Annotated in this window: 49 protein-coding genes and 1 pseudogene (1 of these 50 running past the window's edge); 38 read left to right on the forward strand and 12 right to left on the reverse strand. The window is 64.4% G+C overall.

All coding sequences use genetic code 11. The features are described from left to right. The 3 genes from Q1L50_RS09365 to Q1L50_RS09375 all read right to left on the reverse strand — a co-directional run. Positions 1–3,456, reverse strand: a 3,456-nt coding sequence (locus tag Q1L50_RS09365; RefSeq protein WP_300337822.1) for a DUF4347 domain-containing protein, incomplete at its 3' end; no start/stop codon positions are given. Between the two features lie 99 nt (positions 3,457–3,555). Continuing rightward, complete coding sequence (locus Q1L50_RS09370) at positions 3,556–3,930, reverse strand: transposase (RefSeq protein WP_300337823.1); 375 nt, start codon at positions 3,928–3,930, stop codon at positions 3,556–3,558. A gap of 61 nt (positions 3,931–3,991) precedes the next feature. After that, the gene (locus tag Q1L50_RS09375; RefSeq protein ID WP_300337825.1) at positions 3,992–5,839 is read right to left on the reverse strand and encodes an ABC transporter ATP-binding protein/permease; all 1,848 of its coding nucleotides are present in this window, start codon (positions 5,837–5,839) and stop codon (positions 3,992–3,994) included. 205 nt (positions 5,840–6,044) lie between these two features. On the opposite strand from Q1L50_RS09375, the gene Q1L50_RS09380 reads away from it, so the two are divergent. From Q1L50_RS09380 to Q1L50_RS09425, 10 genes are all read left to right on the forward strand, one after another. Continuing rightward, entirely contained in the window at positions 6,045–6,845 is an 801-nt protein-coding gene (locus Q1L50_RS09380) for a TetR/AcrR family transcriptional regulator (RefSeq protein WP_300337826.1), read from the forward strand. After that, positions 6,842–9,193, forward strand: a complete 2,352-nt coding sequence (locus Q1L50_RS09385; RefSeq protein ID WP_300337828.1) for an acyl-CoA dehydrogenase — start codon at positions 6,842–6,844, stop codon at positions 9,191–9,193. The genes Q1L50_RS09380 and Q1L50_RS09385 overlap by 4 nt, the downstream gene beginning before the upstream one ends. 29 nt (positions 9,194–9,222) lie before the next feature. Continuing rightward, entirely contained in the window at positions 9,223–10,512 is a 1,290-nt protein-coding gene (locus Q1L50_RS09390) for an acetyl-CoA C-acetyltransferase (RefSeq protein ID WP_300337829.1), read from the forward strand. Positions 10,513–10,559: 47 nt separating this feature from the next. Beyond that, the gene (locus Q1L50_RS09395) at positions 10,560–12,488 is read left to right on the forward strand and encodes a 3-hydroxyacyl-CoA dehydrogenase NAD-binding domain-containing protein (protein WP_300337831.1); all 1,929 of its coding nucleotides are present in this window, start codon (positions 10,560–10,562) and stop codon (positions 12,486–12,488) included. Next, complete coding sequence (locus Q1L50_RS09400; RefSeq protein WP_300337833.1) at positions 12,481–12,879, forward strand: acyl-CoA thioesterase; 399 nt, start codon at positions 12,481–12,483, stop codon at positions 12,877–12,879. Before Q1L50_RS09395 ends, Q1L50_RS09400 begins: the two co-directional genes overlap by 8 nt. 120 nt (positions 12,880–12,999) lie before the next feature. After that, positions 13,000–14,292 carry an outer membrane protein transport protein gene (locus tag Q1L50_RS09405; RefSeq protein WP_300337835.1) on the forward strand — a complete coding sequence of 431 codons (1,293 nt, stop codon included), beginning with the start codon at positions 13,000–13,002 and terminating at the stop codon, positions 14,290–14,292. A 217-nt stretch (positions 14,293–14,509) separates the two neighbouring features. After that, positions 14,510–16,903, forward strand: coding sequence for a 3-hydroxyacyl-CoA dehydrogenase/enoyl-CoA hydratase family protein (locus Q1L50_RS09410; RefSeq protein WP_300337837.1), 2,394 nt, complete (start codon positions 14,510–14,512; stop codon positions 16,901–16,903). A 28-nt stretch (positions 16,904–16,931) separates the two neighbouring features. Then, complete coding sequence (locus Q1L50_RS09415; RefSeq protein WP_300337838.1) at positions 16,932–18,134, forward strand: acetyl-CoA C-acyltransferase; 1,203 nt, start codon at positions 16,932–16,934, stop codon at positions 18,132–18,134. A gap of 92 nt (positions 18,135–18,226) precedes the next feature. Continuing rightward, positions 18,227–18,853 carry a DUF2802 domain-containing protein gene (locus Q1L50_RS09420; protein WP_300337840.1) on the forward strand — a complete coding sequence of 209 codons (627 nt, stop codon included), beginning with the start codon at positions 18,227–18,229 and terminating at the stop codon, positions 18,851–18,853. A 16-nt stretch (positions 18,854–18,869) separates the two neighbouring features. Next, the gene (locus Q1L50_RS09425) at positions 18,870–19,640 is read left to right on the forward strand and encodes an SPOR domain-containing protein (RefSeq protein ID WP_300337842.1); all 771 of its coding nucleotides are present in this window, start codon (positions 18,870–18,872) and stop codon (positions 19,638–19,640) included. A gap of 6 nt (positions 19,641–19,646) precedes the next feature. Here Q1L50_RS09425 and Q1L50_RS09430 read toward each other — a convergent pair whose 3' ends face one another. Beyond that, positions 19,647–19,985, reverse strand: a complete 339-nt coding sequence (locus Q1L50_RS09430; protein WP_300337844.1) for a tetratricopeptide repeat protein — start codon at positions 19,983–19,985, stop codon at positions 19,647–19,649. Positions 19,986–20,045: 60 nt separating this feature from the next. Here Q1L50_RS09430 and Q1L50_RS09435 point away from each other — a divergent pair, with 60 nt between their 5' ends. Next, positions 20,046–20,429, forward strand: a complete 384-nt coding sequence (locus Q1L50_RS09435; RefSeq protein WP_300337846.1) for a RidA family protein — start codon at positions 20,046–20,048, stop codon at positions 20,427–20,429. Beyond that, entirely contained in the window at positions 20,429–22,483 is a 2,055-nt protein-coding gene (recG, locus tag Q1L50_RS09440; RefSeq protein WP_300337848.1) for an ATP-dependent DNA helicase RecG, read from the forward strand. Before Q1L50_RS09435 ends, recG begins: the two co-directional genes overlap by 1 nt. 85 nt (positions 22,484–22,568) lie before the next feature. Here the strand turns inward: recG and Q1L50_RS09445 are convergent, their stop codons facing one another. From Q1L50_RS09445 to Q1L50_RS09460, 4 genes are all read right to left on the reverse strand, one after another. Continuing rightward, entirely contained in the window at positions 22,569–24,206 is a 1,638-nt protein-coding gene (locus tag Q1L50_RS09445) for a methyl-accepting chemotaxis protein (RefSeq protein ID WP_300337849.1), read from the reverse strand. A gap of 365 nt (positions 24,207–24,571) precedes the next feature. Beyond that, on the reverse strand, positions 24,572–25,198 hold the full coding sequence (locus Q1L50_RS09450) for a class I SAM-dependent methyltransferase (RefSeq protein ID WP_300337851.1): 627 nt from the start codon (positions 25,196–25,198) through the stop codon (positions 24,572–24,574). Continuing rightward, positions 25,199–25,783 (reverse strand): hypothetical protein, encoded by a 585-nt coding sequence (locus Q1L50_RS09455; RefSeq protein ID WP_300337852.1) that lies wholly within the window; start codon positions 25,781–25,783, stop codon positions 25,199–25,201. It lies immediately after the preceding gene. Then, a complete protein-coding gene (locus tag Q1L50_RS09460; RefSeq protein WP_300337854.1) occupies positions 25,780–26,727 on the reverse strand; it encodes an alpha/beta fold hydrolase in 948 nt (315 codons plus the stop codon). Before Q1L50_RS09460 ends, Q1L50_RS09455 begins: the two co-directional genes overlap by 4 nt. Positions 26,728–27,146: 419 nt before the next feature. Here Q1L50_RS09460 and pstS point away from each other — a divergent pair, with 419 nt between their 5' ends. The 10 genes from pstS (at position 27,147) to Q1L50_RS09510 (ending at position 36,963) form a co-directional block, all read left to right on the forward strand. After that, positions 27,147–28,169, forward strand: a complete 1,023-nt coding sequence (gene pstS / locus Q1L50_RS09465; protein WP_300337855.1) for a phosphate ABC transporter substrate-binding protein PstS — start codon at positions 27,147–27,149, stop codon at positions 28,167–28,169. Between the two features lie 51 nt (positions 28,170–28,220). Further along, entirely contained in the window at positions 28,221–29,198 is a 978-nt protein-coding gene (gene pstC, locus Q1L50_RS09470) for a phosphate ABC transporter permease subunit PstC (protein ID WP_300337857.1), read from the forward strand. A 14-nt stretch (positions 29,199–29,212) separates the two neighbouring features. Then, positions 29,213–30,055, forward strand: coding sequence for a phosphate ABC transporter permease PstA (gene pstA / locus Q1L50_RS09475; RefSeq protein WP_300337859.1), 843 nt, complete (start codon positions 29,213–29,215; stop codon positions 30,053–30,055). Between the two features lie 15 nt (positions 30,056–30,070). Continuing rightward, a complete protein-coding gene (gene pstB / locus Q1L50_RS09480; RefSeq protein WP_300337861.1) occupies positions 30,071–30,871 on the forward strand; it encodes a phosphate ABC transporter ATP-binding protein PstB in 801 nt (266 codons plus the stop codon). Between the two features lie 384 nt (positions 30,872–31,255). Beyond that, entirely contained in the window at positions 31,256–32,035 is a 780-nt protein-coding gene (locus Q1L50_RS09485) for an ABC transporter ATP-binding protein (protein WP_300337862.1), read from the forward strand. Continuing rightward, the gene (locus tag Q1L50_RS09490) at positions 32,032–32,913 is read left to right on the forward strand and encodes a metal ABC transporter permease (RefSeq protein ID WP_300337863.1); all 882 of its coding nucleotides are present in this window, start codon (positions 32,032–32,034) and stop codon (positions 32,911–32,913) included. Before Q1L50_RS09485 ends, Q1L50_RS09490 begins: the two co-directional genes overlap by 4 nt. A gap of 31 nt (positions 32,914–32,944) precedes the next feature. After that, positions 32,945–33,880, forward strand: a complete 936-nt coding sequence (locus Q1L50_RS09495) for a metal ABC transporter substrate-binding protein (RefSeq protein ID WP_300337865.1) — start codon at positions 32,945–32,947, stop codon at positions 33,878–33,880. 107 nt (positions 33,881–33,987) lie between these two features. Further along, positions 33,988–34,494 carry a hypothetical protein gene (locus Q1L50_RS09500; RefSeq protein ID WP_300337867.1) on the forward strand — a complete coding sequence of 169 codons (507 nt, stop codon included), beginning with the start codon at positions 33,988–33,990 and terminating at the stop codon, positions 34,492–34,494. 99 nt (positions 34,495–34,593) lie between these two features. Then, entirely contained in the window at positions 34,594–34,908 is a 315-nt protein-coding gene (locus tag Q1L50_RS09505; RefSeq protein WP_300337868.1) for a BrnA antitoxin family protein, read from the forward strand. Positions 34,909–35,049: 141 nt separating this feature from the next. Continuing rightward, a complete protein-coding gene (locus Q1L50_RS09510; RefSeq protein WP_300337870.1) occupies positions 35,050–36,963 on the forward strand; it encodes a PhoX family phosphatase in 1,914 nt (637 codons plus the stop codon). A gap of 67 nt (positions 36,964–37,030) precedes the next feature. Here Q1L50_RS09510 and Q1L50_RS09515 read toward each other — a convergent pair whose 3' ends face one another. Then, the gene (locus Q1L50_RS09515; RefSeq protein WP_300337872.1) at positions 37,031–37,681 is read right to left on the reverse strand and encodes a sigma-70 family RNA polymerase sigma factor; all 651 of its coding nucleotides are present in this window, start codon (positions 37,679–37,681) and stop codon (positions 37,031–37,033) included. A gap of 358 nt (positions 37,682–38,039) precedes the next feature. Between Q1L50_RS09515 and ald the strand changes: the two genes are divergently transcribed. The 8 genes and pseudogenes from ald to dnaB all read left to right on the forward strand — a co-directional run bounded on the left by ald (position 38,040) and on the right by dnaB (position 45,092). Beyond that, positions 38,040–39,158, forward strand: coding sequence for an alanine dehydrogenase (gene ald, locus Q1L50_RS09520; protein WP_300337874.1), 1,119 nt, complete (start codon positions 38,040–38,042; stop codon positions 39,156–39,158). A 346-nt stretch (positions 39,159–39,504) separates the two neighbouring features. Then, a pseudogene (locus tag Q1L50_RS09525) lies at positions 39,505–39,904 on the forward strand (RNA helicase); the annotation flags it as partial. 462 nt (positions 39,905–40,366) lie between these two features. Further along, a complete protein-coding gene (locus tag Q1L50_RS09530; RefSeq protein WP_300337876.1) occupies positions 40,367–41,650 on the forward strand; it encodes a DUF3422 domain-containing protein in 1,284 nt (427 codons plus the stop codon). A gap of 393 nt (positions 41,651–42,043) precedes the next feature. Continuing rightward, complete coding sequence (rpsF, locus tag Q1L50_RS09535; protein ID WP_300337877.1) at positions 42,044–42,430, forward strand: 30S ribosomal protein S6; 387 nt, start codon at positions 42,044–42,046, stop codon at positions 42,428–42,430. A 59-nt stretch (positions 42,431–42,489) separates the two neighbouring features. Continuing rightward, on the forward strand, positions 42,490–42,774 hold the full coding sequence (gene priB / locus Q1L50_RS09540; protein WP_300337922.1) for a primosomal replication protein N: 285 nt from the start codon (positions 42,490–42,492) through the stop codon (positions 42,772–42,774). Next, complete coding sequence (rpsR, locus tag Q1L50_RS09545; protein ID WP_300337879.1) at positions 42,746–43,021, forward strand: 30S ribosomal protein S18; 276 nt, start codon at positions 42,746–42,748, stop codon at positions 43,019–43,021. Before priB ends, rpsR begins: the two co-directional genes overlap by 29 nt. Before the next feature lie 14 nt (positions 43,022–43,035). After that, the gene (gene rplI / locus Q1L50_RS09550; protein ID WP_300337880.1) at positions 43,036–43,494 is read left to right on the forward strand and encodes a 50S ribosomal protein L9; all 459 of its coding nucleotides are present in this window, start codon (positions 43,036–43,038) and stop codon (positions 43,492–43,494) included. A gap of 146 nt (positions 43,495–43,640) precedes the next feature. Then, a complete protein-coding gene (gene dnaB, locus Q1L50_RS09555; RefSeq protein ID WP_300337882.1) occupies positions 43,641–45,092 on the forward strand; it encodes a replicative DNA helicase in 1,452 nt (483 codons plus the stop codon). Positions 45,093–45,143: 51 nt separating this feature from the next. Here the strand turns inward: dnaB and Q1L50_RS09560 are convergent, their stop codons facing one another. From Q1L50_RS09560 to Q1L50_RS09570, 3 genes are all read right to left on the reverse strand, one after another. Further along, positions 45,144–46,178 (reverse strand): transglutaminase-like domain-containing protein, encoded by a 1,035-nt coding sequence (locus Q1L50_RS09560; protein ID WP_300337883.1) that lies wholly within the window; start codon positions 46,176–46,178, stop codon positions 45,144–45,146. Between the two features lie 315 nt (positions 46,179–46,493). Beyond that, positions 46,494–47,921 carry a PhoH family protein gene (locus Q1L50_RS09565; protein WP_300337885.1) on the reverse strand — a complete coding sequence of 476 codons (1,428 nt, stop codon included), beginning with the start codon at positions 47,919–47,921 and terminating at the stop codon, positions 46,494–46,496. Between the two features lie 57 nt (positions 47,922–47,978). Further along, complete coding sequence (locus tag Q1L50_RS09570; protein WP_300337886.1) at positions 47,979–48,434, reverse strand: peroxiredoxin; 456 nt, start codon at positions 48,432–48,434, stop codon at positions 47,979–47,981. Positions 48,435–48,614: 180 nt separating this feature from the next. Here Q1L50_RS09570 and lexA point away from each other — a divergent pair, with 180 nt between their 5' ends. The 8 genes from lexA to glgA all read left to right on the forward strand — a co-directional run. Continuing rightward, complete coding sequence (lexA, locus tag Q1L50_RS09575; protein ID WP_300337888.1) at positions 48,615–49,226, forward strand: transcriptional repressor LexA; 612 nt, start codon at positions 48,615–48,617, stop codon at positions 49,224–49,226. Between the two features lie 7 nt (positions 49,227–49,233). Then, positions 49,234–49,953, forward strand: coding sequence for a translesion DNA synthesis-associated protein ImuA (gene imuA / locus Q1L50_RS09580; protein ID WP_300337890.1), 720 nt, complete (start codon positions 49,234–49,236; stop codon positions 49,951–49,953). After that, the gene (locus Q1L50_RS09585; RefSeq protein ID WP_300337892.1) at positions 49,886–51,379 is read left to right on the forward strand and encodes a DNA polymerase Y family protein; all 1,494 of its coding nucleotides are present in this window, start codon (positions 49,886–49,888) and stop codon (positions 51,377–51,379) included. The genes imuA and Q1L50_RS09585 overlap by 68 nt, the downstream gene beginning before the upstream one ends. Before the next feature lie 83 nt (positions 51,380–51,462). Then, positions 51,463–51,864, forward strand: a complete 402-nt coding sequence (locus tag Q1L50_RS09590; RefSeq protein WP_300337894.1) for a hemerythrin family protein — start codon at positions 51,463–51,465, stop codon at positions 51,862–51,864. A 350-nt stretch (positions 51,865–52,214) separates the two neighbouring features. Further along, positions 52,215–53,849 (forward strand): glucose-6-phosphate isomerase, encoded by a 1,635-nt coding sequence (gene pgi, locus Q1L50_RS09595; protein ID WP_300337896.1) that lies wholly within the window; start codon positions 52,215–52,217, stop codon positions 53,847–53,849. A 61-nt stretch (positions 53,850–53,910) separates the two neighbouring features. Further along, positions 53,911–55,548, forward strand: a complete 1,638-nt coding sequence (locus tag Q1L50_RS09600) for an alpha-D-glucose phosphate-specific phosphoglucomutase (RefSeq protein ID WP_300337924.1) — start codon at positions 53,911–53,913, stop codon at positions 55,546–55,548. A 62-nt stretch (positions 55,549–55,610) separates the two neighbouring features. Further along, positions 55,611–56,876, forward strand: coding sequence for a glucose-1-phosphate adenylyltransferase (gene glgC / locus Q1L50_RS09605; protein ID WP_300337898.1), 1,266 nt, complete (start codon positions 55,611–55,613; stop codon positions 56,874–56,876). A gap of 24 nt (positions 56,877–56,900) precedes the next feature. Continuing rightward, positions 56,901–57,671, forward strand: partial view of a glycogen synthase GlgA gene (gene glgA, locus Q1L50_RS09610; protein ID WP_300337900.1) — the 5' portion only. It continues 672 nt past the right edge of the window; only the first 771 of its 1,443 coding nucleotides appear in the window; its start codon is at positions 56,901–56,903; the stop codon falls past the right edge of the window.

Consider the following 57,671-nt stretch of genomic DNA (forward strand, 5'->3'; position numbering starts at 1 on the left):
GCCGCTGCCCAACGTGCCGCTGGCGAACTCCACGCCGGTCCAGGTGCCGCCTGCGCCCTGGCCGGTGCCGAGGTCGATCGTGATGTCCTCGGTCGCCGCGCTGAGGTCGACGTTGACCGTGTCGAAGCCGGTCCCGCCGGCGATGATGTCGCCCAAGCCGACATTGTTGAACGTGTCGTCGCCGGCACCGCCGTCCAGCAGATCGATGCCGCCGCCGCCATCCAGAACATCAGCGCCTGCGCCCCCGAACAGCCCGTCGAAGCCATCGCCGGTGGTCAGACTGTCGTTGCCGGTGCCGGCGATGACAAACAAACTCTCGACCCCGACGAAGCTCACGCTGTCAGCGCCGCTGGAGAACGTGCGCGTGCTGCCGCTCGTCGAGGTACTGATTCCACCGGCCCAGCCGGTCAGGTTCACAACCGCGGTGTCGTCGCCGCCAAGCCCGTCAAAGGTCTCCGCGCCACCCGTGGGCTCGATCCAGACCAGGTTGCCGTTTTCCGTGAATACGCCGTTGGTGCCCGCAAGGTCGTCGTCGATGATCGAAAATGTACTCTGCGCCAGGTATTCACTGGCCGCTTGAGCGGGTGACGACTGGACGATCAAGCCGAAGGTTTCAGGCCTTTCCTTGCTGCCATCGTCGTTGATGTCGATGTTCACGACGAAGTAGCTCTGCCCAGCCGCGAAAGTGACCGGCACGTTCAGCCAGTAGTCATAGTCACCGTTGTTGGCCGAACCTTGATTGACAGTCGTGCTGATGTAAACGGTTTCCGCCTGGCTGGTCGTCAGTCGCGCCACCAGGAACGAGATCGATCCGCCATCTTCGTCTCTGAGCTGAGATGCCGGCGAAATCGACCAACTGCCCGGTTCGCTGCGCACGGGCACGAGTTCATCGGGTGCGCCCGGCGAGGCGCTGGCAGGATCAAGCAGCTGTGCGATCGGCGTGCCGGGTGCGACGCCGTACAGAAAAGCGAGCGGTGTCCAGCCAAAGGCGCTGCCACCGCCGTCGGCGTCAACGTCCAGACGCGTCCGAACCTCTCCACCGACGGAAACCTGCGTCAACTTCACCAGTTTGTCGTAGGGTTCTCCGTTTCCCCCGGCGTAGGCGGTGCCGACGATGGCCGAGAGATCGATGCGGTCGCCCTCGGCAGGATCGAAGCTACCGGTGTTGCCCTGGTTGAAGTCGTGGATCTCTTCCAGGACATTCGGGTTGATCGGAAGCGCGTTGAGGTCGAACTGAAACGTGTCGGCTCCCGGACCGCCAAACAGGACATCGACGCCCGTGCCGCCATTGAGCAGGTCAGATCCACCGTCGCCATAGAGGGTGTCTCGATCAGCGTCACCGTACAGGGTGTCGTTATCGGCCTCGCCCTTGAGGGTGTCCAGGCCTGGACCACCGTGAACCTCGTCAGCGTCATCGCCAGCGTAGACCAGGTCGTCGCCCGCCCGGCCACGTATGTGGTCGTCGCCAGCCTCTCCGTACATGGTGTCCTTGCCGATGCTGCCGACGATCGTGTCGCTTGCCGTAGTGCCGTTGTTCAGCAGCGGAATGCCAAGGGCACTTCGGGAGAAGGACTGGCTGTCCCAGTAGGCGCCTTCCGAAGGCGTAACACTAACAATGTCGGCGAGAACGTACCGGCCGGTAGCCGCAAACCACTTTTCCACGACGACGCTGCTGGTTTGCGACGTTGAGCCGTTGGTGATGGTGAACACCAGCGAATCGCTGGTGTCGCCGATTTCCTCGATCGCCACGGTGCCCAAGAGTTTGAACACCAAGGTATCGGCGGACTCGTTGGCGGGTCCGCCGATAGTCACATTCAGCCCATAGTCCTTGATAACGTAAGTGTCCGAGCCAAGGCCACCGTTCATCGTCAAAACGCTGGGCACTGACGCCACCAGGATGTCGTTGCCGCCAAAACCTTGGGCGTTGGCGATATCGACAATGAGATCGTTGGTGCTTGTACCAAGGCTCACTTGGGGAAGTAGCGGATCAAGACCCGCGTAACCGATCTGCGATAGTGCTCCAATCAACGGCGAGTCGGTCAGGGCGCGGAGAAGGCTCTCCCGATAGCCCTTGATGGCATGCAGATCTAACCCGAGAACGGCGGAAGCGGGCCCGACAAATGACTCGTACCGGTCGTGGACATCCCCGTTCACCCCGATCGCCACCAGCGTGCCAAGCTCGTCACCACGGGTAATACCCGGAGAGCCCAGCGAGGCCACGGGGTCATCCAGACCGATGTATTTGTGCTCGAATTGAAAAAGGCGCTGTTTGTACGCGGACAGGTCGCCGAGCGCCATGTTGAGCTCGAAGGTGTCCTGAAGGAGGAGCAGGTTTGGTGGATCGATCGAAATGCTCGGCGCGCCGAAGGTGGCACCATAGAGGTGCTGCTGCAGCCAGGCGCGATCCGACACCGCAATCCGGTCGTCCGCCTGCAGCGGTGGCGTCGGCACCATTGGGGAGAAGGGGGAGAGCGGTGACCAGATGTCCAGGCCGTCGTCCGAGTACATGTCGAGCATGGCGATCTGAGCGGCAGCGCCACCCAGACTATGACCGGTAAGGAAGACCTTGCTGTACTCGTTCTTGTGGGCTACTGCGTCTTGAATCCAGCTTTCGATTGTCGGGCGCAGTACCCGATAATACTCATTGAATCCCCATGCAATAGCGTCGGTGATGATGTCTGCCGTCCCGTTCGTGCCCTCGAATGAGATGACAAGCTCCTTCAGACCGTTCACCGTTCTCTCGGCCCTGAAAGCGTGGGCGTCCACCACGTTAATGCCCAATAGAGGTGTAGAAAGTGTTTGCAGTTCTTGGTCGACCAGAGACCATCCCAATGCACTGACATCGGCCTCCAGCTGGGAGCCGGTCTGGTAGGCCGCGTCCGACAGGCCAGCCAGGCTGGCAAACGTGGACAGATCGTATGGAGCGCTTTGCTTGAAGGTGGCGAGAAGAGCGCCCTGATATGCGCTGGCCATAGCCGGTGCCGCTGCGGTGACCGAACCGACCGATTGCTCCAGGACCCAGTTGCCGCCCCGCGCAGCGGAACCGGTCAAATCGGTACTGGCCGCCACATCGGCTCCAGTCGCCGCCGCCAGTTGCTCGATGAACGCCTGCCCCGTGTCCCCCTGCGCCACGTTGCAGCCATAGAGCAGCAAATCGCCGCTTTCGCTCAGCACGCTGCCGATCTGCGCCAGTGCGACGCCGTAGTCCGGCAAGTTCCAGCGATCGAGCACCGTGTTCCCCAACCAGAGGCTGCCCACCGCGCCATGCGAGAAGATATGGATAGCGTCGAGGCTTGATTCGCCGCCCAGCGCGTCGGCCAGTTGCAGGACACCATCGCTGCCGGCGTCGAGCACGAGGAGTCGCTGATCGGCGCCAACCGCGGCCAACAGTTTCTGAAGTTCGGGCACCGCCGAGTCAAAAACGTAGAGTTCTCTTGTTGTTTGTGTCGTGGCCACGTGCGACTCCTCCTGATGGGGGACCCTGATCGAGGCGGGAATTCCGTGCCGCCGCCGCGACAGGTGTACCCTTGGCTTGTTGTTGGTTATTCATTGTTGTTACAGTGGGTATCGTAGCTCATTGGCCTTCGATGGAGAACCCCTTTCCGCTTCGTCGAGAAAGCCGAAAGATCCTCTTCCGGCCTGCGTGGATCTGTGGGACACGCCCAGGTCGCTGCCCATCTGCAGGGCGGAAATGCCCTTCACGGCGTTGGCAAACAGGATCGCCGCCGCCGGGTACAGGCGCAGCGGCAGCTTGTGGAAGGCGAAAATCGTTCCGGACGTGACCGAGTAATCTTCCCGGCAGCCCGCACAGCGCCAAATCTTGCGGGCCGGGCGGAAGTAATGCCGGTGCGCCATGCCGCAGTGCGGGCAAACCACTTCGATCGAATCCGCTTGGGCCAACGTTCGTTTGATCTGATGTTGTTTTTCCATCCCGTCAGGATGCGGGACCAGCCTCGCAATGTTCAGCACTCATTGCGGGGCAAGGGCAACGCTAGCTCATCGGCAGAGCGAGAGCCGCCGCATCGCTGGCGGGGCTGTCGACGAGAGCTTCTTCCTGCTGCTGCAGCAGCCACATCTGCGCGTAGAGACCCGAAGCTTCGAGCAGTTGCAGGTGCGATCCGCGCTCGACGATGCGGCCGGCGTCCATGACCAGGATCTGGTCGGCATTCATGATCGTCGACAGGCGGTGGGCGATCACCAGCGTCGTGCGGCCGCGTGCGGCGTTGTCGAGGCTGCCCTGGATCGCTTTTTCGGTTTTCGAGTCGAGCGCCGAGGTGGCTTCGTCGAAGATCAGCACCGGCGGGTTCTTGAGCAGCGCGCGGGCGATCGCCACCCGCTGTTTCTCGCCCCCTGAAAGTTTCAGTCCACGTTCGCCGACCCTGGTTTGATAGCCATCGGGAAGCAGTTCGATGAAGCGCGCGAGCTGCGCCGCTGCCGCCGCCGCCAGCACCTCTTCGCGGCTGGCGTCCGGGCGACCATACTGGATGTTGTAGTAGATGCTGTCGTTGAACAGAACCGTATCCTGCGGAACGATGCCGATCGCCGCCCGCAGGCTGGCTTGCGTCAGCTGCCGGAGGTCGCTGCCGTTGACCAGGATGTGGCCGCGGTCGATGTCGTAGAAACGGTAGAGCAGGCGTGCCAGGGTCGATTTTCCCGAGCCGGATTCGCCGACGACGGCGACCGTGCCGCCGGCAGGGATGGTGAAGTCGACCCCGTGCAGGATCTGGCGGTTGGCTTCGTAGGAAAAGTCGACCGCCGAAAAGCGGACGTAGACCGGCCCCGGCGCCAGATCGACAGCGCCGGGCGCATCGGCGATTTCGCGGTTGACCGCCAGCAGGTCGAACATCCGCTCGATGTCGGTCAGCGCCTGCCGGATTTCGCGATAGACCACGCCGAGGAAATTGAGCGGCATGTAGAGCTGGATCAGGAAGGCGTTGACCAGCACCAGATCGCCAATGGTCATCGAGCCGTTAACGACACCGTCCGCTGCCCGCCACATCATCGCCGTCACGCCAAGCGCGATGCACAGCTGCTGGCCAAGGTTGAGCCACGACAGCGACACCCGGCTCCTGGTGGCGGCGTCCTCCCAGTCATGCATGCGCTGGTCGTAACGCCTGGCTTCGTACTCCTCGTTGTTGAAATACTTGACCGTTTCGTAGTTGATCAGGCTGTCGATGGCGCGGGTGTTGGCCGCCGAGTCGGTCTCGTTGACCTTGCGGCGGATGCTGATCCGCCAGTTGCTGACCTTGACGGTGAACACCACGTAGGCGGTCAGCGACGCCAGCGCGATCAGCACGAAGACGCTGTCGTAGCGGGCGAAGAGGATCGCCAGCACCAGCCCGATCTCGATCAGCGTCGGGAGGATCGAGTAGAGGGTGTAGCTGATCAGATTGGAGATCGAGCGGCTGCCACGTTCGATGTCCCGCGAAACGCCGCCGGTCTCGCGATGCAGGTGAAAGCGCAGCGACAGTTCATGCAGGTGACGGAATACCTCGAGCGCAATTCGGCGCACGGCGCGTTGGGTGACGCGGGCAAAGAGGATCTCGCGCAGTTCGGTGAACAGCGCGCTCGAAAAACGCAGCGCCCCGTACAGCAGCAGCAGGAGCGCCGGCAGGGTCAGCGCCTGCTGCGCGCTGTTCAGACCATCGATCATCTCCTTGAACACCAGTGGCACCGCGACGGTGGCCAGTTTGGCGCCGACCAAACACGAAAGCGCCAGAAGTACCCGCCACTTGTACTGCCACAGATACGGAACGAGCTTGTTAACGGTCAGCCAGAGATGCGTGTCGGCCGGCGGGCGCTGGTCGAGGGCGGGGGCGGAAGTGGTCGAACGGCGCATGGGCGTGGTCGGCTGCGGTGGTTTTCGAGCGCACGAGTATGCCTCTCTTGCCGCGCCAGGGAGTGAGGCCGGTCGACAAAGATCCAAAAAAGCCTTGCATTCGCCGCTCTCTGACCCTAACATTAAAACGAACGTTTGAACGAGTTCCGGTATCCGGTGTTGTCCCGGAGTATCCGAATCGCAGCATTCATGGGCCCGCGATCACATGTCCGAGCAGAAGAACAATCATGACACCCGCGAGCGCATCCTCGATGTCGCGGAACGCTTGTTCATGGAGAACGGCTTTGAAGGGACGTCGATGCGCGTGATCACGACTGCGGCCGAAGTCAACCTGGCGGCGGTCAACTATCATTTCGGCTCCAAGGAAGCGCTGCTGTGCGAGGTCTTCCGGAGGCGTCTCGGCTGGTTGAATCAGCAGCGTCTGCACGCCCTCGACGCGCTCGAGGCGCAGGCCGGCGGGGCGCCACTCAAGCCTTCGCTGATCCTCGAAGCGTTTTTCGGCACGCTGCTGCGGATGGGTGAGGATCAGTCGCTGGGCGGGATGACCTTTCTGCGCCTGCTCGGGAGGACGTTGACCGACCCGGCCGAGTTCATTCGCACCTTCTTTGCCAGCGAGTACGCGGAGGTGATCGCCCGCTACAAGCAGGCGCTCTTCCGCGCCCTGCCGGACGTCCCGAAAGCGGAGATCGTCTGGCGTCTGCATTTCATGCTCGGCGCCATGTCGTACGCCATTGCCGGAACCGACGTGCTGCGGGTGGTCACCGGTTGCGAGCTCGGCGACCTCGCGGGTGAAGGCGCTGGCGATCCCGATGGCGACTCGGCCCTGGCCAGGCGTCTTTCACAACGGCTGATGCCTTTCCTGCTCGGCGGTCTGCGGGCTCCATTGTCACCAGGCAGTGCGTCACCGATCGCCGCACCAGAGTCGCCCGGCGAAGGCGGCCCGGAAGCTGAAACCAGAAACCAGAAACCAGAAACCAGAAACCAGAAAGAGGAGAAACAGCCATGATCACGACGATCATTTCGGTGTTCATCGGGCTAAGCCTGGTGAGCCTTGCGCTGCTGTTCAGCGTTCGCCCCCTGCGGCGAGCGCTGATCAGTCGCCGTGTCTTCGGAACCTACAAGCGGATCCTGCCGCAGATGTCCGATACCGAGCGTGAAGCGCTCGAGGCCGGAACGGTGTGGTGGGACGGTGAGCTGTTCCGCGGCAACCCCGACTGGAACAAGTTGCTGGCCTATCCGGTGCCGAGACTGAGTGCCGAAGAGCAGTCGTTCATGGACCACGAGGTCGAGCATGCCTGTTCTCTGGTCGATGACTGGCAGGTTACCAGCGACTTGTACGATCTGCCACCAGAGGCCTGGCAGTACATCAAGGACAAGGGCTTCCTCGGCTTGATCATCCCCAAGCGCTATGGCGGCCTGGAGTTCTCCGCCTACGCGCATTCGCAGATTGTCACCAAGCTGTCGACGCGCTGCTCGGCGCTGTCGGTGTCGGTGATGGTTCCCAATTCGCTGGGTCCGGCCGAACTGCTCCTGCACTACGGAACCGAAGCGCAGAAGAATCACTATCTGCCACGGCTGGCCAAGGGCATCGAGATTCCCGCCTTCGCCCTGACCAGTCCCTGGGCGGGTTCCGACGCCGGATCGATTCCCGACGTCGGGATCGTCTGCAAGGGGCTCTGGCAGGGCAAGGAAGTGGTCGGGATGCGGGTGACCTGGGACAAGCGCTACATCACGCTCGGCCCGGTGTGCACCATCCTCGGGCTGGCTTTTCACATGTATGACCCGGATGGCCTGCTCGGCAGCAGAAAGCACATCGGCATCACCTGTGCACTGGTGCCGCGCGACACGCCGGGAGCCGACATCGGTCGTCGCCATCTACCGCTGAACGCGATGTTCATGAACGGACCGACGCGCGGCAAGGACGTCTTCATGCCTCTCGATTACGTGATCGGCGGCCCGGCGATGGTCGGCCAGGGCTGGCGGATGCTGATGGAGAGTCTGGCCGCCGGGCGCTCGATCTCGCTGCCGTCGTCGAATACCGGCATGGCGCAGCTGACGGCCCGTACCGTCGGCGGCTACGCGCGGGTGCGCAGCCAGTTCAAGATGGCGATCGGGCGCTTCGAGGGGGTTGAAGAGCCGCTGACCCGCATCGGTGCCTACACCTACATGATGGACGCGGTGCGCAAGATGACCGCCGGTGCGATCGATCTCGGCGAAAAGCCGTCGGTGGTTTCGGCGATTGCCAAGTACCACGTCACCGAGCTTGCCCGGAAGGTGGTCAATGACGGGATGGACATCGTCGGCGGCAAGGGGATCTGCCTCGGCCCGTCGAACTTCATCGGCCGTGCGTACCAGCAGTTGCCGATCGGTATCACCGTCGAAGGCGCGAACATCCTGACGCGCAGCATGATCCTCTTTGGCCAGGGCGCCATCCGCTGCCATCCGTACGTCCTCAAGGAGATGCGGTCCGCGTATCACCCGGATGCCGAACAGGGCTTGCGTGATTTCGACGAGGCCTTCTTCGGTCACGCCGCTTACACCATCAAGCACGGTTTCGGCGCGCTCGCCAAGGGGCTCACCGGTTCGCACTTTGTCGCGGTGCCTGAAAACGTGGCGCCGGAAACGCGGCGTTACTATCAGCAGCTGACGCGCTTCTCGTCGGCCTTCGCTTTCCTCGCCGATATTTCGATGCTGACTCTCGGCGGCGAACTGAAGCGTCGCGAAAAGCTCTCGGCGCGCCTGGGCGACATCCTCTCGATGCTCTATCTGTGTTCGGCGACACTCAAGCGCTACGAGTCGGAAGGGCGTCAGCAGGCCGACGCGCCACTGCTGCACTGGGCGATGTGGGACACCATGTATCAGGCGCAGATGGCTTTCGACGGGGTGATCGCCAATTTCCCGGTGCGCTGGATCGGGCGCATGCTTTACCGCATCGTTTTCCCGCTCGGTCACCCGTACGATGTTCCCTCGGACCGGATTGGCCACCAGGTCGCCAAGCTGCTCATCGAACCGTCCGCTTCCCGGGACCGTTTGACCGCCGAAACCTATCTGCCGAAAGTCGCCACGGAAGCGGTCGGCGCCGTCGAACTGGCGCTGCTGGCAACCATCGAAGCCGAACCGATCGAGGCCAGAATCCGTGCGGCGGAAAAAAGTGGCGTGCTCGCCGACAACCCGGAAGCCAATGTGCGCGATCTGGCGCACGCGGCTTTCGCCGCCGGGATCGTTACCGCCGCCGAATACGCAGTACTCAAGCGGCGCAACGAGCTGCGCGACATTGTCATTCGCGTCGACGATTTTCCGCACGACCTGGGCCGTTCGCAGCAACAGCGCGTGATTCACAAGGCGGCCGCGTAGCGGCTGCCAGCACACAGAGAGGAAAGTACGTGGGATTCCAGCCGGTGTATGTGGTCGATGGTGCGAGAACGCCATTTCTCAAGGGGCGCAATGCGCCCGGGCCGTTCGCGGCGAGCGACCTGGCGGTGCAGGCCGGACGCGCGCTGCTGATTCGTCAGCCGTTTGCGCCGACCGACCTCGACGAGGTGATTCTCGGTTGCGCCAGCCCATCGCCCGACGAAGTGAATATCGGTCGGGTGGTCGCGCTGCGACTGGGCTGCGGCCACCGGGTGCCGGGCTGGACGGTGATGCGCAACTGCGCCAGCGGCATGCAGGCGCTCGACTCGGCGATGGCCAACATCCAGAACGGGCGCAGCCAACTGGTCCTGGCCGGCGGCGTCGATGCCCTGTCGCATGCGCCGCTGCTGTACTCGGAGGCGATGGTGCGCTGGTTTGCCCGGATGCTGCAGGCGAAAAGCATCGTTCAGAAGGCCGGCGTCTTCGCCAGGTTGCGACCGGCGCAACTGTTGTCGCCGGTGATCGGGCTGCTGAAAGGGCTGACCGATCCGAATATCGGCCTGCTGATGGGGCAGACCGCCGAAAACCTCGCCTGGCGCTTCGGCATTTCGCGTCACGAGATGGATCAATTCAGCGTCGGCAGCCAGCAGCGCGCGCTCGCCGCGCGCGCTGGCGGGCGCTTCGACGAGATCGTTCCGCTGGTCGACGGTCAGGGCCAGGTCTATGGCGAAGACGACGGTATCCGCGCCGATTCGAGCGTCGCCGGGCTGGGCAAGCTGAAGCCTTTTTTCGATCGTCGCTACGGCCGGGTGACGCCTGGCAACAGCTCGCAGATTACCGACGGCGCGGCGTGGTTGATCCTGGCGTCCGAGGCTGCCGTCGAGCGGTGGCGGCTGCGGCCGCTGGGGAAGATCACCGATAGCCAGTGGGCCGGCCTCGATCCGGCGCAGATGGGCCTCGGCCCGGTTCATGCCACGACGCCGATCCTGCAGCGGCATCGGCTCGGGCTGGAGGATATCGACCTCTGGGAGATCAACGAGGCCTTCGCCGCACAGGTCCTCGGCTGCCTCGCGGCCTGGGAGTCCGACGAGTATTGCCGCACGCAGCTCGAGCTGCCGGCGGCGCTCGGCAGCTTGCCGCGGGCGCGTCTGAACGTCGACGGCGGCGCCGTTGCCATCGGTCACCCGGTCGGTGCTTCAGGTGCGCGCATCGTCCTGCACCTGCTGCACGCGCTGCGTGCCGCCAGGGCCAGGCGCGGCGTGGCGACGATCTGCATCGGTGGCGGCCAGGGCGGCGCAATGCTGGTTGAAACGAGCGAATGATGGCCGCTCACGCCGACGCGAAAATCACGGTAACAGGAGAACGACATATGCACGTCGATGCCACGAGCTACCAGAACTGGCAAGTCGAAGTGGACGCCGCGGGCCTGGCCTGGGTGACCCTGGACAAGGTCGGCGAATCCGCCAACTCGCTGTCCAGCGCGGTGATGAGCGAACTTTCACTGATTCTCGATCGCTTCGACCGCAGCGCGCCGCGCGGGCTGATTTTTCGTTCCGGGAAGTCAGCCGGATTCATCGCCGGCGCCGACATCCAGGAATTTGCCCAGCTCGATACGCCCGAAAAAGGCGTCGAGCTGGTCAGGCGTGGCTGGCAACTCTTCAACCGTCTGGCCGGCGTCACTTATCCGACGCTGGCGCTGGTCCGCGGTCATTGCCTGGGTGGCGGCCTCGAACTGGCGCTGGCGTGTCGCTACCTGCTGGCCGTCGACGAGCCGGCGACCCGGATGGGCCTGCCGGAAGTGCTGCTCGGGATCGTTCCCGGCTGGGGCGGCATGTTGCGGCTGCCGCAACGGATCGGCCCGCAGGCGGCACTGGACCTGATGCTGACCGGCAAGACCGTCGACGCCAGGCGCGCCAGGCAGCTCGGGCTGGCTGACGACTGCGTCCCGCTGCGGGTGATGGACAGCGCCGCGGCGGTGCTGGTGCTGGCCGATCAGCCGCGACGCCAGCCGCCGCTGCTGCAGCGTCTGCTCAACGGCCCGCTGCGGCGGCTGGCCGCGCGGGCGGCGAGAAAACAGGTCGCCAAGCGTGCGCGCGTCGAGCACTATCCGGCGCCCTACGCGATCATCGACATCTGGGAGAAGCACCAGGGCGATGCGCTGGCGGCACCCGAACTGATCGACCGCATCGTGCGTTCGCCGACTGCTCGCAACCTGGTGCGCGTGTTCTTCATGCAGGAGCGTCTCAAGGGCTTCGGCAAGGGCAGCGCCTGGCAGGCGCAGCGCGTTCACGTCGTCGGCGCCGGGGTGATGGGTGGCGACATTGCTGCCTGGTGTGCGCTGCGTGGGCTGACGGTCACCTTGCAGGATCAGGGAATCGAACGTATCGCGCCGGCGCTGCAGCGCGCCTACGCGGCCTACCGCCAGCGGATCAAGGACCCGCGCGAACTGCGCAACGCCATGGACCGCCTGATTCCGGACCCCGCGGGGCACGGCGCCAGGAGTGCCGACGTGGTGATCGAGGCAATTTTCGAAAACCTCGACGCCAAGCGCGCGCTGCTCTGCCAGCTCGACACGGTGATCAGGCCCGATGCGATCCTGGCGACCAATACCTCCAGCCTCAGGATCGAGGATCTGCACGGCGTGCTCGGCAATCCGGCGCGCTTGGTCGGGATTCACTTCTTCAACCCGGTGGCCAGGATGCCCTTGGTCGAAGTCGTCGCGGCCGAGGGCGCCGACCCGGAGATGCTGCGTCGCGCCACGGCCTTTGTCAAACAGATCGACCGTCTGCCGCTGCCGGTGGCCAGTGCGCCAGGCTTCCTGGTCAACGCGGTCCTCGGACCTTACATGCTGGAAGCGATGCGGGCGGTCGACGAGGGGCTGGCGCCGGAGACAGTGGACGAGGCGATGCTGGCCTTCGGCATGCCGATGGGGCCGATCGAACTGGTGGACATGGTCGGGCTCGACGTGGCGATGGCTGCCGGCAGGAGCCTCGCTGGTGGTGACGCCGAACCGCCGAAGTGTCTGCGCGAGCGCTTCGCTGCCGGCCATCTGGGCAAGAAGAGCGGCAAGGGCTTCTACGACTACCGCAAAGGCAAGCCGGCCAAGGGCGCTGCAGGATCGGTGCCGGCCGGGCTGGCCGCGCGCCTGGTCAAGCCGCTGCTCGATCGCACGCAGCAACTGGTCAGCGACGGGGTCGTCGCCGACGCCGAACTGGCCGACGCCGGCGTCATTTTCGGGACCGGCTTCGCGCCGTTTACCGGCGGGCCGCTCAATTACCTCAGGAGTCAGAATGCCTGACGAGATGACCCGACTGCCCGACAAGCAACCGGTTCTGCGGGTAATGCCGATGCCGGCCGATGTCAATCCCCAGGGCGACGTCTTCGGGGGCTGGATCATGGCGCAGGTCGACGTCGCCGGAGCCATACCGGCGATGCATCTGGCGCGCGGCAGAGTGACCACCGTGGCGGTCAACTCCTTCCAGTTCAAGCAAGCGGTATCGGTTGGCGATGTGGTGAGTTTCTTTGCCGAAGTCGTCGAAACGGGACGGACCTCGATCAAGGTCAAGGTTGAGGTCTACGCCGAACGCAACCCGACCCGGCCGATCACCGTGAAAGTCACCGAAGCCGAGCTCACTTATGTTGCAATTAACCAACATGGTGAGAAACAGTTGTTGCCAATTGGCCATTGACTGAAGATTCTTTTGACGAGCGGTCTTAGGATGAGCGTGTAAACCATTATTTCGGTGCGGCCAAAGAACCACACCTTCGTCACGTTCTAGGGGGAGTTCACAATGTCACAGCAGATTTCGATGAGGTTGATTCCAGCGTTGTTGCTGGTGGCGTTTTCGGGAACAGCGGCGGCGTCCGGTTTCCAGTTGCTGGAGCAGGGCAGCGGCCTGGGCAATGCCTACGCCGGTTCGGCGGCCAAGGCCAACGATGCCAGCACGATCTTCTGGAATCCGGCGGGAATGACCCAACTGCAGGCTCGCGAGGTTTCCGGCGGCCTGACGGCGGTGCGGCCGAGCTTCAAGTTCAACAACGACGGTTCCAAGGTTGGCGTCTTTGGCGCTGCGGGGGACGGCGGCGACGCCGGTGACTGGGCGTTTATCCCCAATGGTTATATCTCCTGGGCGGTGAACAAGGATCTCTACGTGGGTCTGGGTATTGGCGGGCCATTCGGTAATGCCACCAAGTACGACAAGCCGTGGAAGGGCAGTGCCCAATCGAACGAGTTCGACATCAAGACGATCAACATCAACCCTTCGATCGCCTACCGGGTCAACGAGCAGGTATCTCTGGGTGCCGGCTTCAGCTGGCAGAAGATCGAGGCCGATTACTATCGGCAGGTGGGGATCTTCCCGGGCCTGGCCGGCGTGAAGAGCCACATGAGCATCAGTGACGACGCCTGGGGCTGGAACGTGGGCGCATTGTTCACGCTGTCACCAGCGACCAAGGTCGGGCTGTCGTATCGCTCCACGATTCAATATCATACGGATGGCAAGGTCAGCTTGACCGCTGATGGTTCGCCGGCGTCTGTTCCTACGGCAGGTGCCCTGATCGCCGGCGGCGGTGCGAGCGACGTGAAGGCGGACCTGAAAGTGCCGGATACCTTCATTCTGAGCGTGACGCAGCAATTGAGCGACCGCTGGGAAATGCTCGGAGACGTGTCCTGGACCGGCTGGAGTTCGATCCAGGACGTGGACATCATTCGCACTTCCGGAAAACTCTATGGCCAGCCTGCGCAGATCCTGCACGCGGATTTCGACGACACCTGGCGGGTTGCCCTGGGCGCCAACTACAAGTACACGGATGCGATCAAGTTCATGTTCGGGATCGCCTACGACCAGACGCCGGTCAAAAATGCGAGCACGCGTCTGACTTCTCTGCCGGACAACGATCGCACGTGGTTCACCGTCGGTACGCAGTGGAAGCCGGCAAAGGAACAGACTCTTGAACTGGGTCTGGCCTACCTCTATATCCCGAAGACGAACATCAACCAGAATGAAAGCAGCGTCAATCCGCTGACCAATCGTGGCACGGTTACCGGTAGCTATGATTCCAGTGTCTGGATTCTCGGTGCGCAGTACTCCATGGCCTTCTGAAGGCTGCACGCTTCGCAGAAAAGCCCCGCTGCCGGGGCTTTTTTTTCGCCCCGACCTCGCCAAGCCAGTGCCTTCGCAAGCTAAAGTTCCGGTGCCTGCTTGACGAAGATCACCAGTACGGTATAATTCAAACGTTCGTTTGAACACCTTCGTGCGCTAGTGCTGCTACGGTGCTCCGGGCGAGCGCAAGCGACTCAACCCATACAAGGAGGATAGCTTGAGCAACTTCATAGTACGCAAGGCCGCGGTACTCGGGGCGGGCGTGATGGGCGCGCAGATCGCCGCGCACCTCGCCAACGCCGAAGTGCCGGTGGTGCTTTTCGACCTGCCAGCCAAGGATGGCGAGGCCAACGGAATCGTCAACCGGGCCATCGAAGCGCTCCGGAAGTTTGAGCCGTCGCCGCTGGCCAGCAAGGACCGCGTGAACTACATCGACGCGGCCAATTACTCGCAGCACCTCGACCAGTTGCGGGGTTGCGACCTGATCATCGAGGCAATTGCCGAGAAGACCGAGTGGAAAGACGATCTCTATCGGCAGATCGCGCCATTCGTCTCGGCCGACGCGATCATCGCCTCGAACACCTCGGGCCTGTCGATCAACCGCTTGTCGGAAGCGCTGCCCGAGGCGCTGCGTCCGCGCTTCTGCGGCATTCATTTCTTCAATCCGCCGCGCTACATGCACCTCGTCGAACTGATCGCGACGCGGCGAACCGATCCCGCACTGCTCGACAATCTCGAATCCTGGCTGGTCTCGCGTCTCGGCAAGGGAATCGTCCGCGCGCTCGACACGCCGAACTTCGTCGCCAACCGCGTCGGCGTCTTCTCGATGCTCGCCGTGATGCATCATACCCAGCGCCTGGGGCTTGGCTTCGACGTCGTCGACGCGCTTACCGGGCCGATCATCGGCCGCCCGAAGAGTGCCACCTATCGTACCGCCGACGTGGTCGGCCTCGATACCCTGGCGCACGTCATAAAGACCATGCAGGATACCCTGCCCGACGATCCCTGGCATGCCTATTACGCCGTCCCGGGATGGCTGGCGGCGCTGATCGGAAAGGGTGCGCTGGGGCAGAAGACGCGCTGCGGCATTTTCAGGAAAGACGGCCGGGCGATCAAGGTCCTCGACCTCGCTGCGCAGGACTACCGTGAGAGCGCCGCCGACATCGACCCGAGCGTACTGGCGATCCTCAAGAACCGCGATCCGGCCGGGAAGTTCGCGCAGCTGCGCGCCAGTGACCATCCGCAGGCGCAGTTCCTGTGGTCGATCTTCCGCGATATCTTTCACTACGCCGCTTTTCACCTCGCCGAGATTGCCGCCAACGCCCGCGATCTCGACTTTGCCATGCGCTGGGGCTTCGGCTGGGCGCAGGGTCCGTTCGAGAGCTGGCAGGCGGCGGGTTGGCAGGAGATTGCCGAGGCGGTCAAGGCCGACGTCGACGGCGGTCGGGCGATGAGCCGGGCAGCGCTGCCGGCGTGGGTCTTCGGCCAGGTCGCACAAGCCGGCGCCGGCGTCCACACCCCGCAGGGATCGTACTCGGCGAGCGCCGACGCTTATCAGCCACGCTCGGCCTTGCCCGTCTATCAGCGACAGGTCTTTCCCGAGCGGGTATTGAGTGAGCAGGCGGTCGTCGGCAGCACGGTGTGGGAAAACGAAGGTGTGCGTTTGTGGACCTTGCCGCAGCTCGATGACGGCGTCGCCATCGTCAGCATCAAGACCAGAAACCATACCCTGGGCCGCGATGTGATCGTCGGCCTGCAGCAAGCGATTGCCCGCGCCGAGGCCGAGTACTGTGCGCTGGTGCTGTGGCACGAAGCGCCGTTCGCCTTTGGCGCCAACCTCAAGGAAGTCACCGAAGCGATCGCTGCTGGCCAGTTCGACCTCCTGGAACAATACGTTGCCGAGTTCCAGAACACCTCGATGGCGCTGAAGTACGCCAAGGTGCCGGTGGTCGCCGCAGTGCAGGGCATGGCGCTGGGCGGCGGCTGCGAGTTCCTGATGCACGCCGCCAAACGGGTGATCGCGCTCGAGAGCTACATCGGCCTGGTCGAAGCCGGCGTCGGTCTGATCCCGGCGGGTGGCGGCTGCAAGGAGTTCGCCATCCGTGCCGCGCAGCACGCGGCGAAGACCGCCGGCAACGACCCCTTCGAGTTCATTCAGCCGGTTTTCATGACCATCGCCATGGCGACGGTTTCGAAAAGCGGCGCGCAGGCCAGGGAACTCGGTTTCGCGGTCGACTCGGACAAGATCGTGTTCAACGCCAACGAACTGCTCTACGTGGCTCTGCGCGAGGCGCGCGGTATGGCCGAGGCCGGTTACTACCCGCGCTTGTCGCCTCGCCGGATTAAGGTGGCCGGCCGTACCGGTATCGCCAACTGCGAAATGATGCTGGCCAACATGAAGGAAGGCGGGATGATTTCGGCGCACGACTATGCGGTGGCCAGGGCGGCGGCAACGGCCCTCTGTGGCGGCGATGTCGAGACCGGATCGCTGGTCGACGAGCAGTGGCTGTTGAGTGTCGAACGGCAGCTTTTCGTCGAACTGCTGAAGAACGAGAAAACGCAGCAGCGTATCCGGCACACGCTGGAAACCGGCAAGCCTCTACGTAACTGAGCCATTGAGCGAGCAAGGAGAACCGAACATGAGCAAACAGATTCAGGAGGCGTACATTGTTGCAGCCACGCGGCTGCCGGTCGGCCGGCGCAAGGGCATGCTCGGACACGTTCGTCCGGATGACATGCTGGCGCACGCCATCGCTTCGGTAATGGCGCAGGCGCCGGCGATCGACCCGGCGCTGGTCGAGGACGTGATCGTCGGTTGCGCGATGCCCGAAGCCGAGCAGGGGATGAACGTGGCGCGTATCGGCCTGCTGCTGGCCGGCCTGCCGAACACCGTCCCGGGGGTCACGATCAACCGCTTCTGCGCTTCCGGCGTGCAGGCGGTGGCGATGGCGGCCGACCGCGTCCGCCTTGGTGAAGCGGAGGTGATGATCGCCGCCGGCACCGAAACGATGTCGCTGATGAACCAGATCATGGGCAACAAGATTGCCCTCAACCCGGCCATCTTCGAGAAGGAGGAGAACTACTCGATCGCTTTCGGGATGGGACTTACCGCCGAGAAGGTCGCTGCGCAGTGGAAAATATCGCGCGAGGACCAGGACGCCTTCGCCGTCGCTTCGCACCAGAAGGCCTGTGCGGCGATTGCTGCCGGTCATTTCAAGGCCGAGATTTCACCGTACGCGGTCACCGCACGCCTGCCGAACCTGCAGACTGGCGACGTGCAGGTCAGGCAGTACCTGGCCGAGACCGACGAGGGGCCGCGTGCCGACAGCAGCAGCGAGCGCCTTGCCCGCTTGCGGCCGGTGTTCGCCGCGCGTGGTTCGGTGACCGCCGGCAACAGCTCGCAGATGTCGGACGGGGCAGCGGCGGTGCTGGTCGTTTCGGAAAAGATCCTCAAACAGTTCAACTTGCGTCCGCTGGCGCGCTTCGCCGGTTTCGCGGTGGCCGGCGTCGCTCCCGAGATCATGGGTATCGGCCCGGTCGAGGCCATTCCCCGCGTGCTCAGACAGGCCGGCATTCGGCAGGACGAGGTGGACTGGTTCGAGCTGAACGAGGCCTTCGCCGCGCAGGCACTGGCTGTAGTGCGCACGCTTGATCTCGATCCGGCCAAGGTCAATCCGCTCGGTGGCGCGATCGCGCTCGGCCACCCGCTTGGCGCGACCGGTGCGGTCAGGACCGCGACGCTGGTGCACGGGCTGCAGCGAACCCGTCAGCGATACGGCATGGTGACCATGTGCATCGGTACCGGGATGGGCGCGGCAGGGCTGTTCGAAGCGCTGCTGTAGCAACCGGTCGCTCCGCCGGCGCGCACGATGGCCATTGAGGCGGAACAAGTGTCTGGCATAATGTCCGGCAAACACGGTCATTGAGGCGCGCCATGGATCTCGAGCTACTGGGCAGTCTGGGTTGGCGCGAAGCCTTGATCGCGATCATCGTCCTGCTGGTCGCCTATATCATCGTGATTTTTCTGCGGATGAGGCGCCTGCAGGGCGAGTTGCGCGGCGCCGCGGTGCCGCCACTGGCCGTACAGTCGGCGCTGGCCGCTTACGGCGGCATCCAGGAAGCGGAGTCAGCGGCGGAGGTGGCCGCCCAGCCTCCGGCCGCCGCGGCCGGGTCGGCCGCCCCTGTCGTTCCGGAAACGCCGGTAGCCGAAGCCGAGTTGCCTTCACTAGTCGAATCCGCCCGGCCGGCCTTCGCCTGGAACGAGCCGCCGCCGGAGATCCCGGGGCAGGCGCTGATCGATGCCCTCCAACGCGATGTCTATCAGTTGCGTTGCGAGCTCGATGAGTTGCGCGGCAACCTGCAGACCGCTCGCGAGGACTTCCGACACCAGTTGGCGCAGGTCTCCGGGTCGCCGCCAGCCGCTACACCGCTGTACAACGACGCGATGCAGATGGCGGCCCAGGGCCAGGACGCCGGCACCATCGCGCGCCACTGCGGTATAGCGCGCGCCGAGGCCGACCTGGTGGTGGCGCTGGTGCGCAATCGCAACGATGGTCCTTAGCTGAGGGGCGCGGGCGATGGCGACGCAACAGGGAAGCCGCAACAGCCCGGCGGTCGGTGCCAGACCGGCGCCGCTACCGCTGGCGGCTGCCGGCGCTGCGGGAGAAGGGCCAGCCGATCTCAAGCGCTCGCTGCTCAGACGGATGGGTCTGGCCGGGCTGATGATCGTGGCGCTCCTCGGGGCGCTGGCGCTGTTTGATTACGCCAACGCGCCCGATGACTCGCCGAGCACGGGACAGCAGTTTACCGAGCCGGTGCCGGTCAGGAAGAAGGAATCGGTAGAGCCGGTGACGGTGGCCGACGCCCCCGCGGACGCTTCGGCTGATGCTCGCGCCGTCGTTCCCGCCGTTGATCGCCCTGCGGCTGCTTCCGTTACCCCGCCACCCGCCAACACTGCAGCGGCGCCGGCAGCGAGCGGCAAGACGGGGCCGCCCGGCGAGCCGCCGCCGGGTCCGGAGGTGGCCGCCAGACCGGCGCTGCCGCCCCCCGCCAGGCATCCGGTCGAGTCCTCCGCGGCTGCGGCCGCAAGCCAGCCGGCAGCCGGCCAGTTCCCGGGCGCGCCACCGCTGACCGCGGGCTATGTCCTGCAATCCGGGATGTTTGCCGATCCGGGTCGAGCCGAGGAGTGGCAGGCGAGGCTGGCGCAAGAGGGAATACCGTCGACCATCGAAGCACGTTTGCAGATCGGGCCTTTCGCGAGTCGCACGGAGGCTGAGGCGGCGCGTCGGAAAATGAACAGGCTCGGCCTCGAGACGCCCGGCAGTGTACGCAGGAGCGGTAAACCGTAGCGCGTCTCAGGCGTCGGTCGCCGGCAGCTGGCGGTGGAGACGCCGGGCGAAAACGGTCATTTCCTTGGCCGCCTGGAGGTCGCCCTTGCCTTCGGCGACGACGATTCCCTGTTGAAAGGCGGCCAGGGCTTCGGCGGGGCGAGCGGCCTCGCTCAGGGCCTTGCCTAGGAGCTTCCAGGCGGCGGAATAGGTCGGGTCGCGTTCGACCGCCTCGCGCAAGCGGGTCACCGCCGGTTCGAAATCGCCGGCCTTGAAATGCTCGTTGCCCAGTGAATAGCGCAGCAATGCGCCGTCGCGCGGGCCACCGAGCAGCTTTTCGAGATTGGCGATGATCGCGGTGGTCATTTAATATCTCCGCTGTCAAGTTTCAGACTGTCAACCCGACCCATTGTAGAGGACAGCACCATGACCAGAACGATCATTTCAACAACCCAGGCGCCATCGGCCATCGGTACCTACTCGCAGGCCGTAAGGGTCGGCGATACGGTATACCTCTCGGGGCAGATCGGCCTGGACCCGGCCAGCATGAACCTCCTCGACGGGGTCGATGCACAGATCGTTCGTGTTTTCGACAACCTCAAAGCGGTGGCAGAAGCCGCCGGGGGGTCGCTGGCCGACGTCGTCAAACTCAATGTCTTTCTCACCGATCTGGCTAACTTCGTGAAGGTCAATGAGGTGATGAAGAGTTATTTTTCGGAGCCGTTCCCGGCTCGCGCGGCGGTCGGTGTCGCGTCGCTGCCGCGCAACGCGCTGGTTGAGGCCGACGCGGTGATGGTGATCGGCGGCTGATGCCGGTAGCGGACGAGATCGATGTCCCACCCGTACTCCGGAGTCGGCTGCGCAAGCTTGGTCTGGAGCGGCGTGACGATCTCGTCCTGCATCTGCCCTTGCGCTACGAGGACGAGACGCAGCTGGTAGCGATCGGCGACGCGCCCATCGGCGTGCCGCTGCAGGTCGAAGTGCTGGTGCGCGAGGTTTCAGTCAGACGCGCCCCGCGTCGCCAGTTGCTGGTGCAGGTCAGCGACGCGGGTGTTGCCGAAGGCAATCGTCTGTTGCTTCGTTTCCTGAGATTTTACAGCAGCCAGCAACGGGCGCTCGAGGTCGCCCGCGACCATCAGCTGCGGCTGCGCGTCTTCGGCGAGATCCGCAACGGTCTTGGCGGTCCGGAGATGGTTCATCCGCGCTACCGGGTGCTGGGCGACGACCAGGCGCTGCCAGCGTCGCTGACCCCGGTCTATCCGACCACCGCCGGGTTGGCGCAGAGCGCGCTGCGCAAATTGATCGCCCGGGCGATCTGTACGGCGGATCTGGCCGAGTGGCTGGACGCCGCCTGGTGCAGCAGCCACGCGCTGCCATCGTTCGCGGCGGCGGTGCGCTTCCTGCATGCGCCACCGCCCGAGGCCTCGGCCGTGGCGCTGCTAAGCCGTCGGCATCCAGCCTGGCGGCGAGTCAAGTTCGACGAGCTGCTGGCCCAGCAGCTGTCGCTGCGCCGCGCCTACCTGGCGCGTCGGCGCAAGGGGGCGCCGGTCCTGCTCGCCAGCGGCCGCCTGGCAAAGGGGCTGCAGGCCGCGCTTCCCTTTGCCCTGACCGGTGCACAGCGGCGCGTCGCGGCCGAGATCGCAGCCGACCTCGCGCAACCCTATCCGATGCAGCGCCTGCTGCAGGGCGATGTCGGTTGCGGCAAGACGATCGTCGCTGCACTGGCGGTCTGTCAGGCCATCGAGGCGGGTTACCAGGCCGCGTTCATGGCGCCCACCGAGATCCTGGCCGAGCAGCACCACCTCAGGCTGCGGGCCTGGTTCGCGCCGCTCGGGGTCGAGGTGCTTTGCCTGTCGGGCCGGCTCGGGGCCGGCGCCAGGCGGAAGCTGCAGCGGCAGGCGGCGGGCACGGCGCAACTGGTCGTCGGTACCCATGCCTTGATTCAGGAAGAGGTTGGTTTCACCCGTCTCGGGCTGGTCATTGTCGACGAGCAGCATCGCTTCGGAGTGGTACAGCGCCTTGACTTGCGGCGCAAGGGAGCCAATCCGCACCAGTTGATGATGTCTGCGACACCGATTCCACGGACCGTGGCGATGAGTTATTACGCCGATCTCGATGTTTCGGTGATCGACGAATTGCCGGCCGGCCGATCGCCGGTTCGAACCAGGCTGTTCTCCGACAGCCGCCGCGAAGAGGTGGTCGCCGCGGTACGCGCGGTCGTTGCCGAGGGCCGGCAGGCTTACTGGGTCTGCCCCCTGATCGAGGAGTCGGCGAAGCTAGAACTGCAGGCGGCACTGGAATCCTGGGCCGCGCTGAGCAGCGAACTCGCGGACTTGCGTATCGGCCTGGTGCACGGACGTTTGCGTGGCCAGGAGAAAGCGGCGGTGATGGCCGCGTTCGTCGCTGGCGAGATCGACGTGCTGGTCGCGACGACGGTCATCGAGGTCGGTGTCGACGTTCCCAATGCCAGCCTGATGGTCATCGAACACGCTGAGCGCTTCGGCCTGGCGCAGCTTCACCAGCTACGCGGACGTGTCGGACGTGGCGCGCATCACTCGGCGTGCGTGCTGCTCTACCAGCAGCCCCTGTCGTCAATGGCGCGCGCGCGCCTGAAGATCATTTTCGAACAGACCGACGGTTTTGAAATCGCGCGTCGCGATCTTCAACTGCGCGGCCCCGGCGAGCTGGTCGGCAGCCGTCAGTCCGGCATGCCACTGCTGCGCTACGCCGACCTGGAAGTCGACGGCGATCTGGTCGACCTCGCCCAGCAGATGGCGGCGCAGCTGCTGCGCGACGATCCCGGGCGCGTCGCAGGCCATCTCCGGCGCTGGCAGGGGTGCCAGGAGGAATTGCTGAAAGTCTGAAGCGGCCGGGCCGGCGAAGCGACCACGGCAGATCGTCTGGCCGCGCTGGCCGCTGCCGGCTCGGGGCCCGGATCGGCAGCGGGTCTCAGACCCGGAAATAGGCGACTGTCTCGCGCAGCTTGCCGGCGAGGTTGCTGAGCGCGACCGCCGAGTTGGCGTTGCCTTGCATCGTCGCATTCGTCTCCTCGGTCATCGACGCGATGTTCTGGACATGGCGTGCAATGTCGTTGGCCACAGTCGCCTGCTCGCGGGTGGCCGTCGCCACACCTTGCACGCGTTCGCTCGACTCCCGTGCCTGACTGTGGATCGATTCGAGCATGTTGCTGGCTTCGCGCGCCTTGTCTAGGCTTCGGCTGACCTGCGGTGCGGCCTCGTCCATGGCGCCGACGGCCAGTTCCGTATCGGCCTGAACGCTGACCACCATGGTGCTGATTTCTCCGGTCGCCTTGCTGGTCCGTTCGGCGAGCTTGCGGACTTCGTCGGCAACCACCGCGAAACCGCGACCTTGCTCGCCGGCGCGTGCCGCTTCGATTGCCGCGTTCAGCGCCAGCAGGTTGGTCTGCTCGGCGATCTCCTTGATCACGCCGGCGATGCCGCCAATCTCTCTTGAGCGCGTCGCCAGCTGGCGAATCTGCCCGGATGAGCGGGCAACGATTTCGGCTACCTTTTCGATCTCGTTTGCCGAAGCGCTGACCAGTGCGCGACCTTGCTCGGCGCAGGTCGCCGCGGCGCTGGAATTCTTCCCGGTCGCGTCGGCGCTCTGCGCCACCTCGTTGATGCTCACCGTCAGTTCCTCGATCGAGGCGGCCGTCGCCGAAGTCGAGTTGGCCTGTTCCTCGGCGGCGCGGCGGGTTTCGTCGGTGGCCACGGAGATCTCGCCGGCGCTGTTGGCAAGTGCTGCGGCCAGCTGGCCGATCTCGGAAATGATGCTGCGCAGACGCTCCTGCATCTGGCCGATCGAATGCATCACGCTGCCATGGGCGAGCCTGTCGGCGTTCATTTGCTGGCCAAGATCGCCGCTGGCGATGCGCAGGGCGATCGCCGACGCCTCGGCCGGTTCGCCGCCCAGTTGGCGCAGGACGCTGCGACCGATCCACATCGAGACGCCGACCAGGATTGCGATGACCAGGACGACGATGATCAGCGCGTTGATCGCTTCGTGCTGGAATACCCGGTCGACGTCATCAAGATAGATGCCGGTGCCCAGCACCAGACCCCACGGTTTGAACTGCGCGGCATAGCTGAGCTTCGGAACCGGCTTGTCGCTGCCCGGTTTGGCGAAGGAATAGTCGACGACGCCACCCATCTCGCTGGCCAGCGCCACGCGTACCAGTTCCTGCACGAACAGTTTGCCGCTGGGATCGCGCAGGTCGGCAGCGCTCTTGCCTTCCAGTGCCGGCTTGGCGGCGTGCATCACGAAGTGGTGCTGCTTGTCGAGAATGAAGAAATACTCGCCGTCGCCGTAGCGCATCTGACGAACGGCCTCGACCGCCTGCTTTTTCGCTTCGTCGTCACTCAGCGCGCCGCTCTTGGCGAGGCTGTGGTAGTTGTTGATGACGCCGCTGGCGGCCTCGACCAGCACCTGGATTTTGTCCCGGCGGTCCGCAAGGAGGTTTTCGCGCAGGTTGTTGAGTGAGTAGAAGCCGAGCCCGACCAGGCCCAGGACGGCGACCAGCAGCACGATGACGAAGCGGGTCTTGATACTCCACTGGCTGAGATTCATTGCAGTTCTCCGGTTGAGGCCGCCGTGCTGGCGGTTGTCGCAGTTGATTCTCACCACGGCTTGGCGGGCTGGTGCAGCCGGATTCTGCCTGTCCTGGCAAGCGGCGTCCAATAAAGCGGCGGGCCGATCGCTGCCGGGCCGAGCGAGAAGACGCTGATGTCGCCTTGGTTCGCCGGCGGAAGCGTGAACACCACCGTCAAGCGAGCAGGGCTTCGCGCGTCGTATCCGGATGGCGGCCGACGTCTTGCCGCCGCACGCTTGCAGCCGAAGCGGTCAATTGAACCGACGTCACACCAAGATCAACGGCTGCTGCACGCGAAACTTGAGGCCCTGTTGCAGGAATCCTGCGGTCCGGCCCAAGTCACTCACGGCTTGCGGGCAACCAGACCAATCAGTGCCGAACGGCCGTGGTGTCCGGAGCCCTCGGCGATCTCGTCCTCGTACTCGACGAGTTCCTCGATTTCCCAGTCGGCAAAGGCGGCGCGAAGGGTGTCCTGCGTGTACAGGTTTTCAAGCGACGAAGGTCCTCCGGTACGATAGTCGAGCTGCTTCGGGGTGTATCCCTGCAGCAGGATTCGTCCGCCGCTGCGGGTCAGCCGCTTCATCGTCGCGAATTGTCTGCTTCTGTCCTCGGCACCGACGAACTGGATGAAAATGCCGATGACCCAATCGAAGGCCTGGTCGAAGTGTGCTGGCGGCCAGTCGACCGCCAGCATGTCGGCTTCGATGAAACGTACCTGGGCCTCCCGGCCGGCCGCCAGTCGCCGGGCCTTGTCCACGGCGACCGAGGAAATCTCGACCGCCGTGACGTCCAAGCCCTGCTCGGCAAGCCACACCGAATTCCTGCCCTCGCCGTCGGCGACCGCCAGCGCCCTCCGGCCGCTCTCCAGCAGCGCTGCCCGATGCGCCAGGAAACGGTTGGGCTCAATGCCGAACAGATAGTGCTCACCGGCATCCCGGTAGCGAGTGGTCCACATGTCTTCCTGATTCATTCAAAGGACCTCCGCGGTGATCGACGCGGTCCTGAGATTGCGGGTGTCAGCGTCGGCGGACAACCGCGCAATCCGGGGGTGCGGCGCGTCCGTTGGCCGCCACCCGGCCAGACCGCGAGCGGGGTGGCGACCGAAGTCGCCGCGCCGGCGCATTACTCTTGCGGAACGTCGATATAGTGCGCGGCGAGAGTGCGCGGCGAGCCACTCGCGGTCCAGTTGCCAGCGTACATCGTCGATACCCGGTTGCGACAGGACGATTGATCGCGCTTCGGCCTGTACTTCGCCAAGCAAGGTCTGAACGGCGATAAAAGCCGGGTCATTGGCGTTCATGGTATCAATTTCGGGATAGAGGACGGCCAGTGCCTTGAACGCCGGTACCTCAACATTGCGCGGGGTACTGATGAACGCGGTTTTTCCGTCAACCTTCATGACCCGGAACTGGTAGGGGTAGCTCTTCAGCTTTGCGCTCCCCTGCGTTTCGATGACGTCGGTGAGTTGCCGGGACCGGGAATCCGGTGCGCGGATAAACCAGTCCAGGCCGACGAGAAATACGACGGCCACGATCACCCAATAGCTTCTTTTCATTGTCCCGCTCCTCGTCGCTTCGCCGCTATGCGGCGCTGCTGCGGATCGCCCGCCGCTGGCATGACGGCGTCCAGAAACCCGATCACCTCGCCGATGCGGTGGTCCATCTCAGCGTACTGGTCGTGGCTGCCGGGGATCAGCAGCAAGCGTACCCGTTGATCGCGACGCCTGGCGTAAATTTCCTGCGCTTCGCGGACCGGCACCGTTTCGTCTTCGCTGCCATGCACCAGCAGGACCGGGCAGTTGACTTCGCGGATGCTGCGGCAAGGCGCCAGTTCGTCGAAGCGATGACCGATAACGCGCTGGACGTAGTAGAGGATGTAGGCGCCGAGCGGCCAGTAGGGAATGCGTTTCGACCTCAGCCAGCGGCGCATCATTGTTGCCGGATGGGAAAAAGCGGCCAGGGTCACGACGGCGGCCAGATCGTTTCGGCGCGCGGCGAGCAGCAGCGCGGCAGCGGCGCCGACGGAATGACCGATGACGCCAACGCGGCTGGCATCGACTCCTGGCAGCGCGCGCAGCCAGTCGACCGCGTGCTCCAGGTCTTCAGCAAAGCGCGGCAGGGACGAAAAAGTGTCGCCGTCGCTGCGGCCGTGATTGCGCGCATCGAAGAACAGCAGCGCGTAGCCGGCGGCATGCAAGGGCTTGGCGAGCGGCAACATCATTTCGGCGTTGCCGCCCCAACCATGGATGATCGCCAGTGCCGGCGCGCCTTCGCCGGCCGGGACGAACCAGCCGAACAGGGCCTTGCCACAGCCGCCGGGAATCGCCACTTCGCGCCACGGCACCCCATCCGGCACACCCCGCTCAGGAACCCGCGGCGCGGCCAGGCTGCGGCGAATCAGCCAATTGGCGACGATCGCAACGGCCGTTATGACGACCAGCAGGAGGACGATCAGGGTGGCCGCCAGCGGCATCGGAGCAATGGCACTCAGCTCAGGCATGCCGGCGACAACGGTTGGCCACCGTGCCTTGTAGCGTTGCGACCGCGCCCGGCGCACGGCAGTGGGTGATCACTAACCGAATCACCTGCCGATCATCGGATACGGCCGGCAGGGACCGCGCGCTTTGCGCCGCCCTGGCGTCGGCCATGGTCGCCGGGACCTTTGCAGGGAGGCGCGCCGTCGGTGCGGCGCTGCGCCGGGAAGAGCGCTGTGAATGCATGGCCGAGAGTATGCACGGGTTTTCGGGCAGCCGCCGCACGCAGCAAGTCTTCCAGCGCTGGTGACGCCCCGCTACCGAGTCACCGTCCGGCGGCCGGGGTCGTCGTTCGAGCCGTCCAGTCACGGCGCCGAAACATTGCGCCGCTAAGATCGCCGCGGCTGATACGCCACGCCTTCACCTGTCTGGAGCAACCCTGTTCATGTCCAAACGTGCTTTCCTGAAATTCTCAAGTGTTGCCGCCGCGATTGCGCTGGGCCTTGGCCCGGTCGCCGCGGCAGCGGCCGACATCACCGGCGCCGGAGCGACCTTTCCCTACGCCGTCTACACCAAGTGGGCCGAGGCGTACAAGGCCGCTACCGGCGGCACCGTAAACTATCAGGGGATCGGTTCCTCGGGCGGCATCAAGCAGATCAAGGCCAAAACGGTGGACTTTGGTGGGTCCGATGCGCCGCTCGGTGAAGCCGACCTCGACGCTGCCGGACTGGTCCAGGTCCCGGTCGTGATGGGCGGCGTGACCATCGTCGCAAACGTGCCGGGTATCGCGTCGGGTCAGCTGAAGCTCGACGGGCCGACCGCTGCAAACATCTTCCGCGGTGCCATCCGGAAGTGGAACGATCCGGCGATCGCCCGACTGAATCCCGGCGCCAGCCTGCCCGACACGGCGATCACCATCGTACACCGCTCCGATGGTTCGGGTACCACCGACGTCATGACCAACTATCTGGCCCGGCAGTCCGCCGCGTTCATGAGCGAGGTCGGTGTCGGCAAGACGGTCAACTGGCCGACCAACGGGATTGGCGGCAAGGGTAACCCCGGCGTCGCCGCCAACGTGCAGAAGATCGTGGGCACGATCGGCTACGTGGATTACGCCGACGCCAAAAAGAACGGCTTGAACTTCATCGCGCTGAGCAACAGGTCCGGCAATTTCGTACTGCCGGGGGGCGACAGTTTCAAGGCTGCCGCCGACAGCGCCAATTTCAAGGTCAAAGGCATGGCTCCGGACCTGCTTGACCAGGCGCCCAAGCAGGCCTGGCCGATCGTCACCGCGACCTACATCCTGGCCTATGAAAAAGGTGATGACGCGACCAGGCAGCAGGGGGTGGTGGACTTCTTTACCTGGGCGCTGAACAACGGTCAGAAGATGGCCGATGAACTCGACTTCGTCGCTTTGCCCGGCAGCGTGGTGAAGGCGGTCGAAGCCGAGATGAAGCGCATCAAGTAGGTCTGCCTGACTGGCTGGATACGGAGGCATTGGACGATGAACACGTTGGAAATGAGCGAGCTAGTTGTTCCCCGTCGGTTGGACGTGCACCTTCCGCAGGTCGAGGTCTTCAAGCGGCAGGACCGCGTCTTTCACCGGGTCACGCTGCTCTTCGCCTTGCTGGTGCTGGCGGCCCTGGCGGGAATCCTGGTCTCGCTGGCGATCGAGGCAGCGCCGGCGTTCCAGGCGTTTGGCCCGGCTTTTCTGTGGCGCGACGTGTGGAGCGTCCCGGACGACGATTTCGGCGCCCTGATCGCGATCTACGGCACGGTCAGTACGTCGATCATCGCGTTGCTGATCGGCGTGCCGGTGAGCTTCGGCATCGCGCTGTTCCTGACCGAAAGCTGTCCGGTATGGCTGCGTCGCCCGCTCGGCACGGCCATCGAATTGCTGGCCGGCGTTCCCTCGATCATCTACGGCATCTGGGGCCTGTTCATTTTCGCCCCGCTGTTCGCCCGCACCGCGCAGCCCTGGCTGCAATCGCTGTTCGGCGGCCTGCCGCTGATCGGCAGCTGGGTCGCCGGGCCGCCCATCGGGGTCAGCATCCTGGCGGCGGGAATCGTCCTGGCGCTGATGGTGATCCCGTTCATCGCCTCGGTAATGCGCGATGTCTTCGAAACGGTGCCGCCGGTGCTCAAGGAATCCGCCTATGCGGTCGGCTGCACGACCTGGGAAGTCGCCTGGAACATCGTCCTGCCGTACACGCGGGTCGGCGTGATCGGCGGCATCATGCTCGGGCTGGGACGTGCCCTGGGCGAGACGATGGCGGTCACTTTTGTCATCGGCAACGCCAATCGTATCGCTGGCAGCCTGTTCTGGCCGGGCAACTCGATCGCTTCGGTGCTGGCCAATGAGTTCGGTGAGGCCGACCCCGGGTTGCACACGTCGTCGCTGTTCGCGCTTGGCCTGGTCTTGTTCCTGATCACCTTGCTGGTGCTGGTACTGTCGCGCTGGCTGGTCCTGCGCGCTGGCGCCAGGCAAGGCAAGTGAGCGGAGGCGGGGACATGGAACTGTACGGACGTCGCGTGCTGATCAATCGCCTCGGAATTGGCCTGTCGATGATCGCCATGGCCTTTGGCCTGCTCGCCTTGACGTGGATCCTGTGGACGCTGCTGGCGAAGGGCTTCGCGGCCTTGAGCTGGGACTTCTTCACCCAGGATACGCCGGCGCCGGGTTCCGAGGGCGGTGGCCTGCGCAATGCGATCGTCGGCAGCATCATGATCGTCGGCATGACCACCCTGGTGTCGACGCCGATCGGCATCCTGGCCGGGATCTACCTGGCCGAGTTCGGCAGCAGCTCGCGGTTCGCAGCGGCGACGCGCCTGGTCACCGACATCATGCTGTCGGCGCCGTCGATCGTCATCGGCCTGTTCGTTTACGCGCTGATGGTGGTGACGCTGGGAGGGTTTTCCGGCTGGGCTGGCTCGCTGGCATTGTCGCTGATTGCCATCCCGGTGGTCGTGCGGACCACCGAAAACATGCTCAGGCTAGTGCCCTCGAGCTTGCGCGAGGCGGCTTTCGCAGTTGGTGCGCCGCGCTGGCAGGTGTCGCTGAAGGTGAGCCTGCGCTCGGTCAGGGCGGGCGTGGTGACCGGCGTCCTGCTGGCCGTTGCGCGGGTGACCGGCGAGACCGCACCGCTGCTGTTTACCGCGCTCAACAACCAGTTCTTCAGCGCTGACATGTCGCAGCCGATGGGCAATCTGCCGGTGGTGATCTTCCAGTTCGCCATGAGTCCTTACGACAACTGGGTGCAACTGGCCTGGGGCGGGGCCCTGCTGATCGCCTTGCTGGTGCTGGCAATCAATATTGGCGCGCGCATCCTGTTTCGCCAAACCACCCAGATCTGATTTTCGGAGCATGGTATGTCGGGTACTTCCGGTTTTCCCAAATCCGCCGCCCAATCAGGTGAGCACGCCGCCTTGCAAATCCGTGACCTGGATTTCTATTACGGCGATTTCAAAGGCTTGAAGGCCGTCAATCTGGATATTGCCCGCAACCGCGTGACCGCCTTCATCGGGCCATCGGGTTGTGGCAAGTCTACCCTCTTGCGTACCTGCAATCGGATGTTCGACCTTTATCCAGGGCAGCGCGCGGAAGGGACGATCGTCTTCAACGGCAAGAACCTGCTCGACAGGAAGCAGGATGTGAATCTGGTTCGGGCGAAGATCGGCATGGTTTTCCAGAAGCCGACGCCGTTTCCGATGACCATTTACGAAAACATCGCTTTCGGCGTCCGGCTTTACGAAAGGTTTGCCCCGGCGGAGATGGATGAGCGGGTCGAATGGGCGCTACGCAAGGCGGCCTTGTGGGACGAAGTCAAGGACAAGCTAGAGCACAGCGGCCTGGCGCTTTCCGGTGGTCAACAGCAGCGCTTGTGCATCGCTCGGGCGGTGGCGGTAAAGCCCGAGATCGTGCTGCTCGACGAGCCCACCTCGGCGCTGGATCCGATGTCGACGGCCAAGGTCGAGGAACTGGTCAATGAACTGAAGAGCGAGTACACCATTGCCATGGTGACCCACAACATGCAGCAGGCGGCGCGGATCTCCGACTACACCGCGTTCATGTACCTGGGCGAACTGATCGAATTCGGGCCGACCGACGAACTGTTCGTGAAGCCAAAGGTCGGGCGCACAGAGGACTACATCACCGGCCGCTTCGGTTGACGACCAGCAGTCGGCTGTCGGTACGGGCAGTGTACTGACTAAGGTGCCTCGACCAGCAGCGGGGGTCATCGCTGTGCCGATGTGCCTGGTGCGCAATCGGTCGTCGGAACGGACCGAGGCAACTTGCCTGTTTGCGCAACACTGTTGCATTTGGCCTGCGAACGAGGCAAGATTCGCGGCTCGTGCCAACCCCGACTGTGCTTTGTCCAATCGCCTCGCATCGCCCATGCCTTCCCGCGCACGTCCGCACCGGTCCGCCAGTGCCGACCGGCCCAATCCGGTTCTTTGTGCCAGCGCCGCCTCGCGGCTGCTGTGGGCGATCGGCGCGCTGCTGTTCCTTTGGGCGAGCGTTTACTGGGCGATGGACTGAATGCAGGTTTGCCGATGAGCCAGTCGCCAGCGTCGAGCGCCCAGTCCATTCTGCGGTTCGACAACCTGACCCTGGGTTACAACCGCCACCCGGCGGTACATCACCTGCACGGGGAAGTTGCCGCCGGCAGCCTGCTGGCGATCGTTGGTCCCAATGGCGCCGGCAAGTCGACGCTGCTCAAGGGGATCTGCGGCGAACTGCGGCCGCTGCAGGGCCGCATCGAACTGCTCGGCGTGCAGCGCCGGCAAATCGCTTACCTGACGCAGCAGACGACGCTGGATAGCAGCTTTCCGATGGTCGTCCATGATTTCGTGGCGATGGGCTTATGGCGAGCGATTGGTGCCTTTGGCGGGCTGAACCGCGCCCTGCGTCAGCGAATCGGCGCCGCCATCGACCTGGTCGGGCTGAATGGGCTCGAGAGCCGTCCGATCGGCGCGCTCTCGGGGGGCCAGTTGCAGCGCGCGCACTTCGCGCGGGTGGTGTTGCAGGACGCGCCTCTGGTCCTGCTCGACGAGCCCTACGGGGCGATCGACGCCGCCAGCGTCAGCGATCTGGCCGCGCTGGTGCAGCGCTGGCACGGCGAGGGGCGGACGGTGATCGCTGTCCTGCATGACCTCGAGCATGTGCGCCAGGAGTACCCGGAAGTGCTGCTGCTCGCTCGCGAGATCGTCGCCCGCGGCGATCCGGCGATGGTCCTCAGCGACGACCAGTTGCTTCGCGCCAGGCAAATCGCCGAAGGACGCGGCGGCGAAGCCGAGGCTGCGGTCTGTCAAGCCGAGCGGGGCCGGCGATGAGCGAAACGCTGGCGGCGATGCCGCTGCTGGCGCCGTTCATCGAGTTCGGTTTCATGCGGCGGGCGCTGGTCGGTTGCCTGGCGCTGTCGCTCGGGGCGACGCCGGTCGGGGTCTTTCTGATGCTGCGGCGGATGAGCCTGGCCGGCGACGCGATGTCGCACGCGATTCTGCCGGGCGCCGCCATCGGCTATCTGATCGCCGGGTTGTCGCTGCCGGCGATGACCATCGGTGGCTTGCTCGCCGGTCTGACGGTAGCCGTGCTGTCGGGCGGTGTGGCGCGCAACTCGGTGATCAAGGAAGACACCAGTCTGGCCACTTTCTACCTGATTTCGCTGTCGGCCGGTGTGTTGATCATCTCGCTGCGCGGCAGCAGCGTGGACCTGCTGCACGTGCTGTTCGGCAGCGTGCTGGCGCTTGACGACGCGACCCTGCTGCTGCTTGCTGGCTTCACCTCGCTGTCGGTGGTGGCGCTCGCGCTCGGCCTGCGGCTGTTCGTCCTCGAAGGCTGCGATCCGGCGTTTCTGGCCCGTGTCAGCCGCCTCGGTCCGCTCGCACATTATGGCTTCATGGTCCTGCTGGTGCTCAACCTGGTCGCAGGTTTTCACGCGCTGGGAACGCTGATGGCGGTCGGCATGATGATCCTGCCGGCCGCTGCGGCGCGCTTGTGGGTAGGCAATATCGGCCCGCTACTGCTGATTGCCGTATTGATCGCAATCAGCGGATCATTCGTCGGGCTGCTGCTGTCGTATTACGCGAACCTGCCGGCGGGACCGGCGATTGTCCTGGCGCTCGGCGCTTGCTACCTGCTGTCGCTGGCGGTGGGCACGCTGGGACCGCTGGCCAGTCGCTGGCGGTCAGGCTGGCATTTCGAGCGCTGAGGGCAGGGTGGGGAAAATGCGGAGGCCGCGATTGATCGCCACGAAGCTGTTCTGCCATCTGACTGCGAGCCTGCTGCTGGGCTTCTTCTGCGTCGGCCCCGGGCGGCCGGTCGCGGCCGCTGAGGCGCTGCCGGTGGTGGCCAGTTTCAGCATCCTCGGCGACCTGACGCAGCGCGTCGGCGGCGCGCACGTGCAGGTGTACACCCTGGTCGGGGCGGGGGCGGATGCGCACGTCTACCAACCCACCCCAGACGATGCCAGGACCATCGCGCGGGCTCGTCTGGTGGTCGTCAACGGGCTTGGCTTCGAAGGTTGGATCGACCGCCTGATCCAGTCTTCGGGCTATCGCGGCAGGCTGTTGGTCGCCAGCGACGGGGTCAGGCCGCTCGCCAGGGCGCCGGCCAATCCCGGCGCGCGTCCGCGGCACGAGCACGCGGCCGACCTTGACCCGCACGCCTGGCAGGATCTCGGCAATGCGCGCAAGTACGTCGCCAATATCGCCGCCGCGCTTGACGCCGTCGATCCAGCGAACAAGGCCGCTTACCAGGCCAACGCCGCCAGCCTGCAACAGCAGATCGACGCTCTCGACCGCGAACTGCGCGCCACCTTTGGCGCGCTTCCTGCCGAGCGGCGCAAGGTGGTCAGCTCGCACGACGCCTTTGCCTACTTCGGTCGCGCCTACGGCATCCGCTTCATAGCGCCGGTCGGGGTCAGCACCGACGCCCAGCCTTCAGCCGCCGGCGTTGGCGCGACCATCCGACAGATCCGCCAGGAAAAGATCAGGGCGGTGTTCATCGAGAGCGTCAGCGACCCCCGCCTGCTCGAACGGATCAGCCAGGAATCCGGCGCGGTCATCGGCGGCACTCTGTACTCGGACTCGCTGTCCGGCGCCGGTACCCCGGCAGGCAGTTATCTCGGGATGATCCGCCAGAACGCCAAGACGCTTGCCGCCGCGCTGGCCGACTGACGCCGGCGCTGGCCGCCAGCCGTGCGCTGAGCGGTGACGGTTCGGAGCAGTCGGTTGCCGGGCTGCACCAGGCGCCGCGACGGCGCGCCCCGGCGGCGGCAGCAGGTTTGACCGTCATCAATCCGTCACACAAGCGACGCATCATTCGTCCGTCGCTTCAACACCAAGCAGCCAGCCCCACTCAAGCGCAGCGCCCGAGCCAGCCGCGGGGTCGGCTGGTGGCTGTTCCGAATCATGCCAGGGAGATCGAAATGCTATCGCCAGCCACCCCTTCCAAACCTTCCACGCCGTCAAGCGCCGACGCCATCGTCGCCGCGACCAACCAGCTGCGGCTCAGCAGGCTTGCTGCAGCGCCCGCGGAGGAGCCCGCCAGGAAAGCCAGGAAGGCGCGAAAGGCCTCCAGGACCGTTCGTCGCAGCGTGCGCATTCCAAGGAGCGAATACCGCCAGCTCGCGCAGTTGAAGAAGCGTCTGGCGCGCGGAGGAGTCGGCATCGGGAAGGGACAGTTGTTCCGCGCCGGCCTGATGCTGCTCGCCGGTCTCGACCTGTCCGCGCTGAAGGCGGCGATAAGCGACGTGCTCGCTCCGGCCGCCGCACCGCGCAAGGGAAAGTAGACCGGGCGCCCGAGGGCGCTTGATAAATCGCGGCGTCTCCGGGATGGACGGAGCTTGTTGCCCGCGGCAACCTGATTGACAGTTCTTACGGTGAAAAACATGACCAGAGCAACTACCACCGCGCCCTCGGCGTTCACCAAGGAGCGCACCGGAAGCGGCACAGCCGGCGCTCCAGACCGGCTACATGGTACAGAGTGCAGGTACGATTCCAGGGACCCCGCGGCGGCGCCGCGCGCAACGGGCGAAGCTCGCCTGCCCGGTCGCCGCGGACCGCAGAAGCGGCCAACCAAGGTGGCGGTGACCTTGCGCTACAGCCGCGAAGTGCTGGAATACTTCAAGGCGACCGGTGAAGGTTGGCAAACGCGGATGAACGAGGCCTTGCGCGAGTATGTGGAACGGCACCGCACCGCGTAGGGGGGTCGGCGGCGGGTAGCCTTGCTCCGACCCCGGAGGGGGTTTACCCGAGCACCAGCATCTGGCCGGGAGAAACGACAGTGGGATGCTGCACTGGGCGATAATGGCTGCTTTCGCCCACCCGTCGAGGCAGCACCGCCAATGGACCGAGAGCTGATCAGCAACAGCGGCACGAATCCGCATTTCGAGCGCTTGCTCACCGCGCTGCCGGCCCCCCTGAACAGCCGCCGCCGTCTGTTGCAGGTGGGGCTGGGCAGCGCTGCCCTGTCTTTCTTCGGGCTGCCGGCACTGGCCGCTGCGGCCGACCGACCGGCGACCGGCTTCACCCCGATTGCCGTGTCGGGCGACGACCTGGTGCGCGTGCCCGACGGGTATACGGTGCAACTGCTGTACGCCTGGGGCGACCCGATTTCGGACGGACCGGCGTTCCGGGCCGACGCCGGCAACAGCGCCGCCGAACAGGCCGAGCAGGCGGGCATGCACCATGACGGGATGCATTTCTTTCCCTGGGTGGAGAACGGCCAGCCGTCGTCGACGCACGGCCTGCTGTGCGTAAACCATGAATACACCGACGACGGCCTGCTGCACCCCAACGGAATGGCCGACTGGAGCCATGCCAAGACGCTCAAGTCGCAAAACGCGCACGGCGTTTCGGTGATCGAAATCAGGCTCGGCGGCGGCGCCGGGGTGCGCTGGCAGCTGGTCCGGCCTTCGCCGTACGCCCGGCGGATTACCGCCCGCACGCCGGTGCGCATCGCCGGCCCGGCCGCCGGGGCTGCCGCAATGCGTACCGGTGACGACCGACGTGGCAACGTCGTTTTCGGGACGCTGGCCAACTGTGCGATGGGTTTCACACCCTGGGGCACCTGCCTGAGCTGCGAGGAGAACTTCGACTCGTACTTCAACGGCCTTGAGCAAGCGACGCCAGACCAGCAGCGTTACCGCATCCGCAAGAACGGTTCCGGCTATCGCTGGCACGAACACGACAGCCGCTTCGACGTGGCGACCGAGCCCAACGAGGCCAACCGCTTTGGCTGGGTGGTCGAAATCGACCCCTGGAAGCCCACCCAGGCGCCGGTCAAGCGCACCGCGCTGGGCCGTTTCAAGCACGAATGCGCCACCGTCGCGCTGGCCAGCGACGGCCGGGTGGTGGTCTATATGAGTGATGACCAGGCCTTCGAATACCTTTACAAGTTTGTCTCCCGCGATCGCTTCGACGCCGGCAGTCCCGCCGGTGGCGGCGCGCTGCTCGACGTCGGGACGCTGTACGTCGCCCGCTTCGACGCCGACGGCAGGGGTCGCTGGCTGGCGCTGGTGTACGGCCGGAACGGTTTGGGCGAAAGCAGCGGCTTTGCCGACCAGGCCGACATCCTGATCCGGACCCGTCAGGCCGCCGACCTCGTCGGCGCGACGAAGATGGATCGCCCGGAGTGGATCGCCGTCCATCCGCACAGCGGCGAGGTCTACTGCACGCTGACCAACAATCGCCAGCGGGTGAACACCGACGCCGCCAATCCGCGGGCCGAAAACGCCTTTGGCCAGATCATCCGCTGGCGCGAGGCGGGCGCCGACGCCGCTGCGGGCCGCTTCGCCTGGGACGTCTTCGTGCTTTGCGGCGACCCGCAGCAATCCGATCCGAACAAGCAGGGCAACATCAAGGGTGATCCTTTCGGTAGCCCTGATGGCCTGTGGTTCGATCCCGCCGGTCGCTTGTGGATTCAAACCGATGCCTCGGGCAGTGTCCTGAACCGTTCCGACTACCAGCGACTCGGCAACAACCAGATGCTCGTCGGCGACGTGGTCAGTGGCGAAATACGGCGTTTCCTGACCGGGCCGCGGGGCTGCGAGATCACCGGCATCAGCGCGACGCCCGATGCCCGCAACCTGTTGATCAACGTCCAGCACCCCGGAGAGGTAGCCGGACGCACCGACCCGGAAACGCCGCTGGCCGGGTCGGGATGGCCGGCCAGCCAATTTCCAGAGGCGACCGGTGGCCGGCCGCGTTCGGCGACGCTGGTCATCAGGCGTCGCGATGGAGGCGTGGTCGGTAGCTGACGCAGCGGCGAGGTCGCCGCGTGGTGGTTGGCGCGCTGCGGTGGCTACGCCAGTCGCGGGCAGCTCATCATCGAGCCTGCGCCGCGTCGCCGAACCATTGTTGATCGAGGCACAGGCGTAGCGCCATGCGCGCGCGGTGCAGCACCACCCAGCAATTATTGCTGGTGATCGTCAATTCAGCGCAGATTTCGCTGGTTTCCAGACCGAGCATCTCGCGCATCATGAAAACGCGCGCCGTGGCCGCCGGCAGTCGGTTCAGGCAGGCATCGAAGACCGCCCAGAAGTTCTGGTTTTCGAGGCTCTTTTCCGGGTTGCCCCAGTCCGAAGGGCGGGCGTCGCGTTGCCAGTGACCATTGCTCTTGAACAGCGGATCGAAGTCGGCGTCGTCGATCTCGTCTTCCGGGTGCTCGTAGATCGGTTCGCGAACGCGCCGGCGGATGATGTCGACGATCTTGTTTCTGAGGATCGAGAAAACCCAGGTCTTGAGCTTCGCCCGTTCGGCAAAACGATCGGCGCCCTGGAGGGCGGCGAGCATCGCTTCCTGGACAGCGTCTTCGGCGCTGGCCTGGTCGCGCAGTTGCAGTGCGGCGAAACGCAGCATTTCGTGGCGGAAGCCGGCCAGGTCGGCGGCGATGGTCGCCGCGGCGGCCGGCAGTTCGGGACGCTTGCCGGCTTCTGCTGGCGCGCCATTGGCGGTGTCGCGATCATTGGCAAGCATCGGGCGGCGGTGTCAGCAGGAGTCGCGCGGAAGGACGATTGGCATGGCGACGGTCCCTTCAGGAATGTCGGCTGATGTTCTTGTCACGAGTTCGCCCACGGCCACTGCCGTGGCGGGCGGTAATTCGCCCGCCGCAGCGCCGATCATGCAGTCGTCGAAGGCAGCCACTGACAGCGTCGCGCGGGTGCCACGGACCACTTGCGAGACTGGCAGTCTATACGCAAGCGATCAGCCGCGATAGCTCTGCAGAGCGCGTCGCGGTGCCTTGTCGCGGCGGTGTCAGGCCGTTGAAAAAGACGCCGCTCTGCCGGAATTGGCATAAGATTGGCGGCCCCGAATCCACTTTGAGGAGACAGCGATGCACATAGGCGTACCCAAGGAAATCAAGAACCACGAATACCGCGTCGGCCTGACCCCGTCGTCGGTTCGGGAAATGGTCGCGCATGGTCACCCGGTCACCGTCGAAACCGGTGCCGGCAGCGGTATCGGTGTCACCGACGACGTGTACGAGAAGGCCGGCGCGACGATCGCCGCGAGCGCCACGGAGATCTTTGCCAGCGCCGAAATGATCATCAAGGTCAAGGAGCCACAGGCCGGTGAGCGGGCGATGCTGCGCGAAGGGCAGATTCTCTACACCTATCTGCACCTCGCCCCCGATCCGGCGCAGTGTGCCGATCTGGTCAGCAGCGGCGCGGTCTGTATCGCCTACGAAACGGTCACCCAGCCCGGCGGCGGCTTGCCGCTGCTGGCGCCGATGTCGGAAGTTGCCGGGCGGCTGTCGATCCAGGCCGGGGCCTACTGTCTTGAAAAGGCGCATGGCGGCATGGGCATCCTGCTTGGCGGCGTGGCCGGCGTCCCGTCGGCAAAGATCGTCATTCTGGGAGGCGGCGTGGTCGGCTCGAACGCCGCGCAGATCGCCGTCGGTACCGGCGCGCAGGTGGTCGTCATCGACCGCAATATCGACGTCCTGCGGCGCATGGATCGGCTGCTCGGCGCACGCGTGATCACCGTCTTCTCCAATCGCGACAATGTCGAGCACCACGTGCTGCGCGCCGACCTGGTCATCGGTGGCGTACTGATTCCCGGTGCTGCCGCCCCGAAGCTGATCACACGTCGCCTGGTCGATGACATGAAGCCCGGCTCGGTGATCGTCGACGTGGCCATCGACCAGGGCGGCTGCTGCGAAACGGCCAAGGCAACGACGCACGCCGACCCGACGTACATGGTCGGCAATGTCGTGCACTACTGCGTTGCCAACATGCCGGGCGGTGTGCCGCGCACCTCGACCTACGCGCTCAACAACGCGACGCTGCCGTTCGCGCTGCAGATTGCCGACAAGGGCTGGCGGCAGGCGCTGCAGGATAACGAGCACCTGCGCAACGGTCTCAACGTCGCTTTCGGCAAGGTTACCTGCCGCGAGGTCGCCGACGACCTCAACTACGCCTATCACGATCCGCTGTCGGTGGTTGCTGGCTGACGGTCTTCCGCCAGCGGTCGGTCGAAGCTGTCGTGGTTCGCTGATCGACCGCGACCTACCTGACCGGTCCTGGCGGGAGCGGGCTTTCGTCGGAGGTCGGTGTGGGGGGCGGGGCGTTGCCGGAGCCGCGTTCCGGCCTCTCGCCGTTCCGCGGTCGTGAGCACTGCAGGTCTCTTGCGTTTGTCTCGTGCCCACTGAAGCCGCGCGCAGGTCTCGCCTCGAAGGGCTTCCCGTGCCTGATGCGCCTGCCCGCCGAACAAGCCTTGCGGGACGGTCAAGAAGCAAAGGGTGAGAAAGTGCCGCTCTAGCCAAGGCCGCGACCCGCGGCATCGTTCCAGACGCACTGGTGACCGTGGTCAGCGTGCAGTGGTTCGGCGATGCGGCGCTGGAGCTTGACCTATCGGACGGCCGTCGGCAGGGTCGCCAACGAACTGCTGGACCGCCACGACGAGCCCCGCGAGGAACTGGTCGAGCAGGGCCGACCCTGGGGCTTCGATGGCGACGGCGCTCTTTTCCGCCTGGTTTCCGAGGCCCAGCGCATTCGCTTGGCGCACCTGTTCGGCCCGGTGCTGGCGGTACACGTCTCGGTCCGCGATCGGCTGCCGCAGCAGATCACCGCCGTCTACGAAGCTGTGCTCCCTCGCCAGCCGCTGCGCGTCCTCCTGGCCGACGACCCCGGCGCGGGCAAGACGCTCATGGCGGGCTTGCTGACCAAGGAACTGATCGACCGTGGCGACCTGCAGCGCTCCCTGGCCGAACTGGCAGGACGAACTCTAGTCCTCCTTGCCGAGGGCGGCAGAGTGCCTCCCTCGGCAAGGAGGAAGCGTGAGCGAGCGGGCGGCGATGTAAAGGGTTCGGCTGCGCCCGGACTGCGTCCGCCTTTGGACTTCTAGCCTTTCCGCTGGCGAATTCACGCAGACTTGCCGGAGGGACGCGGAGGTCCGAAGCTGGGGAGCAGGTGAGCGGCCGGCCCTGCGCGGGACATAGGCCATTACGTGGCGCTTGGCCGCCCCGACGCCAAGGAGCGCGGCCGGAAACGCGACCTTTCGGGATTGGCGTAAAATTCACCAGGAACGACACGCGGGGGCAGGAGAAGGGTCGCTGGGCGTCGCCTGTGCCGGGCCTCGTCCGGTAGTGGGCGTCAAAGCACATCGATCATTCGCCAGACCTCCTGTTACGTCCCGGGACGGAACTGACAAAGGAACTGTGTGGCATATCCAGCCAATCACCCGCAGCGCTTCGCGCTCAATTATGAGTTGCATGCCCGTCCGCCGGAAGCGCTGAATATCCCCGAGCAGGCGTCGTACTTGGCGCTGGCTAGCGATTCTTCGAACCGGCAGGCCGATTACGAAAGCATCGTTGAGCTGTGCACGCGTTACGGGGTGACTTCTCCGGCACCGGAGCTCAATCATTTTCAGGTCGATCTCGGTACCTTCCGCCTCAAGTGGGAGCGGCGCGCCGAGTGCAACAGCTACACCTTCTTTCGTCAAGGCGAATTCGACGATCCCTTCGCCCAGCCGGTAATCGCCAGCGTTCCGCAGGACTGGCTAGAGCGCTTGCCGGGGCAGGTGTTGGTGGCGGCACATGTGGCGCTGCGTCCGGCCGCTGCCGAAGCGTCCGGTAGCGAGGAATTGGCCCGCTTGTTCGAAGGCACGGCGCTGGTCGGTTCGCGGGTCGGCGACGGTGTCGCCAGCGTGCGGGCTGATTTTCGTATCCACGCTGACGGTTTCAGCCGTTTCCTGATCGACGATGTAAGCCTCACTCCACGCCAGGCGGGACGGATGGTACAGCGCTTGCTGGAGATAGAGACCTATCTGATGCGAGCGTTGCTGACGCTCCCGGTGGCTAGGGCTACGCTGCCGGTGCTGGCCGATGCCGACCGACAACTCGGCGATCTGATCAACGAAATGACGGTCGTCACCAGCGAAGACGAACCGGCTCTGCTCGACCGGCTGACCAGGCTTGCGGCGCTCGTCGAGAGCACCATTTCGTCTACGCTGGGCCGGATTTGCGCGGCGCGTTCGTACCAGCGGCTGGTGGAGCGCCGCCTTGCGGAACTCCGCGAGGTGCGCGTAGAGGGCGTACAGACCTTGCACGAATTCGTCGAGCGCCGCCTGCTCCCGGCGATGAGTACCTGCGAGACAGTCGCCAGGCTTCAGGACAGCCTGTCAGAGCGGATCAGCCGCGCCAGCGAATTGTTGCGTACGCGTGTCGATATCGCGCTGCAGCGGCAGAACCAGTCGCTGCTCAGTACCGCTGCCAGGCGGGCCAAGTTGCAGTTGCGTCTGCAGGAGACGGTCGAAGGATTGTCGGTGGCAGCGGTCAGCTATTACGTGGTCGGCCTGATCGGCTATGCGGCCAAGGCAGTCAAGGCGGTGGGCGTGGCGGTCAACCCGGAAGTTGTCACCGGGATCGCGATTCCGATCGTCGTGATCGTTGCCGCGCTGGGGGTTCGGCACATCCGCCATTTGGTGCAACGCGCAGCAACGTAGGCACGATGTGCAGAGGATCCGCACGCACGGCAGTGGCGGGCGCTTCTTCTCCTGGGTGACAGACCGGCGATCCGAACACCGGTTCTCTTGATCCGTACGGCCAGCGGATCCCTGTCGCCCACAGGTTCAATACCTGGGCGGCGTGTCGACGACGCTTTCGAACTCTGGGCGCGATCGCCAACGCACGCTGAACTCGGTTCGCCAACGATTGTTGGTCTGGCCGCGTGTCTGCTGGCGGCAAACTCGGGGGTAAGCTGGCATCGGTGTCGGCGTTTCTGGGCTCGTGGGCAAGACCCGGCTTGTCTGGCAGGCCGGCAAGCGGCTATAATGCGAGGTTTTTCCACCTTGCTCCACCGTTTGCATGGCGGGGGGCTTCAACCACAAGGAGTGTTCATGCGTCATTACGAAATCGTTCTGATCGTTCATCCCGATCAGAGTGAACAGGTGCCAGCGATGGTCGAGCGGTACAAGGCGCTGATCGCCGCGCGTGCCGGGCAGATTCACCGTCTCGAAGACTGGGGACGCCGCCAGCTCGCTTACCCGATCCAGAAGTTGCACAAGGCACACTACCTGCTGCTGAACATCGAGTGCGATGGCGCCACGCTGACCGAACTCGAGCACGGTTTCAAGTTCAACGACGCCATCCTGCGGCATCTGACGGTTAAAACCAAGCGTGCGGTCAGCGCGCCGTCGCCGATGATGAAGGACGAGAAGTCCAAGTCGTTGCTGGAAGTCCGGGAGCAGGGGCCCGCTGAAGCGGTCGCCGAGCCAGTCGCCTGATTGTCGAGGCTCTGCTGAACCGTGTCGAGCTAACTGGAATCCTGATCGAGCGCAGGGCGCTGCGCTTCACGCCCGCCGGTGTGCCGGTAACGGAATGCCTGATCGGGCACCAGTCGGAGCAGCTTGAAGCGGGCAGCCCACGCCGCGTCGAGTGCGAGATCCAGGCCATTGCCCTGGGCGCGACGGCACAGTGGCTGCAAGCGGCAACGCCTGGCGCAGCGCTCCAGCTGACGGGTTTTCTCGCCGCCAGGAGCCGGAACAGCAAGCAGCCGAGACTGCATGTAACTACGATCGAATTTGTCGAAGGAAAGAAAAATGGGAAGATTCTTCAAGAAGAAGGATGACAAGAACGTCAAGAAGCGTGGCAGTGGTCTGTTCAAGCGGCGCAAGTTCTGCCGCTTCACCGCCGAGAAGATGGAAGAGATCGACTACAAGGACGTCGACCTGTTCAAGGAGTACGTTGCCGAGAACGCCAAAATCATGCCAGCTCGTCTGACCGGTACCAAGGCCGGTTACCAGCGGATGCTGTCGGTGGCGATCAAGCGTGCCCGCTTCCTGGCGCTGCTGCCGTATACCGACAATCACCAGTAAGCGAGGACTAGACGATGCAAGTTATTCTGATGGAAAAGGTCGGTACCCTCGGCGGCCTTGGTGATCTGGTCAAGGTCAAGGACGGCTACGCGCGCAATTTCCTGATCCCAAAGGGCAAGGCCAAGCGTGCGACACCGGCCACCATGAAGGAATTCGAGGCCAAGCGCGCTGAACTCGAGGGTGCCGCTGCGGAGAAGCTGGCCGCTGCGCAGGCGTACGCGGAAAGGCTTGGCGGGGCGGTCGTCCGGATCGAGCGCAAGGCGGGTGTTGATGGTCGCCTGTTCGGTTCGGTCAGCAACTTCGACGTCGCCGATGGCCTGCGGGCTCTCGGTTTCGCGGTCGAGAAGTCGGACGTGCGGATGCCCGCGGGTCCGCTCAAGATGATTGGCGAGAGCCAGTTGGAGGTCTCGCTGCACAGCGACGTTCTGGCGACGATCACCGTAACCGTGGTCGCCGAACAGTTCAAGCTGTAGGCCATTGATCCGGCACCGATTTCCGGTGCCATGGGAAAAGCCTTGCTCCCTGGGCAAGGCTTTTTTGCGTCCGCGAGCCGGAATAATGCCCGGGGCCGGGGTAGACTTGCTGTCCCGTTCGTTCTGTTGCCGCTCGCTGATCCGCCATGGCTAGTCCCTCCGATTCCGATTCATTGACCGCCGAGAACACGCAGCGCCCCAGCAATCGCGGTGCGCGGCGCGAGCGGGGCCCGCAGAGCGACCCGGCCTTGTCTGCACTGCGCGTGCCGCCGCACTCGATAGAGGCCGAGCAGTCGGTTCTCGGAGGCTTGTTGCTCGATAACGCCGCTTTCGACAAGATGGCCGACCTGATCGCCGAAGGCGATTTCTACCGTCACGAGCACAAGCGTATCTACCGGCAGATCTGCAGACTCCTCGAGCGCGGCAGGCCGGCCGACGCAGTGACCGTGGCTGAAAGTCTCGAGCAGGCGGGCGAGGGCAGCGATACCGGTGGTCTGGCCTACCTTGGCGAGCTCGCGGCCAATACGCCGTCGGCAGCGAATATCCGGCGCTACGCCGAAATCGTTCGTGAACGGGCGATTCTGCGGCAACTGGTTACCGCCGGCGACGAGATCGCCAGCAGCGCGCTCAACCCGCTCGGCCGCGATCCGAAGACGCTGCTCGATGAAGCCGAGGCGAAGGTCTTCGCCATTGCCGAAGGCGGCTTTCGCCACCAGTCGGGCTTCCAGCACATCAACCCGTTGTTGACGCAGGTGGTCGAGCGCATCCAGGAACTGCATGATCGCGACAACCCGTCGGACATTACCGGCGTGCCCACCGGCTACCACGATCTCGACGGCAAGACCTCGGGCTTGCAGGGCGGTGATCTGCTGATCGTCGCCGGCCGGCCGTCGATGGGCAAGACCTCGTTCGCGCTGAACATCGCCGAGCACGTGGCGATCGAGGTCGGGCTGCCGGTGGCTGTCTTCTCGATGGAAATGGGCGGTACGCAGCTCGCCATGCGCATGCTGTCGTCGGTCGGTCGGCTCGACGCGCATCGCGTCCGTACCGGCCGCCTCAACGACGACGAGTGGTCGCGACTGTCATTTGCCCTGGGCAAGATGCACGAGGCACCGATCTATATCGACGAGACGCCTGCGCTCAATCCGATCGATCTGCGGGCCCGGGCACGCCGCCTCCACCGGCAGTGCGGCAAACTCGGGCTGATCGTCATCGACTATCTGCAGCTAATGTCGGTAAGCGGGCACGGCGAGAATCGGGCGACCGAAATTTCCGAGATTTCGCGCTCGCTGAAGGGCCTGGCGAAAGAACTCGCGGTGCCGGTGATGGCGCTCTCGCAGCTCAACCGCTCGCTCGAACAGCGGCCGAACAAGCGTCCGGTGATGTCCGATCTGCGTGAATCCGGGGCCATCGAACAGGACGCCGACGTGATCATGTTCATCTATCGCGACGAGGTCTACAACCAGGACACGGCCGAGAAGGGCGTTGCCGAGATCATCATCGGCAAGCAGCGTAACGGGCCGATCGGTACCGTGCGTCTGACGTTTCTCGGCGAGTACACGCGCTTCGAGAATTTCGCCACGCCGGGCTCGTACTGATTGCTCGCCAGCCGCGTCGAGGGATTCGGCCCCGGCGACCGGCGCGGTGCTTCAGCCCTCGACGCGGCTGGCGTTGACCGTGTAGCTGAAGCGACTGGTATCGAGGCTGTCGAAGCGGCCGGCGGCGGTTTCCACCTGCGGCAGGGCTAGGAAGGGCAGCGCGTGGCCGTTTGAGCCACGTAAGCTGACATCCTGAGCGGTGTTGAAAGCGACCCAGTTCATCTCCCAGAAACCAAACAGCAGCTTCCTCAGTACAATCAGCTTCGGGTCGCTGCTGCTCAGGTGTTCCTCGTCAATGGCCTTGCGTACATCTGCCGGATTGACCGGAATCCAGCCGTAACCCGGCGTATAGAACTCGGCGCGGCACTGCTGCGCGGTGCTCAGGTTGCCGGTGGCGCCGAGGCCGGCGAACAATCGCGAGCTATCGATGCGCTGTCCGAAAATCGGACGCGCCGGAATGCCGATCGATCGGCACAGGCCGACGAACAGCAGCGAGATATCGGCACTCTTGCCGCTCAGATGACCGCTGTCGAGCATGGCCTCGATATCGCCCCGGCCGACACCGGGCCGCGATGGGTCATACGAGGTGTTTTCCACCACCCAGTCGTAAATCGCCTTGCCCTGGGCTACCGGATCCTTGATCCGGCCGACTGCGCGTTCGGCGGTGCGGCGTACCAGTCCATCGGTCGGAACCAGATTGCTGGATTGCAGGCAGCGGCGAAGCACGTCGCTGCGTTCGGCGGCGCTGCCGCGCCGGGTAATATCGAAATGACGGTCGCGCTTGGCGACCTGGCTGGTGATCTGCAGTTGCGGTGCAGTGGTATCCACGTTCCAGTCGGCGTAAAAGACCACCAACTCCGCCACCGGGTCGCGGTAGATGCCGGCACTCGCGAAATTGCCTTGCCAGCCGTGGCCCAGCGAACGCTGCCAGGGGGTGTCCTTGTACAGCGCCAGCGGTAGCCATATCCGGGTCTTGCCGCTGACCTTGCCGAGCGCGATGGTCGACGTGATGTCGTAGGTTCGCCACGGCGTCTGTGGCTCGTCGGGCAGGCTGGTGGCGTCGCGCTGTTCGGCTTCTGCCGGCAAGGGGCCTGCCGCGACAGGGGTCGCGGGTTTGTCGACGACGGGCTTTACGCTTGGCTTGCCGGTTTTTTTGGTTGTGCTCCTGATTTTGCCTGCGGATTTTGCAGGAGCGTTGGTGGTCGCCTTTTTTTTGTTGGCGGCGAGCACCGATGAAGGCGCCAGTAGCGAAAGAAGTGCCGAAGCAGCAAGGAAGTTGCGTCGTTTCAATCGACTCTCCGGTAAGCGCAGGATCCTTGTGGCACGGAGCGGGTCGCCCGGATCGGTGGCTACAAACGACCGAGCCGTGTCGCTAGACACGGCTCGTTAACGTTCCGAAAATTATAGCACCTCGGCCGCGTGGTCGGCGAGGCGGGAGCGCTCGCCGCGTTGCAAGGTGATGTGCCCGGCGTGCTTCCAGCCCTTGAAGCGATCGACGACGTAGGCCAGGCCGGAACTGCCCTCGGTGAGATAGGGGGTATCGATCTGCGCAATGTTGCCGAGGCAGATCACCTTGGTGGTGGGTCCGGCGCGGGTGATCAGCGTCTTCATCTGCTTCGGTGTCAGGTTCTGCGCTTCGTCGATGATCAGGAACCTGTTGAGGAAGGTCCGGCCGCGCATGAAATTGAGCGATTTGACCTTGATCCGGTTGCGAATCAGGTCGTGGGTGGCGGCACGGCCCCAGTCGCCGGCGTTCTCGTCGCTCTTGTTGAGCACCTCGAGGTTGTCTTCGAGAGCGCCCATCCACGGCCCCATCTTTTCTTCCTCGGTTCCCGGCAAGAAGCCGATGTCCTCGCCGACCGGCACGGTGACGCGAGTGATGATGATTTCGCTGTAGCGCCTGGTTTCGAGGACCTGGGTGAGGCCCGCAGCCAGGGTGAGCAGCGTCTTGCCGGTGCCCGCCTGGCCGAGCAGGGTGACGAAATCGATCTCCGGATTCATCAGCAGATTGAGGGCGAAATTCTGCTCGCGGTTGCGCGCAGTGATTCCCCAGACGCTGTTCCTGGCGTGCGTGTAGTCGGTCAGCGTCTCGATTTCGGCGGTCGTTCCCGACACCTCGCGGACGCTGGCGTGCAGGGGGCGCTCACCTTCCGCGATGAGAAACTGGTTGTGCAGCAGATGCGCGCATAGTGGTCCCTTGAGGCGGTACCGCGTGCGCCCGTCGTGCTTCCACGACTCCATGCCCCGGGCGTGCTCACCCCAGAAATCCGGGGGCAACTCGCGTATCCCGGTGTACAGCAGGTCGGTATCTTGCAGCACCTTGTCGTTGAAGTAGTCCTGCGCCTGCAGCCCGAGTGTGCGGGCCTTGATGCGCATATTGATGTCCTTGGAGACGAGGATCACCGGACGATCCGGATGCCGGCGCTGCAGGTGGATGAGCACCGCCAGAATCTGGTTGTCGGCCTTGGCCGTTGGCAATCCAGCCGGGAGGTCGCTGGCGATTGCCTCGGTCTGCAGGAAAAGACGGCCGCTGGCCAGTTGGTGTGAAGGCTCGGAGAGCTTGATGCCCTGGTCGATCGCTTCGTCCATGCTGGTGACGATCTCATCGAGTGTGCGCGTTACCTGGCGAGCATTGCGGGCGATTTCCGATAGGCCCTTTTTGTGGTTGTCGAGTTCTTCCAGGGTCATGATCGGCAGGAACACGTCGTGCTCCTCGAAGCGGTAGACACTGGTCGGGTCGTGCATCAGGACGTTGGTGTCGAGAACGAAGAGCTTTTTCGGCCTGGCTGCAGCGTCGCTGCGGGCACTGACTGCGGGTTGGCGGGTCATTCGGGGGCTCTCGGGGTGTGCTGTGCTTGGCCGGGAAGTGCGATTGGCGTTGCGCGATCAGAGCTGCGTGACGAATTCGAGCACTTCCTGCGCGTGGCCATCGACCTTCACGCCACGCCATTCGCGCCGCAACACCCCCTGACGGTCGATGGCGAAGGTGCTGCGTTCGATGCCGCGAACCTGTCGGCCGTACATTGATTTCATTTTGATCACCGAGAAGCTGGTGCACAGCAACTCGTCGGCGTCGGAGAGCAGATCGAAGGGCAACTCCTGCCTGGCCTTGAAGTTCTCGTGCGATCGGATGCTGTCACGTGAGACGCCGACGACGATGGCTCCGGCGGCGGTGAATTGCGGGTGCAGGTCACGGAACTGCCGTGCCTCGGTGGTGCATCCCGGCGTGCTGTCCTTGGGGTAAAAGTAGAGTACGACAGGGCTGCCCTGGCAGGCCGACAGCGTAAATGTCCGGCCACCTGTTGCCGGCAGGCTGAAGTCGGCGACGGTGTGGTCGATCATGGCTGGCTTTCGGAGAAGGGAGCATTGATTGTGGTAAGAAAGCGGAGCATCGGTCAAGCCGCTTGATTTCGCCGCTTGAGCGAGCGGGCTTTATCAGCCGCGTGATGCCGCGGTCGTTCTGCTTGCTTTTTTGCCGTTAGCTGTACGAAAATACAGTATCAAGAACAGGAGCCCACGATCATGACCAGAGTTACCGCGCTTACCGCGCGACAGCAGGAAGTACTCGACTTCATTCGTAATACGCTGGAGATCCTGGGTGCGCCGCCGACCCGGGCCGAGATTGCCAATGCCTTCGGATTCGCCTCGCACAATGCCGCCGAGGAGCATCTCAAGGCACTCGCCAGGAAAGGCATCATCGTGCTCGAACCAGGCTCGGCACGCGGCATCCGTCTGGTCGAACAACTGGGTCTGCCGTTGATCGGCAATGTCGCTGCCGGCAGCCCGATTCTTGCGGTGGAAAACGTGCAACGCCGCTATACGGTCGATACCAGCCTGTTCCGACCGCGTGCCGACTTTCTGTTGCGGGTGCGTGGCTTGTCGATGATCAACGCCGGCATCCTGGATGGTGACCTGCTTGCCGTGCACCGCAGCAGCGAAGCGCGCAACGGCCAGATTGTCGTTGCCAGGCTCGACGATGAAGTGACGGTCAAGCGTTTCCAGCAGCAGGACGGCATTGTCCGGCTGATCGCCGAGAACCCCGATTTCGGGCCGATCATCGTCGATTCGGAAGCGCAGACATTGGCTATCGAAGGCATCGCTGTCGGGGTGATCCGCGGTAGCGAGACGATGTGAGTGTGATTTGGCCTCGACCATCTCTTCCTCCCTGACGCTGTCGCAAGTCCTTGACCGTGCCGATGTCTGGCGCGGCGCTACGCTGGCCAGAGCACCGCTACCTGGCGTGCCGACGGGCTTTGCCGAGCTTGACCGTGAGCTGCCCGGCGGCGGCTGGCCGCGCGGTGGTCTGACCGAAATCTTGCCGCTGCGTCGCGGCATTGGCGAACTGAGCTTGCTCCTGCCGGCCCTGGCGCGGCTCTCGAGCGATGAACTCGCCTGGCTCGTTTGCGTTGCGCCACCGCATCCATTGCATGCGCCAGCATTACAGAAGTGCGGTGTCGATTTGTCGCGACTGCTGGTTGCCAGCGCTCCCGGCCGTGATGCCGCCTGGGCCTGTGAGCGCTCACTCGTTGCCGATGGCGTTGGTGCCGTGGTCGCCTGGTTACCCGAAGTGCAGGCAACCTCGCTTCGTCGCCTGCAGCTTGCTGCCGAGAGCAGTCGTACGCTGCTCTTCGTTTTTCGTCCGGCAGCCTGTGCCAGCCAGTCTTCGCCGGCACCGTTGCGGCTGGCGCTCGATGGGGATGGAGAGCAACTCCGCGTTCGTCTCCTCAAACGCCGTGGTGGCGCGCAGCCAGCTCCCTTGCCAATCGCCATTCAACGCCCGGTGCGCCTGAGCCATGCTCTGGCTTGTCCTCTACCTGCCGCGCCTGCCGCTCGAGGCCTTTCCCAGCCTGCCATCGCCTAGCGCCATCGTCGGCCGTGAACGGGTCGTCGTCGCTGACCGTGCGGCGGCGTCGGCCGGCGTGATGCCCGGGCTACGGCTGGCCGAGGCGTGGGCCTTGCTACCCGGCCTGGCCGTGCGCCAGCGCGATGTCGAGCGTGAGCAGGCGGCCTTGGCCCGGCTTGCCTGCTGGGCGGGTGCTTTTACGTCGGAAGTCTGCTGCCTGCCACCACAGACGCTGCTCCTGGAAGTGGCCGGATCGCTGCGACTCTTTGGTGGCGTTGCGGTGCTCTTCGAGCGCATTGTCGCTGGCTGCGCCGAGCAGGGTTTTGCCGCGCAGGCGGCCCTGGCGCCAACGCCACTCGCCGCGCAGTGGCTGGCGTTGGCCGGCGACGATAGACCTTGCCTCGACGCTGCGCAACTGCCGTTGCGCCTCGGCCGCCTGTCGTTGTCCATGCTCGCTTTTTCGCCCCAGAGGCAGGCGCGCCTCGGCAGTTTTGGCGCGCGTTTGCTTGCTGACGTGCTTCGCCTACCGCGCGCGGGCCTGGCGCGCCGACTCGGAGCCGATTTTGCCGCTGATCTGGCGCGCGCACTCGGTGATTTGCCAGACCCGCGGCCGCGCTATGTTTTCCCGGAGCGCTTTGTCGAGCGGCTGGAATTGCCGATGCGGACCGAGAATGCGATGGCCCTCGGTTTTGCCGGGCGTCGCCTGATCGCCATCTTGTGCGGCTGGCTTGCTGCGCGTTCTGCTGGCGTCAACGAATGCCTGTTCGAGTTTATCCACGAGCGCGGCACGAGGCAGCGACCGGCGACTGTCCTGGCGCTCGGTTTTACCACTGCCACGCGCGACGCTGAACGGATCTCGCGAGTGCTCGTCGAGCGCCTGCAGCGGCTCGAACTGCCCGCCGCCGTCGAACTGCTCAGTTTGCGAGCCGAGGCGCTGGAAATGCTTCCAGGGCGGACGGCCAGCCTGTTCGGCGAATGCGCAGAGGGTGCTGCAGGCGCGGCGGGTGATTCGGTAGCGGCGCTGATCGAACGTCTGCAAGCGCGCCTGGGGAACGACAGCGTGCATGCGCTCTCGGCAGTGGCCGAGCACCGTCCGGAGAATGCCTCGCGACGAATCAGCCCCAGGCTGCTGACAGGGAAAAGGTCAGCGGCGAGCTTGCTCGCTGCCGCTGCCATGCCGGATGCCGGATGCGGTCCGCGTCCCTTGTGGCTGCTGGCCAGGCCGCAAGCCTTGCGCGAAGTGGCCGGTCGACCGCAGTGCGCTGGCCCCCTGCGATTGCTTACCGGGCCCGAGCGCATCGAAAGTGGCTGGTGGGATGCTGGCGAGCCCGATGCGCTCGGTGATCTGCGGCGCGACTACTTCGTTGCCATTTCCGCGCGGGCCGAATGGCTATGGGTCTTTCGGTGTCAGGCGGGATGGTTCCTGCATGGCGTGTTTGCCTGAACGCAGCCGATTTAACTGGTGCTTTGCGATTCCGACTTTTATACTGTGCGTGTTGCTACAGCGTCTACCTGCGGAGCCTTGTCATGGAGAGCAACCTCACCGGTTTGTTACCGGAGGCCTTGCTGATCGGCGTACCGGAAATTGACGTTCAGCACGAAGAAATCTTCTGTCGTATCGAGGCACTGAAGGCAAAATCTTTCGGCAGCGGTCCCCCGTCCCTCGACGGATTCGAAAGTCTGCTCGACTATCTGGAGTGGCACTTCGCCAGCGAAGAGCGCCTCGCCCTGCAGCGCGGAGTGGACTTCGCCGACCACGCCCGGGTGCACCAGGAAAATCTGCAGACGTTACGAAAAACGCTGCGCGCAGTGCGTGACGGTTCACGAGATGTGCACTCCTTTCTGCGCTATATCGAATACTGGTTCGAGCGCCATATCACCGAGGAAGACAAGCCATTCGGGGACAGCTTGCGAAGCTGGACCAGCTGACGCCCTTGCCGCCGCCCCCGCCGCCCGATTTCCAGGCTACCAGGCTACCCCTTGTGATCTTGACCCAATGGTGGACCATTCGCTGCGGGTCGTCTGGCGCCCTCGTCGAACGACGTTCCTAAGCCTTGGTCTGCCACCGGCCATGCTCTGGACGTCGCCCGCGGGAATGGCTTCGAGAGTGGCTCTGTAGATGCTCTTCGAAGCGGCCCCGGCGCATTCTTTTTTGCGTTCTGGAGAGCATTCTGGCAAGCTGATAAGCGGAACACATATGTTGTCATATTTCATCGAAAATCCTCCCGCAGGGCCGTTTCCAGATGGCCTGATCACTCATCGACGAGCTCCTACCGACCATGAACATCACCACCTCCGCCGCCTGGAAGGCGATTGAAACACACCGCCAGTCGTTCTCGCCGGCGCATCTCAGACAACTGTTTGCCGGCGATCCCGGTCGCGTGGCTGCCCTCTCACTGAGTTTCGAAGGAATCCTTTACGACTTCTCGAAGCAGCGTCTGGATGCGAGTACGCTGGCGTTGCTGCTGGCGCTGCCCGAGGAGGCCCGACTTGCCGAGTCGACCGCCCGCATGTTCAGCGGCGAGAAGATCAATGTCAGCGAAGACCGCTCGGTGCTGCATGTCGCTTTGCGGCGATCGGCCGCGCCATTCCCGAGTGCTGATTTCGATGTCATGACCGACGTCGTGCCGACGCGTCAGAGAATGGCTGCCTTCGCCGACAGCATTCGTTCCGGGCAGGCGCTCGGTTTCACCGGTCTGCCGATCCGTAACGTGGTAAATATCGGCATTGGCGGCTCCGACCTCGGGCCGAAGATGCTCGGCTGCGCCCTACGTTCGATCTCGCATCCGGCACTCGGCGTGCATTATGTTTCCAATCTCGACGGTGCCCAACTGGCGCCGCTGCTGCAAACCCTTGACCCGCGCACGACGCTGTTTCTGGTCGCCAGCAAGACCTTCACCACGCAGGAGACGATGCTCAACGCGCAGACCGCCCGCGATTGGCTGGTCGCCAATCTCGGCGACGCCGCTGCGGTGGCACGGCATTTTGCTGCGCTGACCGCCAGACCGGAGCGGGCGGTGGAGTTCGGAATCAACGAGGATTCGGTATTTCCACTCTGGGACTGGGTCGGTGGGCGTTTTTCCCTCTGGTCGGCGGTCGGTCTGGCGCTGATGATCGCCATCGGACCGCAGGCTTTTGCCGACCTGCTCGCCGGTGCCGAACGTATGGACGAGCACTTCCGCAACACGCCGTACGAGCGCAACCTGCCGGTGGTGATGGCCCTGATCGGTATCTGGAACACCAACTTCCTCGGTGCGACGAGCAATGCGGTACTGCCTTACAACGAGTCGCTGAAGTATTTCCCGTCGTTCCTGCAGCAGCTCGAAATGGAGAGTAACGGCAAGTCCGTCGGTATCGACGGGCAGCCGCTCGAGCATGCGACGAATCCGGTCGTCTGGGGCGAACTCGGCAACAATGGCCAGCACGCCTTCTTCCAGCTTCTCCATCAGGGCGGGCGGCTGGTGCCTTGCGATTTCATCGCCGCCGTACGTTCGGACTTTCCGCTGCCCGGGCACCAGGAGGCTCTGCTGGCCAACTGCTTTGCGCAGAGTGCGGCCCTGGCATTCGGCAAGACCGAGGACGAGGCACGCCAGGAACTCGCTCGCAGCATGTCGCCGGCGGCGCTGACGGAACTCCTGCCGCACAAGGTGTTTGCCGGCAACCAGCCATCGTCCACGCTGCTGCTTTCGCAACTGGATCCGCAGACCATGGGGGCACTGGTTGCGCTCTACGAACACAAGGTGTTCGTCCAGGGCGTCATCTGGGGACTCAATTCCTTTGACCAATGGGGCGTCGAGCTTGGCAAGGCGGTGGCCAACAGCATCCTGCCGGCGATTTCCGATCCGCGCCTGGCCGCAAAGCTCGATGCGTCGACCCAGGCTCTGCTGGTGTACACCCGCCAGCATCTCGGATGAAACTGTCTTGCTGCCCTGTCGAGCCAGGGCTTTTCAATCTGCAACGAGGCATGAAATGACTATGAAGGTGATCAGCGTTCCCAGCACGCCTTTCCCCGGCCAGAAGCCGGGGACATCCGGGCTGCGGAAGAAGGTGACGGTGTTTCGCCAGGCGCGGTATCTCGAGAATTTCGTCCAGGCAATTTTCGACACCCTCTCCGGCCAGCAGGGAAAGACGCTGGTCCTTGGCGGCGATGGCCGTTACTACAACGACGTGGCCATCCAGACGATCCTGCGGATGGCGGCAGCAGCCGGCTTCGGGCGTGTGCTGGTCGGCCGTGACGGCATTTTGTCGACGCCGGCGGCGAGCGCTGTCATTCGCAAGTGGCAGGCTTTTGGCGGCATCATCCTGTCCGCGAGTCACAACCCCGGCGGCGAGGATGGTGACTTCGGCATCAAGTACAATCTGGCCAATGGGGGGCCGGCCAACGAGGGTTTTACCGAAGCGGTCTATCAGCGCACACGGGAGATCCGTGCCTATCGTACCGTAGAGGCGCCAGACATTGACCTGGGGCGGATCGGCGAGCTGCGTATCGGTGATCTGGTGGTCAGCGTCATCGATCCGGTGGCCGACTACGCCGAACTCCTGGAGTCGCTGTTTGACTTCGAGCGCATCGCCGGCCTGCTGGCGCGGCCGGATTTTCGCATGCGTTTCGACGCCATGCACGCGGTGAACGGTCCCTATGCGCACGAAATCCTGGAACGTCGTCTTGGCGCGCCGGCCGGCACCGTGGTCAATGGTACGCCGCTGCCCGATTTCGGTGGTGGCCACCCCGATCCCAACCCGGTCTATGCCGCGGAACTCGTTGCGGCGCTCGCCGACAGCCGTTCCGGATTGTCGTTTGGCGCGGCGTCGGATGGTGATGGGGATCGCAACATGATCGTCGGTCGCGCTTTCGTCGTCAGCCCGAGCGACAGCCTGGCGGTAATCGCCGCCAATCATGCGCTGATCCCCGGATACGCTGGCGGCCTGGCCGGTGTAGCGCGATCGATGCCGACCAGCTGCGCAGTCGATCGCGTCGCCAGGGAACTCGGCATCCCGTGCTACGAAACGCCGACTGGCTGGAAATACTTCGGCTCGCTGCTCGACGCCGGCAAGGCAACGATCTGTGGCGAGGAGAGCTCTGGTACCGGTTCCAGCCACGTGCGCGAGAAGGATGGTCTGTGGGCGGTCCTCTACTGGCTGAATATCCTGGCGGTGCGCGACACGCCCGCCGACGTGATCGTTCGTCAGCATTGGCAGCACTTTGGCCGTAATGTCTATTCGCGCCACGACTACGAGGGCATCGAAACCGGACCGGCCGATCGCCTGATGGACGGGCTGCGCTCGCGTCTGCCGCAACTGGCCGGCTCGCTGGTCAAGGACATGCGGATTGCGACAGCCGACGATTTCGCCTATACCGACCCGGTGGATGGCTCGCGCTCGGAGCGCCAGGGTATTCGCATTCTGCTCGACGACGGTTCACGGGTGGTCTTCCGACTGTCGGGAACGGGCACCGAAGGGGCCACGCTGCGCGTCTATCTGGAACGCTTCGTAGCCGACCCCGGTTGCCACGAAGTGCCTACGCAAGAGGCGCTGGCGCCGCTCATCGGCCTTGCCGAGAACGTCGCGCAGATTGCGGCGCTGACCGGGAGAAAGGGCCCGGACGTGATCAGCTAGAACCTGGTGACGGCTGCTGGCGTCGTCAGAGGCTTTGAATCGAGCTTTACAGGGATAGGAAAATGGACAGGAAAACATTCCAATTGTCGCGCAAGGCGATTGCCTTGGTGCTTGCTGGCGGGCGCGGCAGCAGACTGCATGAACTGACGGACCGCCGCGCCAAGCCGGCCGTTCATTTCGGAGGCAAGTTCCGGATCATCGATTTTGCCTTGTCGAACTGCGTCAATTCGCAACTCAGGCGCGTTGGCGTGGTGACCCAATACAAGTCGCACAGTCTCTTGCGTCACCTGCAGCGCGGCTGGAGCTTTCTGCACGGCGAGGTCAACGAGTTTGTCGACCTGCTGCCGGCGCAGCAACGAGTCGATGAGGAATCGTGGTATCGCGGCACCGCCGATGCCGTCTATCAGAACATAGACATTCTCGAGACCTATACGCCAGCGCCGGAATACGTCGTGATCCTGGCCGGCGACCACGTCTACAAGATGAATTACGGAGTGATGCTGGTTGACCACGTCGAGAGCGGCGCCGAGTGCACCGTCGCCTGTATCGAGGTGCCGCGCCAGGAGGCAAGCGGCTTCGGGATCGTCGCGGTCGATGAAAGCGGCGTGATCACCGATTTCATCGAGAAGCCTGCCGACCCGCCCGGGATGCCTGGCAAACCGGATATGGCCTTGTGCAGCATGGGCGTCTACGTTTTCAACGCCAAGTATCTGTATGCCGAACTGGCACGCGACATTGCCGACGAGACCTCCAATCATGACTTCGGCAAGGACATCATTCCGCATGCCGTCGCCAAGCGCTGTGCGGTAGCGCACTCGTTCTCGCGTAGCTGCGTGGTGGCGCCCGATGAGCCGGTCAGGGAACACTACTGGCGCGATGCCGGGACCATTGACGCCTACTGGGATGCCAACATCGATCTGACCGCCACGGTGCCGGCCTTGAACCTCTACGACCGCAACTGGCCGGTGTGGACCTACCAGCAGCAACTTCCCCCGGCCAAGTTCGTGCACAACCATCTCGACCGGCGGGGCACGGCCATCGAGTCGACGGTCTCTGGCGGCTGCATCGTCTCCGGCGAGGTCAACCGCTCGCTGCTGTTCTCGAGTTGCCGAATCCACTCGTACGCCCGGGTCAACCTGTCGGTCTTGCTCCCCGACACCGTGGTCGGTTCGCGAGCGCGCCTGAGCCGCTGCGTGGTAGACAGCGACTGCCAGATCCCCCCGGGTATGGTCGTCGGTGAGGATCCCGATGATGATGCCCGCCGCTTCCGATATACCGAGAACGGCGTCACGCTGATTACCCGGAAAATGCTCGAGCGGCTCAGTTAGCGAGGCCTGAGAGGGACTGGCTGCGTGCGCATCCTGCACGTTGCTGCGGAGATCTATCCGCTGGTCAAGACCGGCGGTCTTGCCGATGTCGTCGCCGCCTTGCCCGCAGCGCTTGCCGCACGCGGCCTTGACGTGCGCATCCTGTTGCCCGGCATGCCAGCCATTCTCAATGGGGTACTCGATCTCAAGCGGGTGATCCGCTTCGGCCCGGCCTTTGGCGCGGCGGTCATCACGCTGCGGCTCGGTCGTCTGCCGGACAGTGGTCTGCTGGCCTACGTGATCGACGCGCCGTTCCTTTACCGGCGAGACGGCAATCCTTATCTTGGCCCGGACGGTTGCGACTGGAGCGACAATCACCGGCGCTTCGCTCTCCTTGGCTGGATCGCCGCGCACCTGGCCGCCGGCGAACTCGATCGGCACTGGCAGCCGGACGTCGTGCATGCCCATGATTGGCACGCTGGACTGGCTCCCGCCTATATCGCGCAGAATCCGGCGGGGACCACGGCGACGGTGTTCACCATTCACAACCTCTCTTTCCGTGGTCTGTTCCCGCTTGATCATCACAATGACCTCGGTCTGCAGATTTCCGGCGCGAATCAGAGTGGCGTCGAGTTTCACGGCCAGTTGTCGTTCATGAAGGCTGCTCTGGTGCATGCCAAGCGCGTCAACGCCGTCAGTCCGACCTATGCCCGCGAGATCTGTACCGCGGAGTTTGGCTGGGGACTGGACGGCGTACTCCGCGGTCGAGGCGGTGATCTGTCGGGCATTCTCAATGGTGTCGATTATTCGGTCTGG

It is taken from the genome of Accumulibacter sp. (assembly GCF_029255145.1).
Taxonomy (GTDB): domain Bacteria; phylum Pseudomonadota; class Gammaproteobacteria; order Burkholderiales; family Rhodocyclaceae; genus Accumulibacter.

Bases quoted from the DNA above. Each gene is read 5' to 3' on its own strand.
- Q1L50_RS09490 (WP_300337863.1), top strand. From the start codon at position 32,032: ATGAGCGAAACGCTGGCGGCGATGCCGCTGCTGGCGCCGTTCATCGAG.
- ald (WP_300337874.1), top strand. From the start codon at position 38,040: ATGCACATAGGCGTACCCAAGGAAATCAAGAACCACGAATACCGCGTC.
- Q1L50_RS09455 (WP_300337852.1), bottom strand. From the start codon at position 25,783: ATGAAAAGAAGCTATTGGGTGATCGTGGCCGTCGTATTTCTCGTCGGC.
- Q1L50_RS09400 (WP_300337833.1), top strand. From the start codon at position 12,481: ATGCCTGACGAGATGACCCGACTGCCCGACAAGCAACCGGTTCTGCGG.
- Q1L50_RS09385 (WP_300337828.1), top strand. From the start codon at position 6,842: ATGATCACGACGATCATTTCGGTGTTCATCGGGCTAAGCCTGGTGAGC.
- Q1L50_RS09565 (WP_300337885.1), bottom strand. From the start codon at position 47,921: ATGACCCGCCAACCCGCAGTCAGTGCCCGCAGCGACGCTGCAGCCAGG.
- Q1L50_RS09570 (WP_300337886.1), bottom strand. From the start codon at position 48,434: ATGATCGACCACACCGTCGCCGACTTCAGCCTGCCGGCAACAGGTGGC.
- rpsF (WP_300337877.1), top strand. From the start codon at position 42,044: ATGCGTCATTACGAAATCGTTCTGATCGTTCATCCCGATCAGAGTGAA.
- Q1L50_RS09505 (WP_300337868.1), top strand. From the start codon at position 34,594: ATGACCAGAGCAACTACCACCGCGCCCTCGGCGTTCACCAAGGAGCGC.
- Q1L50_RS09425 (WP_300337842.1), top strand. From the start codon at position 18,870: ATGGCGACGCAACAGGGAAGCCGCAACAGCCCGGCGGTCGGTGCCAGA.
- Q1L50_RS09380 (WP_300337826.1), top strand. From the start codon at position 6,045: ATGTCCGAGCAGAAGAACAATCATGACACCCGCGAGCGCATCCTCGAT.
- Q1L50_RS09405 (WP_300337835.1), top strand. From the start codon at position 13,000: ATGAGGTTGATTCCAGCGTTGTTGCTGGTGGCGTTTTCGGGAACAGCG.
- pstC (WP_300337857.1), top strand. From the start codon at position 28,221: ATGAGCGAGCTAGTTGTTCCCCGTCGGTTGGACGTGCACCTTCCGCAG.
- Q1L50_RS09510 (WP_300337870.1), top strand. From the start codon at position 35,050: ATGGACCGAGAGCTGATCAGCAACAGCGGCACGAATCCGCATTTCGAG.
- Q1L50_RS09370 (WP_300337823.1), bottom strand. From the start codon at position 3,930: ATGGAAAAACAACATCAGATCAAACGAACGTTGGCCCAAGCGGATTCG.
- Q1L50_RS09600 (WP_300337924.1), top strand. From the start codon at position 53,911: ATGAAGGTGATCAGCGTTCCCAGCACGCCTTTCCCCGGCCAGAAGCCG.
- pstB (WP_300337861.1), top strand. From the start codon at position 30,071: ATGTCGGGTACTTCCGGTTTTCCCAAATCCGCCGCCCAATCAGGTGAG.
- dnaB (WP_300337882.1), top strand. From the start codon at position 43,641: ATGGCTAGTCCCTCCGATTCCGATTCATTGACCGCCGAGAACACGCAG.
- Q1L50_RS09515 (WP_300337872.1), bottom strand. From the start codon at position 37,681: ATGCTTGCCAATGATCGCGACACCGCCAATGGCGCGCCAGCAGAAGCC.
- rplI (WP_300337880.1), top strand. From the start codon at position 43,036: ATGCAAGTTATTCTGATGGAAAAGGTCGGTACCCTCGGCGGCCTTGGT.
- Q1L50_RS09375 (WP_300337825.1), bottom strand. From the start codon at position 5,839: ATGCGCCGTTCGACCACTTCCGCCCCCGCCCTCGACCAGCGCCCGCCG.
- Q1L50_RS09430 (WP_300337844.1), bottom strand. From the start codon at position 19,985: ATGACCACCGCGATCATCGCCAATCTCGAAAAGCTGCTCGGTGGCCCG.
- lexA (WP_300337888.1), top strand. From the start codon at position 48,615: ATGACCAGAGTTACCGCGCTTACCGCGCGACAGCAGGAAGTACTCGAC.
- Q1L50_RS09395 (WP_300337831.1), top strand. From the start codon at position 10,560: ATGCACGTCGATGCCACGAGCTACCAGAACTGGCAAGTCGAAGTGGAC.
- Q1L50_RS09415 (WP_300337838.1), top strand. From the start codon at position 16,932: ATGAGCAAACAGATTCAGGAGGCGTACATTGTTGCAGCCACGCGGCTG.
- Q1L50_RS09420 (WP_300337840.1), top strand. From the start codon at position 18,227: ATGGATCTCGAGCTACTGGGCAGTCTGGGTTGGCGCGAAGCCTTGATC.
- pstS (WP_300337855.1), top strand. From the start codon at position 27,147: ATGTCCAAACGTGCTTTCCTGAAATTCTCAAGTGTTGCCGCCGCGATT.
- Q1L50_RS09585 (WP_300337892.1), top strand. From the start codon at position 49,886: ATGCTCTGGCTTGTCCTCTACCTGCCGCGCCTGCCGCTCGAGGCCTTT.
- Q1L50_RS09450 (WP_300337851.1), bottom strand. From the start codon at position 25,198: ATGAATCAGGAAGACATGTGGACCACTCGCTACCGGGATGCCGGTGAG.
- rpsR (WP_300337879.1), top strand. From the start codon at position 42,746: ATGGGAAGATTCTTCAAGAAGAAGGATGACAAGAACGTCAAGAAGCGT.
- Q1L50_RS09460 (WP_300337854.1), bottom strand. From the start codon at position 26,727: ATGCCTGAGCTGAGTGCCATTGCTCCGATGCCGCTGGCGGCCACCCTG.
- Q1L50_RS09485 (WP_300337862.1), top strand. From the start codon at position 31,256: ATGAGCCAGTCGCCAGCGTCGAGCGCCCAGTCCATTCTGCGGTTCGAC.
- Q1L50_RS09435 (WP_300337846.1), top strand. From the start codon at position 20,046: ATGACCAGAACGATCATTTCAACAACCCAGGCGCCATCGGCCATCGGT.
- recG (WP_300337848.1), top strand. From the start codon at position 20,429: ATGCCGGTAGCGGACGAGATCGATGTCCCACCCGTACTCCGGAGTCGG.
- Q1L50_RS09445 (WP_300337849.1), bottom strand. From the start codon at position 24,206: ATGAATCTCAGCCAGTGGAGTATCAAGACCCGCTTCGTCATCGTGCTG.
- pstA (WP_300337859.1), top strand. From the start codon at position 29,213: ATGGAACTGTACGGACGTCGCGTGCTGATCAATCGCCTCGGAATTGGC.
- glgC (WP_300337898.1), top strand. From the start codon at position 55,611: ATGGACAGGAAAACATTCCAATTGTCGCGCAAGGCGATTGCCTTGGTG.
- pgi (WP_300337896.1), top strand. From the start codon at position 52,215: ATGAACATCACCACCTCCGCCGCCTGGAAGGCGATTGAAACACACCGC.
- Q1L50_RS09590 (WP_300337894.1), top strand. From the start codon at position 51,463: ATGGAGAGCAACCTCACCGGTTTGTTACCGGAGGCCTTGCTGATCGGC.